Source organism: Nocardia sp. NPDC058480, from assembly GCF_042720495.1.
In the GTDB taxonomy this organism is placed as follows: Bacteria; Actinomycetota; Actinomycetes; order Mycobacteriales; family Mycobacteriaceae; genus Nocardia.
In genome coordinates this window covers 1-55714 of record NZ_JBHXMN010000012.1, presented here as the reverse complement: position 1 = coordinate 55714, position 55714 = coordinate 1, and the positions used below count along the sequence as shown (strand labels likewise).

General features: G+C 66.3%; 61 protein-coding genes and 1 pseudogene (1 of these 62 cut by a window edge). 25 read left to right on the top strand and 37 right to left on the bottom strand.

The genetic code is table 11. From position 1 onward, the window contains the following. Window positions 1-393 carry the 5' portion of a TetR/AcrR family transcriptional regulator gene (locus ACFWO8_RS24700; RefSeq protein WP_378963430.1) on the bottom strand. The gene continues 252 nt to the left of window position 1, outside the view, so only the first 393 of its 645 coding nucleotides appear in the window; its start codon is at window positions 391-393; the stop codon falls past the left edge of the window. An 82-nt stretch (window positions 394-475) separates the two neighbouring features. Here ACFWO8_RS24700 and ACFWO8_RS24695 point away from each other — a divergent pair, with 82 nt between their 5' ends. Beyond that, window positions 476-1363, top strand: a complete 888-nt coding sequence (locus ACFWO8_RS24695; RefSeq protein ID WP_378963429.1) for an SDR family oxidoreductase — start codon at window positions 476-478, stop codon at window positions 1361-1363. Continuing rightward, window positions 1360-2478 (top strand): hypothetical protein, encoded by a 1119-nt coding sequence (locus ACFWO8_RS24690; RefSeq protein ID WP_378963428.1) that lies wholly within the window; start codon window positions 1360-1362, stop codon window positions 2476-2478. The genes ACFWO8_RS24695 and ACFWO8_RS24690 overlap by 4 nt, the downstream gene beginning before the upstream one ends. A gap of 70 nt (window positions 2479-2548) precedes the next feature. Here ACFWO8_RS24690 and ACFWO8_RS24685 read toward each other — a convergent pair whose 3' ends face one another. After that, window positions 2549-3094: a hypothetical protein gene (locus ACFWO8_RS24685; RefSeq protein ID WP_378963427.1), complete on the bottom strand. Its 546-nt coding sequence runs from the start codon at window positions 3092-3094 to the stop codon at window positions 2549-2551. 448 nt (window positions 3095-3542) lie between these two features. Here ACFWO8_RS24685 and ACFWO8_RS24680 point away from each other — a divergent pair, with 448 nt between their 5' ends. After that, window positions 3543-4250, top strand: coding sequence for a response regulator transcription factor (locus tag ACFWO8_RS24680; RefSeq protein WP_378963426.1), 708 nt, complete (start codon window positions 3543-3545; stop codon window positions 4248-4250). After that, the gene (locus tag ACFWO8_RS24675) at window positions 4237-5655 is read left to right on the top strand and encodes a sensor histidine kinase (RefSeq protein WP_378963425.1); all 1419 of its coding nucleotides are present in this window, start codon (window positions 4237-4239) and stop codon (window positions 5653-5655) included. The genes ACFWO8_RS24680 and ACFWO8_RS24675 overlap by 14 nt, the downstream gene beginning before the upstream one ends. 333 nt (window positions 5656-5988) lie before the next feature. Here the strand turns inward: ACFWO8_RS24675 and ACFWO8_RS24670 are convergent, their stop codons facing one another. From ACFWO8_RS24670 to ACFWO8_RS24660, 3 genes are all read right to left on the bottom strand, one after another. Beyond that, complete coding sequence (locus ACFWO8_RS24670) at window positions 5989-6654, bottom strand: MspA family porin (protein ID WP_378963424.1); 666 nt, start codon at window positions 6652-6654, stop codon at window positions 5989-5991. 38 nt (window positions 6655-6692) lie between these two features. Next, window positions 6693-7355: an MspA family porin gene (locus ACFWO8_RS24665; RefSeq protein ID WP_378963423.1), complete on the bottom strand. Its 663-nt coding sequence runs from the start codon at window positions 7353-7355 to the stop codon at window positions 6693-6695. A 316-nt stretch (window positions 7356-7671) separates the two neighbouring features. Continuing rightward, window positions 7672-7851 carry a hypothetical protein gene (locus ACFWO8_RS24660; RefSeq protein WP_378963421.1) on the bottom strand — a complete coding sequence of 60 codons (180 nt, stop codon included), beginning with the start codon at window positions 7849-7851 and terminating at the stop codon, window positions 7672-7674. 170 nt (window positions 7852-8021) lie between these two features. Between ACFWO8_RS24660 and ACFWO8_RS24655 the strand changes: the two genes are divergently transcribed. Continuing rightward, the gene (locus ACFWO8_RS24655; protein WP_378963420.1) at window positions 8022-8522 is read left to right on the top strand and encodes a GtrA family protein; all 501 of its coding nucleotides are present in this window, start codon (window positions 8022-8024) and stop codon (window positions 8520-8522) included. A 20-nt stretch (window positions 8523-8542) separates the two neighbouring features. On the opposite strand, the gene ACFWO8_RS24650 is transcribed toward ACFWO8_RS24655, so the two are convergent. Beyond that, a complete protein-coding gene (locus ACFWO8_RS24650; protein ID WP_378963419.1) occupies window positions 8543-9358 on the bottom strand; it encodes an ABC transporter permease in 816 nt (271 codons plus the stop codon). Continuing rightward, window positions 9355-9987 carry an ATP-binding cassette domain-containing protein gene (locus ACFWO8_RS24645; RefSeq protein WP_378963418.1) on the bottom strand — a complete coding sequence of 211 codons (633 nt, stop codon included), beginning with the start codon at window positions 9985-9987 and terminating at the stop codon, window positions 9355-9357. The genes ACFWO8_RS24650 and ACFWO8_RS24645 overlap by 4 nt, the downstream gene beginning before the upstream one ends. Window positions 9988-10004: 17 nt before the next feature. Between ACFWO8_RS24645 and ACFWO8_RS24640 the strand changes: the two genes are divergently transcribed. Continuing rightward, the gene (locus ACFWO8_RS24640) at window positions 10005-10643 is read left to right on the top strand and encodes a PadR family transcriptional regulator (RefSeq protein ID WP_378963415.1); all 639 of its coding nucleotides are present in this window, start codon (window positions 10005-10007) and stop codon (window positions 10641-10643) included. A gap of 77 nt (window positions 10644-10720) precedes the next feature. Here ACFWO8_RS24640 and ACFWO8_RS24635 read toward each other — a convergent pair whose 3' ends face one another. Together ACFWO8_RS24635 and ACFWO8_RS24630 are read right to left on the bottom strand one after the other, a co-directional pair. Next, window positions 10721-11344, bottom strand: coding sequence for a DUF4203 domain-containing protein (locus ACFWO8_RS24635; RefSeq protein WP_378963414.1), 624 nt, complete (start codon window positions 11342-11344; stop codon window positions 10721-10723). A 77-nt stretch (window positions 11345-11421) separates the two neighbouring features. Beyond that, a complete protein-coding gene (locus ACFWO8_RS24630; RefSeq protein ID WP_378963413.1) occupies window positions 11422-12078 on the bottom strand; it encodes a GAP family protein in 657 nt (218 codons plus the stop codon). Between the two features lie 119 nt (window positions 12079-12197). Here ACFWO8_RS24630 and ACFWO8_RS24625 point away from each other — a divergent pair, with 119 nt between their 5' ends. Together ACFWO8_RS24625 and ACFWO8_RS24620 are read left to right on the top strand one after the other, a co-directional pair. Next, a complete protein-coding gene (locus ACFWO8_RS24625; protein WP_378963412.1) occupies window positions 12198-12620 on the top strand; it encodes a DUF6325 family protein in 423 nt (140 codons plus the stop codon). Window positions 12621-12633: 13 nt separating this feature from the next. After that, entirely contained in the window at window positions 12634-12942 is a 309-nt protein-coding gene (locus tag ACFWO8_RS24620; RefSeq protein ID WP_378963411.1) for an SHOCT domain-containing protein, read from the top strand. A 56-nt stretch (window positions 12943-12998) separates the two neighbouring features. Here ACFWO8_RS24620 and ACFWO8_RS24615 read toward each other — a convergent pair. The 9 genes and pseudogenes from ACFWO8_RS24615 to ACFWO8_RS24575 form a co-directional block, all read right to left on the bottom strand. Beyond that, window positions 12999-13964, bottom strand: a pseudogene (locus tag ACFWO8_RS24615) (DUF389 domain-containing protein). 25 nt (window positions 13965-13989) lie between these two features. Further along, complete coding sequence (locus tag ACFWO8_RS24610) at window positions 13990-14649, bottom strand: GAP family protein (protein WP_378963410.1); 660 nt, start codon at window positions 14647-14649, stop codon at window positions 13990-13992. 1 nt (window position 14650) lies between these two features. Beyond that, the gene (locus ACFWO8_RS24605; RefSeq protein ID WP_378963409.1) at window positions 14651-16330 is read right to left on the bottom strand and encodes a SulP family inorganic anion transporter; all 1680 of its coding nucleotides are present in this window, start codon (window positions 16328-16330) and stop codon (window positions 14651-14653) included. Between the two features lie 120 nt (window positions 16331-16450). Continuing rightward, window positions 16451-18346, bottom strand: coding sequence for an alkyl/aryl-sulfatase (locus tag ACFWO8_RS24600; protein ID WP_378963408.1), 1896 nt, complete (start codon window positions 18344-18346; stop codon window positions 16451-16453). 52 nt (window positions 18347-18398) lie between these two features. Beyond that, entirely contained in the window at window positions 18399-18773 is a 375-nt protein-coding gene (locus tag ACFWO8_RS24595) for an SHOCT domain-containing protein (RefSeq protein WP_378963407.1), read from the bottom strand. Between the two features lie 137 nt (window positions 18774-18910). Continuing rightward, a complete protein-coding gene (locus tag ACFWO8_RS24590; RefSeq protein ID WP_378963406.1) occupies window positions 18911-19309 on the bottom strand; it encodes a nuclear transport factor 2 family protein in 399 nt (132 codons plus the stop codon). A gap of 142 nt (window positions 19310-19451) precedes the next feature. Then, window positions 19452-20027: a TerD family protein gene (locus ACFWO8_RS24585; RefSeq protein WP_378920691.1), complete on the bottom strand. Its 576-nt coding sequence runs from the start codon at window positions 20025-20027 to the stop codon at window positions 19452-19454. 81 nt (window positions 20028-20108) lie between these two features. Further along, window positions 20109-22115, bottom strand: a complete 2007-nt coding sequence (locus ACFWO8_RS24580; RefSeq protein ID WP_378963405.1) for a hypothetical protein — start codon at window positions 22113-22115, stop codon at window positions 20109-20111. Window positions 22116-22154: 39 nt separating this feature from the next. Then, entirely contained in the window at window positions 22155-23195 is a 1041-nt protein-coding gene (locus ACFWO8_RS24575; protein WP_378963552.1) for an acetyl-CoA carboxylase biotin carboxylase subunit family protein, read from the bottom strand. A 385-nt stretch (window positions 23196-23580) separates the two neighbouring features. Here ACFWO8_RS24575 and ACFWO8_RS24570 point away from each other — a divergent pair, with 385 nt between their 5' ends. The 4 genes from ACFWO8_RS24570 to ACFWO8_RS24555 all read left to right on the top strand — a co-directional run bounded on the left by ACFWO8_RS24570 (window position 23581) and on the right by ACFWO8_RS24555 (window position 25523). Beyond that, a complete protein-coding gene (locus tag ACFWO8_RS24570) occupies window positions 23581-23859 on the top strand; it encodes a hypothetical protein (protein ID WP_378963404.1) in 279 nt (92 codons plus the stop codon). A 58-nt stretch (window positions 23860-23917) separates the two neighbouring features. Beyond that, window positions 23918-24499 carry a TerD family protein gene (locus ACFWO8_RS24565; RefSeq protein WP_378963403.1) on the top strand — a complete coding sequence of 194 codons (582 nt, stop codon included), beginning with the start codon at window positions 23918-23920 and terminating at the stop codon, window positions 24497-24499. A gap of 153 nt (window positions 24500-24652) precedes the next feature. Beyond that, window positions 24653-24982: a hypothetical protein gene (locus ACFWO8_RS24560; protein ID WP_378963402.1), complete on the top strand. Its 330-nt coding sequence runs from the start codon at window positions 24653-24655 to the stop codon at window positions 24980-24982. Between the two features lie 28 nt (window positions 24983-25010). Then, entirely contained in the window at window positions 25011-25523 is a 513-nt protein-coding gene (locus tag ACFWO8_RS24555) for a DUF1990 family protein (RefSeq protein WP_378963401.1), read from the top strand. On the opposite strand, the gene ACFWO8_RS24550 is transcribed toward ACFWO8_RS24555, so the two are convergent. Beyond that, window positions 25520-26557, bottom strand: a complete 1038-nt coding sequence (locus tag ACFWO8_RS24550; RefSeq protein WP_378963400.1) for a beta-ketoacyl-ACP synthase III — start codon at window positions 26555-26557, stop codon at window positions 25520-25522. The two genes, ACFWO8_RS24555 and ACFWO8_RS24550, sit on opposite strands and share 4 nt — an antisense overlap. Before the next feature lie 89 nt (window positions 26558-26646). On the opposite strand from ACFWO8_RS24550, the gene ACFWO8_RS24545 reads away from it, so the two are divergent. Then, window positions 26647-27228: a TetR/AcrR family transcriptional regulator gene (locus ACFWO8_RS24545; RefSeq protein ID WP_378963399.1), complete on the top strand. Its 582-nt coding sequence runs from the start codon at window positions 26647-26649 to the stop codon at window positions 27226-27228. A gap of 6 nt (window positions 27229-27234) precedes the next feature. On the opposite strand, the gene ACFWO8_RS24540 is transcribed toward ACFWO8_RS24545, so the two are convergent. From ACFWO8_RS24540 to ACFWO8_RS24500, 9 genes are all read right to left on the bottom strand, one after another. Then, a complete protein-coding gene (locus ACFWO8_RS24540; protein ID WP_378963398.1) occupies window positions 27235-28137 on the bottom strand; it encodes an alpha/beta hydrolase fold domain-containing protein in 903 nt (300 codons plus the stop codon). Between the two features lie 99 nt (window positions 28138-28236). After that, window positions 28237-28779, bottom strand: a complete 543-nt coding sequence (locus tag ACFWO8_RS24535; RefSeq protein ID WP_378929695.1) for a YaeQ family protein — start codon at window positions 28777-28779, stop codon at window positions 28237-28239. A gap of 67 nt (window positions 28780-28846) precedes the next feature. Beyond that, a complete protein-coding gene (locus ACFWO8_RS24530) occupies window positions 28847-29158 on the bottom strand; it encodes a helix-turn-helix transcriptional regulator (protein WP_266297982.1) in 312 nt (103 codons plus the stop codon). Next, a complete protein-coding gene (locus tag ACFWO8_RS24525) occupies window positions 29158-29499 on the bottom strand; it encodes a type II toxin-antitoxin system RelE/ParE family toxin (RefSeq protein WP_378963397.1) in 342 nt (113 codons plus the stop codon). The genes ACFWO8_RS24530 and ACFWO8_RS24525 overlap by 1 nt, the downstream gene beginning before the upstream one ends. A gap of 54 nt (window positions 29500-29553) precedes the next feature. After that, window positions 29554-29889, bottom strand: a complete 336-nt coding sequence (locus ACFWO8_RS24520; protein WP_378963396.1) for an MmcQ/YjbR family DNA-binding protein — start codon at window positions 29887-29889, stop codon at window positions 29554-29556. 61 nt (window positions 29890-29950) lie between these two features. After that, entirely contained in the window at window positions 29951-30835 is an 885-nt protein-coding gene (locus ACFWO8_RS24515) for a metal ABC transporter permease (RefSeq protein ID WP_378963395.1), read from the bottom strand. Further along, window positions 30832-31566 (bottom strand): metal ABC transporter ATP-binding protein, encoded by a 735-nt coding sequence (locus tag ACFWO8_RS24510; protein ID WP_378963394.1) that lies wholly within the window; start codon window positions 31564-31566, stop codon window positions 30832-30834. Before ACFWO8_RS24510 ends, ACFWO8_RS24515 begins: the two co-directional genes overlap by 4 nt. After that, entirely contained in the window at window positions 31563-32501 is a 939-nt protein-coding gene (locus ACFWO8_RS24505; protein WP_378963393.1) for a metal ABC transporter substrate-binding protein, read from the bottom strand. Before ACFWO8_RS24505 ends, ACFWO8_RS24510 begins: the two co-directional genes overlap by 4 nt. Window positions 32502-32568: 67 nt before the next feature. After that, window positions 32569-32943 (bottom strand): cupin domain-containing protein, encoded by a 375-nt coding sequence (locus ACFWO8_RS24500; RefSeq protein ID WP_378963392.1) that lies wholly within the window; start codon window positions 32941-32943, stop codon window positions 32569-32571. Window positions 32944-33022: 79 nt separating this feature from the next. Between ACFWO8_RS24500 and ACFWO8_RS24495 the strand changes: the two genes are divergently transcribed. Together ACFWO8_RS24495 and ACFWO8_RS24490 are read left to right on the top strand one after the other, a co-directional pair. Next, a complete protein-coding gene (locus tag ACFWO8_RS24495; protein WP_378963391.1) occupies window positions 33023-33463 on the top strand; it encodes a MarR family winged helix-turn-helix transcriptional regulator in 441 nt (146 codons plus the stop codon). A gap of 199 nt (window positions 33464-33662) precedes the next feature. Next, window positions 33663-33896, top strand: a complete 234-nt coding sequence (locus ACFWO8_RS24490) for a hypothetical protein (RefSeq protein WP_378963390.1) — start codon at window positions 33663-33665, stop codon at window positions 33894-33896. 46 nt (window positions 33897-33942) lie between these two features. On the opposite strand, the gene ACFWO8_RS24485 is transcribed toward ACFWO8_RS24490, so the two are convergent. Continuing rightward, the gene (locus ACFWO8_RS24485) at window positions 33943-35367 is read right to left on the bottom strand and encodes an amidase (RefSeq protein ID WP_378963389.1); all 1425 of its coding nucleotides are present in this window, start codon (window positions 35365-35367) and stop codon (window positions 33943-33945) included. Window positions 35368-35543: 176 nt separating this feature from the next. On the opposite strand from ACFWO8_RS24485, the gene ACFWO8_RS24480 reads away from it, so the two are divergent. After that, the gene (locus ACFWO8_RS24480; protein WP_378963388.1) at window positions 35544-36995 is read left to right on the top strand and encodes an AIM24 family protein; all 1452 of its coding nucleotides are present in this window, start codon (window positions 35544-35546) and stop codon (window positions 36993-36995) included. A gap of 63 nt (window positions 36996-37058) precedes the next feature. Here the strand turns inward: ACFWO8_RS24480 and ACFWO8_RS24475 are convergent, their stop codons facing one another. Continuing rightward, the gene (locus ACFWO8_RS24475) at window positions 37059-38351 is read right to left on the bottom strand and encodes a hypothetical protein (protein WP_378963387.1); all 1293 of its coding nucleotides are present in this window, start codon (window positions 38349-38351) and stop codon (window positions 37059-37061) included. Window positions 38352-38774: 423 nt separating this feature from the next. Between ACFWO8_RS24475 and ACFWO8_RS24470 the strand changes: the two genes are divergently transcribed. From ACFWO8_RS24470 to ACFWO8_RS24460, 3 genes are all read left to right on the top strand, one after another. Continuing rightward, window positions 38775-39335: an HD domain-containing protein gene (locus tag ACFWO8_RS24470; RefSeq protein ID WP_378963386.1), complete on the top strand. Its 561-nt coding sequence runs from the start codon at window positions 38775-38777 to the stop codon at window positions 39333-39335. A 112-nt stretch (window positions 39336-39447) separates the two neighbouring features. Next, the gene (locus ACFWO8_RS24465; RefSeq protein WP_378963385.1) at window positions 39448-40593 is read left to right on the top strand and encodes an acyl-CoA dehydrogenase family protein; all 1146 of its coding nucleotides are present in this window, start codon (window positions 39448-39450) and stop codon (window positions 40591-40593) included. A 230-nt stretch (window positions 40594-40823) separates the two neighbouring features. Then, window positions 40824-41279 carry a DUF4254 domain-containing protein gene (locus tag ACFWO8_RS24460; protein ID WP_378963384.1) on the top strand — a complete coding sequence of 152 codons (456 nt, stop codon included), beginning with the start codon at window positions 40824-40826 and terminating at the stop codon, window positions 41277-41279. A gap of 152 nt (window positions 41280-41431) precedes the next feature. Here the strand turns inward: ACFWO8_RS24460 and ACFWO8_RS24455 are convergent, their stop codons facing one another. Then, window positions 41432-41797, bottom strand: a complete 366-nt coding sequence (locus ACFWO8_RS24455) for an Rv3235 family protein (protein WP_378963383.1) — start codon at window positions 41795-41797, stop codon at window positions 41432-41434. Window positions 41798-42146: 349 nt separating this feature from the next. After that, the gene (locus ACFWO8_RS24450; RefSeq protein ID WP_378963382.1) at window positions 42147-42989 is read right to left on the bottom strand and encodes a DUF72 domain-containing protein; all 843 of its coding nucleotides are present in this window, start codon (window positions 42987-42989) and stop codon (window positions 42147-42149) included. A 161-nt stretch (window positions 42990-43150) separates the two neighbouring features. Here ACFWO8_RS24450 and ACFWO8_RS24445 point away from each other — a divergent pair, with 161 nt between their 5' ends. From ACFWO8_RS24445 to ACFWO8_RS24425, 5 genes are all read left to right on the top strand, one after another. Next, window positions 43151-44371: an MFS transporter gene (locus tag ACFWO8_RS24445; RefSeq protein ID WP_378963381.1), complete on the top strand. Its 1221-nt coding sequence runs from the start codon at window positions 43151-43153 to the stop codon at window positions 44369-44371. Between the two features lie 43 nt (window positions 44372-44414). Continuing rightward, complete coding sequence (locus ACFWO8_RS24440) at window positions 44415-44609, top strand: hypothetical protein (protein WP_378963375.1); 195 nt, start codon at window positions 44415-44417, stop codon at window positions 44607-44609. A 92-nt stretch (window positions 44610-44701) separates the two neighbouring features. After that, on the top strand, window positions 44702-45244 hold the full coding sequence (locus ACFWO8_RS24435) for a YceI family protein (RefSeq protein ID WP_378963371.1): 543 nt from the start codon (window positions 44702-44704) through the stop codon (window positions 45242-45244). A 23-nt stretch (window positions 45245-45267) separates the two neighbouring features. Beyond that, window positions 45268-46473: an Ig-like domain-containing protein gene (locus ACFWO8_RS24430; RefSeq protein WP_378963358.1), complete on the top strand. Its 1206-nt coding sequence runs from the start codon at window positions 45268-45270 to the stop codon at window positions 46471-46473. A gap of 59 nt (window positions 46474-46532) precedes the next feature. Next, a complete protein-coding gene (locus ACFWO8_RS24425; RefSeq protein WP_378963551.1) occupies window positions 46533-48047 on the top strand; it encodes an LCP family protein in 1515 nt (504 codons plus the stop codon). A 51-nt stretch (window positions 48048-48098) separates the two neighbouring features. Here the strand turns inward: ACFWO8_RS24425 and fadD32 are convergent, their stop codons facing one another. After that, the gene (gene fadD32, locus ACFWO8_RS24420) at window positions 48099-49976 is read right to left on the bottom strand and encodes a long-chain-fatty-acid--AMP ligase FadD32 (RefSeq protein ID WP_378963550.1); all 1878 of its coding nucleotides are present in this window, start codon (window positions 49974-49976) and stop codon (window positions 48099-48101) included. A 57-nt stretch (window positions 49977-50033) separates the two neighbouring features. Beyond that, the gene (locus ACFWO8_RS24415) at window positions 50034-51281 is read right to left on the bottom strand and encodes a KasA/KasB family beta-ketoacyl-ACP synthase (RefSeq protein ID WP_378963549.1); all 1248 of its coding nucleotides are present in this window, start codon (window positions 51279-51281) and stop codon (window positions 50034-50036) included. A gap of 201 nt (window positions 51282-51482) precedes the next feature. Here ACFWO8_RS24415 and ACFWO8_RS24410 point away from each other — a divergent pair, with 201 nt between their 5' ends. Next, window positions 51483-52475 (top strand): acyl-ACP desaturase, encoded by a 993-nt coding sequence (locus ACFWO8_RS24410; protein WP_378963351.1) that lies wholly within the window; start codon window positions 51483-51485, stop codon window positions 52473-52475. Window positions 52476-52493: 18 nt separating this feature from the next. Here ACFWO8_RS24410 and ACFWO8_RS24405 read toward each other — a convergent pair whose 3' ends face one another. The 3 genes from ACFWO8_RS24405 to ACFWO8_RS24395 all read right to left on the bottom strand — a co-directional run bounded on the left by ACFWO8_RS24405 (window position 52494) and on the right by ACFWO8_RS24395 (window position 55518). Beyond that, complete coding sequence (locus tag ACFWO8_RS24405) at window positions 52494-53786, bottom strand: diguanylate cyclase domain-containing protein (RefSeq protein WP_378963338.1); 1293 nt, start codon at window positions 53784-53786, stop codon at window positions 52494-52496. Between the two features lie 35 nt (window positions 53787-53821). After that, window positions 53822-54631, bottom strand: a complete 810-nt coding sequence (locus tag ACFWO8_RS24400; RefSeq protein WP_378963317.1) for an SAM-dependent methyltransferase — start codon at window positions 54629-54631, stop codon at window positions 53822-53824. 230 nt (window positions 54632-54861) lie between these two features. Beyond that, window positions 54862-55518: a YdcF family protein gene (locus ACFWO8_RS24395; protein WP_378963312.1), complete on the bottom strand. Its 657-nt coding sequence runs from the start codon at window positions 55516-55518 to the stop codon at window positions 54862-54864. Window positions 55519-55714: the final 196 nt, after the last annotated feature.

Genomic DNA, 55714 nt, shown 5'->3' with positions numbered 1-55714 from the left:
GACGCCGACGACTTCGACGAGCACCACCCTGGCACGTCGTGGGTCTTCGGTGAGGTAGTTGACGAATCCGGCCAGGCCGCTGCGAACGATCGTGGCGATATCCGATGCCCCGGCCTCGGTGGCCTCAGCCATCGCCGCCAGGGTGGCTGATCGCATGTCGTGCACCAGTCGGTCATAGAGCGCGGCCAGGCATTCCTCGCGGTCACCGAAGGACTCATAGAAATAGCGCTCGGTGAGGGCGGCCTGCTGGCAGAGCCGCTTGACGGACGTGGCTTGGTACCCGTCGACGCCGTACCGGTCCAGGGCAGCCTCGAGTAGCGCGATCCGGCGCTGCCGGGTGCGCTCCACCGGTGCGAGACCGGTGTATCGCCGCCTGACTGGCGCCGCGCTCATACCGCTCCTTCCGTCACGATGTTCAAGGGTACCCAAGTCATTTTTGACATGTTATCGTGTCAAAAATGCGAACAGGAGAAGCATGCGCACTCGTTCCGGGAATCCAGCAACACTGAACGGCAAGGTCGTGGCAGTCACCGGCGCTGCCCAGGGCATCGGCCGTGAAATCGCTCGCGCGCTGGCACTGGCGGGCGCCCGCGTCGGCCTCGGCGACCTGGATGGCGACGCGGCCCGTGCGACGGCGGCGGCGTTGAACAGCGAGATCGCCGGACAGTCGAACGGTGCGGTCGAGGCGTTCAACCTCGACGTGACCGACACGGCATCCTTCACCGCCTTCCTCGCCGACGTCGAGTCCACCTGGGGGCCGATCGAGGTGCTGGTTAACAACGCGGGCGTGATGTGGGTCGGCAGTTTCGACGCCGAACCCGAGAACGCCACCCGGCGCCAGCTCGAGGTCAACTTGCACGGCGTGATCAGGGGTGTCAAACTCGCCGCCGCGACGATGCAGACCAGGGGGCGCGGCCATATCGTCACCATCGCCTCGGCCGCCTCGAAACTCTCCCCTCCCGGCGAATCCACGTACGCGGCGACCAAGCACGGCGTGTACGGCTATCTCAAAGGCGTGCGCACCGAGCTCGCGGCCAGCGGCGTGCAGCTGTCGATCGTCATGCCGGGCGTGGTCGACACAGAGCTGGCGGCGGGCACCGCGACCGGCGCCGCGAAGATGCTGCGGCCCGCCGATGTCGCCCATGCGGTCGTCGCGGTGATCGAACGCCCTCGCTTCGAGGTCTCCCTGCCCGCCTTCGTCGGCCCGCTCACCCGCTTGGTCGAGGTCCTGCCGCAATGGGGGCGCGACTTCATGTACCGCAAGATGCTGCCCGACCAGGTGGCCGCCGTCGCGGGATCGTCCACCCGCGAGTCCTACGAATCGCGCCTCACCGGCAACAGCCCGACCCAAGGAGAGTCATGACCGCCGTGCAGCCCTCGCCCCTCGATACCGTGCGTCCCATCCCGGAATTCGAAGGCGTGCACCAGATCTGGCCACGCGGTGACCGACTGGCCGCAGTGCGCAGCGCCGCCGAGCGGTACCGAGAGCGCTTCCTGTCCCAAGGCCAGGTCAGAGCGATCAAGAGCTTCGACATCGCAGCGGCGCCCTATCCTGCACGGTTCGCCTTCCAGGGGTACTCGATCAACGTCAACCCGATGATCTCGATCATCAACCGGATGTTCGTGATCCAGTTCGAAGGATTCGACGGCAAGCTCAAGACGTTGGTGTGGGAACCGACCGTCGCCGCGGGATCGGCGGAAGCGCCGTTTTACAATAAGCTCCAGAAGGTCTCGCGCAGCCTGCGCGCCGAGAAGCTGTTCGTCACCTACTACAACGACCCCGACACCGTGCTCCCCCGCTTGGGGCTGCGCAATTCCGACGTCGACTACATCAGTTTCGACCATCTCCATGTGCAGGACGTGCGCATGATCATGGGTTCCGACACCCCGATCGCGGGTGAGACCGAACCGCGAAAGCCGTTGTTCCCCAACGCCAAACTGCTGGTACACCGCAAGGAGCTCGGCACGTTCGAGTCCATGCATCCGATGCAGTGGGCGTGGTACGTCGAACACGGGATGGACGGCGTGCCCGCCGACCGGCTCGAGGTCTTCGACGGTGATGTCGAACTCGGCGTCGGCGTGAGCCTGCTGTGGACTCCCGGTCACACCGACGGCAATCACTCGCTGGTCGTCAACACCCCCGACGGTGTGTGGGTGTCCTCGGAGAACGGGATGGCGGCCGACAGTTGGCAGCCCGAGTTGTCGAAGATCCCCGGCGTCAAGCAGCAGGCCGCCTTCTACGGCCGCGAGGTGGTGCTCAACGGCAACACCCTCGAGGATTCCCTCGACCAGTACGACTCGATGGTCAAGGAGAAGACCTTGGCCTCGCCGTCGCCCCGGGATCCGAAGTGGCTCCAGATCATCCCGTCGTCGGAATGCGCACCGTGGAAGCGCCAGTGGCCGGTGGTTCCCACGCACAGCCACGGCGGACTCGACTACGGCACCATCACCGCCCCCGACCGATCGCCCGAACAGTGACAATGACAGCGCGGGGGAACTGAGACATCCGGCCGGGAGCTCACGCTGCTCGGCCGGATGTCTCGTAGTTTCAGACGAGCTCGGGAACGCGCAGGTGGGCGAAGCCGAGCCGGAACTCCGCTACCTCGAGAACCTCGGCTTCCATGGTGCGGGTCGCCGCGGCCCGCATTCGATCCACCTGTTCGCGGCTGTTGTCGAGCTCCTCTCGGCTCGCCCAGACGGTCGATCCCACGCCTCGCCCGGTCTCCCGGTCGACGAACAGGCTGGCGCTGCGGAATCCTTCGATCTTCTCGAGCTCCGGCAGCAGGGTGTTCTTGAACGTCTGGATCGCCAGGTCGACACCGGACGGGTCGACTTGGACCCAGGTACACCGGGTACAGGCACTCGCGCCGGCCAGATGATCGCGGTGCATGACCGCTACTTCCCATTCCTCGATATTGTCGACCGTGCCGTTGAGCGCCTCGGCCAGACCATCACGCAGGGATCGGACGCGCATTCTGCTCTCGTGCAGCGCGGCCTCGGATTCCCACGCGGTCGTGGCGATGCATCGGCCTGTCGCCCTGTCCACCATCAGCGACATGCCGACCCACCCGTCGAGCTCGGGCATATTCGGCATCACCGCATTGTGGAGGTATGCGATACCGCGGTCGATCGACGACCGCTGGGCCGCAAATGTGCTGGAACGTGCGTACACGGGGCCACCTCCTACTTCAGGAAGGGCGGCGCCCCGGTGGGCGCCACCGGACACATCTACTGTCCTCCGAAGCGAGGATCCACACAATGCGATGGACGGTCTCAGAACACCGATAATTTCGCCGTATTCAATGGCGCCAAGGTATTGACATCGAGAAAATCAGGAGAAGACTGGATAGATACCGGAACACCGGAAATGAGCCGCACTGCCGACGAAGACGTTTGCCGACGGTTGTGACGTAATTTTCAGGATCTGGCTAAGCCCCCGGCAAGCCAGTCGAATAACCGGAGTTGTCAGCGACGACTGAACTCATGGTTTTCGATGGAGACTACCGGGGACTGTTCTGTGTGGGGCCGATAGGCTCGCCACCATGACCGCGCAGTTGATGATCGTCGAGGACGACACCCGGGTTCGAGCGTCGCTGCGGCTGGCGATGGAAGACGAGGGCTACACGGTCGCCGAGGCGGACTGCGCCGAGAACGCGCTCGATCAGGTCCACAATCTCGGTGCTCCCGACGTGATGCTGGTCGACCTCATGCTCGGCGGAATGGACGGATACACCTATATCCGTGAGGTGCGTCGCGCTCATGACGTGCCGATCATCGTGGTCAGCGCCCGCGACGACACCCATGACGTGGTCGCCGCGCTGGAGGCGGGCGCCGACGATTTCGTCACCAAACCGTTCGAGGTCAAAGAACTCTCCGCACGCATCAGGGCGCTGCGCAGGCGTACCAGGAACACGACCGACCGCGATGTCACCGAGACTGTCCTCGACGCGGCAGCGCACCGCAGGCTGGTGCTCTGTCCGGAGCGCGGCGCGCTACTGCTGGCCGGCGAGGAAGTGCATCTCACGCTCACCGAGTTCCGGCTGCTGTGCGAGCTGGCACAGAACGACAGCCTGGTGCTGAGCAGGCAGGTGCTGCTCGACAAGATCTGGGATCGCGGGTTCTTCGGCGACGAACGCATCGTCGACGTCCACGTGCGCAGGCTGCGTACCAAGATCGAACGGGATCCCGCCGACCCGCGGCTGATCGTCACCGTCCGCGGTCTCGGCTACCGGCTCGATGTCCAATCCTGAACGCGGGCACCGTTTTCCGTCACGGTTCCGAGGCCTGCGCGGCCGCGTCACCGCGACGTTCGTCCTCAGCGCGAGCCTGGTAGCCGTTGTCCTGTCCGGATCGGTGTACGGCATCAGCACCAATTACATGGAGTCGCAGCGGACTCGCACTGTCGAACGGGCGGTGGGGGTACATGCCGAACTGCTGCGCATGCGGCTGACCGGCGCGGACGTCACCGGTGCTCAGGCCATGGACGCGCTCCATCTGCCGAGCGGCACCATCGCGATGTTGCGTCAGGACACCGGATGGTCGCTGGTCGGGGCCGACGTCGAACTTCCGTCGGCGTCGGCACTGCCGATTCCCGACCCGGGCGATGCGGTGGACAGCACCGCCACCCGAGTGCGGATCGGCGCGCAGCCCTATCTTCGGGCAGGCGCTGAGGTCGAGAACGGCACCGTCCTCTACGAGTTCGCACCACTGCTCGAACTCGAGTCCAACCTCCGGATGCTGCGCACGATCCTGCTCGCGTGCTCCGTGCTCGCCGTGGCGATCGCCGCCGCGATCGGCGCCTGGGCAGCACATCGCGCACTGAGCCCGCTGCGTCAGGTCGCCGCGACTGCTTCCCGGATCGCGTTCGGCGAGCACGAACTGCGGCTGCCACGTACCGACGACGAAGAACTGTCGGCCACCGTCGACGCGTTCAACGCGATGGTCGACTCACTGCAGCTGCGCATCGAGCGCGAACGGCGCCTGGTGTCCGATCTCAGCCACGAGCTGCGCACGCCACTGACCACCCTCACCACCACTGCGACGGTGCTGGCCGGGCACCGCGACGAACTGTCCGAGCGTCCGCGCGCCGCGCTGGGACTGCTCGTGGAGGAAACCGCGTACCTGCGCGGACTACTCGATGACATGCTGGCCCTGGCCCGCGTGGAAGCGGGGATCCACCGTTCCGACCAGATCCCACTCGAGCTGGCGGAGCTCCTCACCCATTTGCTCGCCGGTCGTGGCGTGGCGCCGGAGCTGCTCGACATCCGCGACGCCGGGACGATCCGCGGGCGGCGCACGGAACTCGAACGCGCACTGGTCAATCTGCTCATCAACGCCGAACGGCACGGTGGTGGCGTAACCGGTGTCGGCGTCGACCGCGTCGGCGGCGACATCGTGGTGACGGTCGACGACGCGGGCCCCGGCGTGGCTCCCGAGAACCGCGAACGCATTTTCGAACGCTTCGTCACCGCCTCACGTGCCACGGCCGGCACCGGCATCGGTCTCGCGCTCGTCAGCGAAACCGTCCTCGGCCACCACGGCACCCTTCGCTGCACGGAAAGCCCCCATGGCGGCGCCAGATTCGTGCTCACCATCCCCGCCTTGACCGACGGCCTTCACGAGATCGCAAAGAACCGACCGGAGCCCTCGCAATGATTGCCTGCGATTCTCTGTTGGTGCCGCAGCCGAGCACCGCGTGGTGTTCTCGGCCCCCTTGGACCGCCGCCACGCGGGACAACGATGAGGGTCACGTTCTGTGCCAGGGACGACGATCCGCCGGGGCCCGGTCGCGCACAATCCGGTCACCGGGATCGGCGCTGTCATTGCATGGCACCGGTCCGGAGGAGGACCGGTCATCAGGCGGTTTTGCCGTCAGGTGGCCGACGTCCGGTTGTCTGCGAGCGACACCCGATTCCGGTGACCGGATATCCGCCGACGTATCGAGGCCCAGCGCACAACGCGCCGGGCCTCGATACCGGATCGATCAGATCAGCCGATGCTGAACGGCTGACCCCACAGCGTGACGACCGAGGTCACGTTGTCGGTCTCGACCTTCACCTTCACAAAAGCACGCGCCTGGGCGTAGCCACCACAGCCGGACAGACCGATAGTGGTGTCGGCCCAGGTCACCGAGCCGCTCTTGCCCTTGAACTTGTTGTCCTTGCTGTGGTCCTCGTTGCCGTAGTCATCGGCCTTCTCGAGGTCGAGAATGTAGAACGACTCCGCCTGGCCCGGTCCGAGACTCAACTCGGCGCCGGTGTCGGCACCGACACCGGGCTTCTTGCCCGCCCAGTCGCTCTCGCCTTCGACGCCACCTTCGACGCCGCCGCCGTCGATGTTGACCTGGCAGCCGACCACGTAGCCGGGACGGATCTTGCCGCCCTTGGCGTTACCCGACACCTCGACCTGCGCACTGCCCGACACCCACGCGTTGCGGTGCACCGGGGTCGAACCCATCGACGGGTTGATGTTGGCCGACTCCCCGACCAGACGCACGGTGACGGTGGTGCCGTCGGACAGCGTCTTGACGATCTCACCGCCGGGCAGCGGAATGAAGGTGTCGGCGTTGGCAGCACCGGCCGACAGCATTCCGACGGTGACAGCGGCAGCGCCGACGACACCGGCCAGACGCGCCGCATTCTTACGGTCGAACATATGTTTCATCCTCTGATCTGAAGTCTGGTTCGGGCGGGTCAGCCGATGCTGAACGGGGCACCGTAGAGGGTGGTCTTGGAGTAGTGGTCGCCGATGATCTCGACCACGGTGTACGAGCGGGCCTGCGCGTATCCGGCACAGCCCTGCACCTCGATCTCGACGTCCTGGTACTCGATCGAGTAGACGCCGGCCTTCACGATGTCCTTCTTCTCGAGCTGGACGAACTCGACCTCGCCCGGGCCGAGCTCGATGCCCGCCGAGCCGCCGACGCTGAAGCCGGACAGGTCGATGCCACCGGACACACCGGCGGCGATCGCATCGTCGCCGATCGAGACCTGGCAGCCGATGATGTAGCCGGTGTTGAGCTGTGAGGCACCGTGGGTGGAGGAGTTGTTGGTGCCGTCGTTTCCGGACGGACCGTTGTTGGGACCCACCTCGCCCTCGGGCGTGATGGTCACGTCGGCGCTCACGTTGGCCGAGACCCACGCGACCCGGCCCGCGCCATTGGCGGCCATCGACGGCGAAACCACGGCGTGCTCACCGGTGCGCTTCACCGTGACACCGTGGCCGACCCGCTCGCCGTCCGGCAGCGGAACGAAAGCATCGGCACCGGCGGTACCGGCCATGAGCGCACCCAGTGCGAGTACGGCAACGCCGGTGCCGACAGCATTGCGGCCACCACGGATTCGGTTGATATTCATACTTCCCCTCATCAGGTTCGAGCAGTCATCCCACGGCCCCGCGCCAGCGCGTGCCGAGGGCTTGACCGAGCTTCCCCGCGAACCGTGGCGTGCCAACGCCCCTGCGAAAGCCCACTGATGAAAGTCGTGCTACGAGAACCTTTCCGGCTCTTTGCGGTGATACTTCAACGGCCGTAAACAGTTCGCAACAATTCCATCCCGCCCACGCGGCGTCGCAGCAGCGATTCCCCTGGCAGCGTCGATTCGAAGATGGTGGCGATCTCGCAGCACTGAGCCTCGCCCCACCGAGCTCGGGGCGCACATCGCGTTCGCAGCGTCAGTGTGAGTAGTCCCGGAACGTCATGACGCCGCCGACCAGGACAACCATCACCGTGAGGATGTAAACGGTGACGCGGACCCAAGTCGGCCCGTAGTAACTGACCGCCATCGACGCGCCGAGCGCTACAAGAATCAGCACCACGCCGTAGAAGGGTGTGCGTTGCTCCCTGTCAACCATCACTCCAGTGTCCACCCACTGCGCTGCGGGTGCCATGCCGATTACGACGGCCGATGCTCGGCGCGGAGGTGCGCGGCGGCCTCGACACTTGTTTATACGTATACATCTACGTATAGTCACAGGGGTTGGCCGGCATCCCGCCGAATCCCGCACGCTTGATCGGAACGAACATGACCGCCCCGCAGATCACCCACCCGGGAATGCTCCCCACCAGCGTCTACACCGCGTTGGCCGGTCCTGCGACGCGCGTCGATCTCGTCCGCGTGCGGCGATACCTGCGCAGCGATCACACGTTCGCCCAGCTGATCCGGTTCGCCCTGGTCGGCGGCGCCAGCAATATCGCCTATGTGCTGCTGTTCATGGCCATGCACGGCAGCGGCCCACTGCTCGCCAATGTCGCCGGATCGATGGTGAGCACGGTGATCGCGAACGAATTGCACCGGCAGCTCACCTTCCGGGCCGGGAGCAGGGTCGGCGGGTTCACCGCGCAGTGGGAGGGCGGCGGGCTGGCGCTGCTCGGCCTCGGGATCAGCACGGCGGCGCTGGCCGGATTGGATTTCCTGGCACCGGACCTCGACGAAGCCGCGCAGGCAGGCGCCGTGATCGCCGTCATGGCCGTGGTCGGCGGACTGCGTTTCCTGGTCCTGCGCAGTTTCGTCTTCGGAAAATAGGACCGAAATGCTGCGCTGAGCTAGCGGCTCAGGTCTCTGAACCGCCGCACCGCCAGCGGGAAGAACACCGCGATCAAGGCCAACGGCCAAGCCACCGCCAGCATTTCGGCGTGTTCAGCGGCCCAGGAGTCACCGACCGCACCCGGATTGCCGAACAGGCCACGCACCGCGGTGGCCGTTGCCGACATGGGGTTCCACTCGACGACCGCACCCAGCCACGACGGCATCGCTTCGGGTGCGGTGATGGCATTGGAGAGGAAGCTGACCGGCCAGACCAGGATCTGGACCGCCTGCACCAGTTCGGGCTTGCCCGCGACCATCGCCAGGTAGATGCCGATCCACAGCATCGCGAACCGGAACAGCAACAGCAGTCCCACCGCCGCCAGGAACGCGGCGGCTCCGTCGTGCCAGCGCCAGCCGATCGCGTAACCGACCGCGATCATCACGGCCAGCCCGACCACCGACTGCAGCATGTCGGCGATGCTGCGTCCCACCAGGACCGCGGCCGAGTTCATCGGCATCGAGCGGAATCGGTCGATGACTCCCTTGCCGAGGTCCTGCGTGACCGAGAGCATTGTCGACTCGAGTCCGAAAGCCATTGTCATGGTGAGCATTCCAGGAACCAGGTAGTCCTTGAATTCCCCGTCGATGCCGCGCCCGCCGCCGATCAGGTAGGTGAACATCACCCGCAGCATCACCGGGAAGACCAGCCCGACGACCACTTGCACGGGCTGGCGGACCCAGTGCGCCAACTCGCGTCGGGTCATCGTCCAGGAGTCGGTGAGCGCCGTGCTCAGTGTCGAACCGGGGTGGTTCGTCGAATAAATCGCGCTCATGCCGCGTTCTCCTTGGTCAGGTGCAGGAAGACTTCGTCGAGTGTCGGCCGCCGGATCGCGATGTCCTCGGCTTCGATGCCGTTGGTCTCCAGCGCCCGGACGGTCTCGGTCAGTGCCACCATCCGGTCGCCGACCGCGGCACTGACCATCCGCCGGTCCTCGTCCACCACCGCCTCGCCGGGGATGAGCGCGGCCGCGAGTGCCAGTTGGGTGACGTCGTGCAGGACCACGTCGATGCGGTCGCCGCCGGTCTTGGATTTCAGCTGGTCGGCAGTGCCTTCCGCGATGACCTTTCCGTGGTCGATCACCGAGATCTGGTCGGCCAGCTGATCGGCCTCCTCCAGGTATTGCGTGGTCAGCAGCACGGTGGTGCCGCCGTCGACCAGCGAACGCACCGAACTCCACACCTCGGCGCGGCCGCGGGGGTCGAGCCCGGTCGTCGGTTCGTCCAGAAACAGCACCTGCGGTTCGGAGATAAGCGACGCCGCGAGGTCGAGCCGCCGCCGCATACCGCCGCTGTACTGCTTGACCGCCTTCTTTCCGGTGTCCGCGAGCCCGAATCGCGCAAGGAGTTCATCGGCTCTGACGCCCGCGCGGCGCGCCCCGAGGTGGTAGAGGCGCCCGAACACTCGGAAGGGAGATGTCCATGTCAGCGATCCGGCTGCTGGTCCTCGGCGCGGTCCGTCAGCACGGACGGGCGCACGGCTATCAGGTGCGCAACGACCTGGAATTCTGGGGCGCCCACGAATGGTCCAACGCCAAGCCGGGCTCGATCTACCACGCACTCAAGCAGATGGCCAAGCAAGGATTCCTCGTCGCACACGAGGTCGCACCGAGCACCGTCGGCGGTCCGCCTCGCGTCGAGTACGAGATGACCGACAAGGGCACCGAGGAGTACTTCACGCTGCTCCGCGAGGCTCTGACCTCGTACGACCAGAAGATGGACATGCCCTCGGCCGGCATCGGGTTCATCGTCGACCTCCCCCGCGAGGAGGCCGTCGCACTCCTGAGGCAACGGATCACCGGCCTCGAGCAGTGGCGTGGCTCGGTCACCGAGTACTACACACCGGAGCAGGGGCCGGGCCAGCTCGGACACATCGGCGAGATCATGAACATGTGGCTACACTCCGCCGACAGCGAAGCGGCCTGGACCCACAGCCTCATCGAGCGCATCGAAGGCGGCGCCTATACCTTCGCCGACGAGGGCGAACCCTTCGTGGGCGTCCTCGCCCAGGACCAGCCGAACCCGTTCACGACCGGATCGCACCCCGACGACCTCCGCTGACGCGAGCCCCCGGCTCCACGACTCGCCGAAAGGTCATCCGGCCCCACGTGACCGACCCATCGCACCCGTGCGGTCAGCTAGCCCGTTGGCCAGCCGCCGTTGCGGTTTCTCATGTCCGGCTCGTCGTCGTCGCCGACCAGGTGCTCGATGCCGAGCTTCTCGGCGAACAGGTGACGCTGGGTGATCCAGCCGAGTATCGACAGGCCTGCCCAGGCCAGGGTGGCGGTGATCTGCTGCCAGCCGGGTTCGGGGTCGCGCAGGAACGACAGCGAGTCGCTGAACCGCGCGATACCGCTGCAGACCATGCTCGCGCCGCCGATCGAGGTCAACCACAGCAGCGCGCGAGCCCGGAACTTCTGCGCCAGGAACGCGCCCGCCACACACATCGCGAGCACGACGATCATGCTCAGGGCGAAGTTCTTGTCGCCGGGCTGCAAGACCGTCGCCAGCTTGGTGCCGATCATCGCGCCGGTGAGCCCGCCGATGAAATAGGCCGCGAAGCGGAATATCAGTGAGGTGACGGCCCAGACCGCGACCGCGCCGATCAGCGCGACCAGCAACAGCCACCAGAAGTTCGCGTTGAACAGGTCGGCGATCAGCCAGCCGAGACCGAACCCGATCGCGAGCAAGCCCAGGTTGACCGAGCGAATCCCGTAGAAGCACAACAGCGCTCCGACGAGGGCGACCAGAATACCGTTCATCCGCGTTCCTTTCGGCAGGTGAGTAGCCGTGCAGTGACTCGAAGCACCGGTATCGACAGCACCACGTTCCCTCCTTGCTACAGCCCGCCGATGCCCTTGCCGACGACCACCGAGCCCATGATCAGCAGCACGATCGCCATCACCGCATGATTGTTGAGCTGCAACCACTCCCGCAGACTGTCGAGCATCGGACCGAGTTTGTCGGCCGCGAGCATGTACCCGATGACCACCGCCAAGACGGTGACCGAGGCGAGCGCAGTGAACACCACGATCGCGACCAGGTCACCCCCCGCGCCCAGACCGCCGGCCCCGATCACGACACCCGCCGACACACACAGCAGCAGATTCTTCGGATTGACACCCGACAGCAGCGCTCCCAGACCCAGCGCCTTCACCGGCGTGAGCGTGTCGATCGCCTTCATCCAGCCGGGCACCTCGGTCTGCGACCGTTCCTGCCACTGGATCACCGCCAAGACCACGAGCGCGACGCCGAGAATGATCTTCACGACCGAGGCGCCCGTCGACGGTTCGCGGTCCGTGCCGCCCAGCATCCCGGCGAGCAAGGTCATCACGCCGGTCACGATGAGGATTCCGGCCACCCAACCCACCGCGAAGCCCTTCGCGGCACCGCCGGCGTTCTTCGACAGGATCATCAGAATGGCCGCGATGATCGGTATCGGCGAGACTGCGACACCCACCGCCAACGGCAGGAGACTTCCGATGACTGAGCCCATGCCACGACGCTAAGCGGGCCGCTCCCGGCGCGCCTCACACTTTCCGGGTGAACTGCGCGCACCGTTTCATCCGAATCGGGTGAAGCAGCCAGGCACGCGCCGACGGCATGATTCGGCACATGGGATCACCATCAACGCTCGGACCGGTCGAATTCCTTGTACTCGCCTTTCCCGGCACCGACATCGACAAATCCGTCTCTGGGGCATTGGCCGATGTCGTCGCGAAGGGGACGGTCACGTTGCTCGATCTGATCGTGCTGTCCATGGACGAGGCGGGCACCATCACCGAACGCGAGATCGACGACGACATCTCCGCGGTGGGCCTGACGGGCCTGACGGCGGCCGACATCGACCTCGTCAGCGACGACGACCTCGACGTCGTCCGCGCGTCGATGGAACCGGGAACGACCGCTGTCGTCATCGTTTTCGAGGAAACGTGGGCCACCCGCCTCGCCGCCGCGGTGCGTGCGGCCGACGGCGAGGTCGCGCTCCACGTGCAGGTACCGCGCGATGCCGTCGACGCCGCGCTCGCCCTCGCCTAGGAAGGAAACCGACATGCCACTCCGGATGGGTCGCGTCGGGCGACCAGGACTGCTCGGAGCCGTGGCCAGGACGGCCGTTGTCGCGGGCACCGCCACCGCGACCTCGAACGCGGTGAACCGCCGAGGAGCGCGGCGCGCCGCCGAACAGCAGGCCTACGCCCAGCAACAGGCACCGCCGCCACCACAGGCTCCCCCACCGCCCGCTGCCCCGAGCATCGGCCAGGACACCGTCGCCCAGCTCGGACAATTGGCCGAGCTGCATTCGTCCGGGGCGCTATCGGACGCCGAATTCGCCGCCGCGAAAGCCAAACTGCTCAGCTGAGCGCCCCGCCGACGATGCCCCCACCGACCGGCGGGGGCATCGCTGTGTGCGATCAGCTACTGCACCCGACCACCGACCGTGTGGATGATGACAACCTTCGGATCCCACGGAACCAGATCGTTCACCTTCTGCTGCAACTCCGCGCGTGGTGGCAACTGCTGAGGACCGAGCACCGAGACCGTTGCGATGTCGCCCTGCAGGTTGACGTCGATGACCTGCGCATCCGGCGCGTCGCGCAGCCAGTCGCGGGCCGCGTCGGCGATCTGACCGGCCCACAATGTGGACAGCGAATTGAGCACCATCGGGATCGCCACCAGCACAAGGGCAGCGCCGAGCACCAGGTATGCCCTTGCGCGCCGTACCGTCGCAGGATCGGCATCGCCCGCGTATCCGGCGACGAGCAGCACGATCGTCGAGGTGATGATCATCGCGACGACGTTCGACGCGAACAGCACGAACGCGCCACCGGCGAGTGCGGGCGCGTGCGAACCCAGGCACACGCCGACCACCCCGAGGGGCGGGACCAGCGAAATCGCGATCGCCACACCGGGCAGCACATCGCCCACGTCACGCCGAGTGATCGCGATCGCCGCGACCAGGCCGGTCGCGATCGCGGCGGTCAGATCCATCAGCTTCGGTGAGGTCCGACCGACCACCTGCGCGTTGGACAGAACATTGACGGGGTTGGGCAGCAACTGCGCGAAGAGGAAACCGAGCGCGATCACCACGACGATCCCCGAAACGACCAGCTACAGGCTCCGGCCGAGCAACGGCGCACGACCGGTCACCACACCCAACGCGACACCGAGGATCGGTATCGACAGCGGCGCGACGATCATCGCGCCGATCACTGTCGCGGTGGAATCGCCGATGACACCCGAGATCGCGATCACTGCCGACATCACCAGCATGATCCAGAACGCCGACCGCTTCGACGCGACCTGGCCCACCGACAGATCCAGCTTGTCGGTTAACTCATCCAGCGATCTGCGTTGGTCCTGCGGGACCAGAAAGCTCAGCATGGCGGTCCTTTCCGAGGAGTTCACTTCAGCCAGCGAGGCTGACGACGCCGCGAAGGGTGAACAAGGCACCGAATCCGAGGAGTACCGACAGCGTCAACAGCCGACTGTTGCGCAACATCCACGCCTGCGCAGCTGCCAAACCCTGGTCGGCCCGTTCACCCACCGCGAGATATATCCCGATCGGAATCAGGAAGTCGGCGACCGCCGCGACCAGCAGGATCACGGTTGCCAACAGAGCCGCGGCCAAGCCGACCGCGGAGCTGGCGATCACGCTCATCCCCGACAGCATGATGAACAGATTCGGGTTCAACACCCCGAGCACGAGTCCCATCGCGAAGGCTTTTCGCGGGCCGGCATCGGCCAGTTCGGCGAGAACGCGCGGTTGTTCGTCGGTCTGTGGACGCGGCCGCACCAGCATGAAGGCGCCCAGCCCCAAGAAGATCAGACCGACCACGAGTCCGGCGGCATGAGAGGTGTGGGCCGTCGTCGCCGCCGGGTCCGGCGCACCGCCGAGGCACGCCGCGAGCGCGATAATCGCGTAGACGACCAGGAACCCGAGCCCGAACATCGACGCGTTGCGCACCGGGTCGCGCGAACGAAGCAACAGGACACAGCCGATCACCGCGCCCGGCGTCACCATCAATCCGATGATCTCCGGCAACAGCAGTACCAGCAATCCACCCATCTCACGGCCTCCGCTCTCGGTGGATCCGAACCTCGGCATCGGCGTAGGCAGCCAGTGTCGACTCGCCGAGAGTGCTTGTTGCCGGGAAGAATTCGATGTGCAGGCCTTGCCCGTGCAGCAGGTCGTCGGTCCAGACGTCGCGAATCCGTGGGTCGACACCGCTGAGGTAGAGGCGACCGCCGAGCGTGTCCAACTGCCGGGCGTAGTCGCCGATCACGTGTAGGAAGGTCGCGCTCACGCTCGTCCGCCCACGCAGTCGCAGGATGACGATCGGGTCGTGCGCGCCGTCAGGGTCCGGCAGCTTGGCTTGCAGCGTGCGCGCACCCGCGTAGAACAGGCTGCCGTAGACATCCAGGATGACGATTTCGTTGTCCGACATCGTGGGCGGTGCCTTCGCCTCGACGAGATTGTCACCCTCGGCCCGCAACCGCACCACCTTCAAGTCAATGGCTTCCTGATTCAACTGCAGCAGCAGCGACAGACCGACACCGACACCGACCGCCGCCGTCACCGGCAACAGCAGGGTGGCGACGAAGGTCACCACCAGCGCGGTCCGTGAGATCGTGCCGCTGCTCCAGATAGCGACTAGGCCGTCCGGATTGACCGAGCGCGCGGCGGCGACCATCAGAATCGCTGCCAGCGTGGGCAGCGGTACCCGGCCGACCACCCCGGCCAGCCCGACCAGGATCACCAGAATCCAGAGCCCCGACCACATCCCGCCCCAGCGGCTACGCGCACCGGAGGAGACGTTGATCGCGGTCTGCCCCACCGAACCGCCTACCGGCATCCCACGAAATAACCCGGCGAAGATATTGCCGATACCCTGCGCGGTGAAATCGCGATCGACCGAGGACCGCGAGCCGCGCGGGTTGGGCGCCGACTCGGCCACCCCCGTGCCCTGAACCAGCACGATGACGGTCACCGCCAATGCCCCCATGATCAGCGACGGCGACAGCACGCCGAACTCCGGCAGGTGCGGCAGCGGAACCCCGGTCGGGATCTCGCCCGTGTCAGCGACCGTCCCCACCTTGTCCCAGCCGAAGACGAGCACAACGAGCATCGGCACGATCAAGGCGAACAGCGAGGCGACAGTGCGCAACCTCGTGTGCGCGAGCGCGATGAGCAAGATTGTCGCGAGCAGCCCGACAACCGCTGCACGCCAATCGAAGTCGAACGGATGCAGCACCACGTGGAGTGCTTTCGTCGCCGCGATCGACCCCCGCACCGGTGCGCCGAGCAGACTCGGCAGCTGACCGAACAGAATATTGGCCGAGATGCCGAGCAGGAACCCGGTCATCACCGAATGCGAGACGAACCTGGTGTACTTGCCCAGCCGCAGGATCGCGGCGACGATCATCATCGCGCCTGCCACCAACGTCAACATGACGATGGCGCCCGACCGCTGATCAGGTTCGACATCGGTCAAGGTCGAACCCACCGCCAACGCGGAAGCGCTCGTCGTGGTGACCACCATCAGCTGCGTACTCGTGCCGAACCCACCGAAGAACCGACCGGCCATGCTCGCGTACAGCCCGTGGACCGGACTCACGCCCGCGAGCACACCCGCCGCCATCCCGTCCGGGACTCCGCCGATCGCGCCCGGAATCCCGGCGACGACATCAGCTTTCGACACGCGCTCCGCCGCGAACCAGCGCCGCACCCGATGCACGACCTCAGCCACCGAACCGCCGCTTCACCGTCGGTATCGCGCCCATCGCATCTCCTTCGACGGCGACCGGTATCGACCCTCGATCGTCGCCGATCGCGCCGCACACCCCTGCGCTATCGGCTGGGAGCTGGATCAGGGCGTCACGATCGCGAAATCTGGGTCGGGGGCGTCCAGGTAGCCGACCAGCTCGGTCAGCGCGGCGGGGTCACCCTCGACCGTCACACGGCCGTCGCCGATCATCTGGCCCAGATCCGCGCCGCCGAGCAGCGCCGCGTGCAGATCCGCTTCGGTGAGCGTGAACGTCGCGTCGGCGGGCGCGAGGTCGCCCTCGACATCGAAATGCACGAGTACCCCGTTGCGGAGCAGGGCGCGGTGCACGGTTCCGGTGTCCTTGATCTTCCAGTCGAGGACGATCCTCGCCGACCAGGCCCGCGGACCGTCGACCCGCAACGCGATCGCGTCGAAGACCTGCTCCACGGAGAGCGCGGCCGCGATGTCGTCCGAGGAGCTGGCCAGCGGCGTACCGACCGCGCCGTTGCGCAATTCGTACGCACCCATCAGGAAGAAGTTGCGCCAGGTGCCGTTCTCGGAGCCGTAGCCCAGCTGTTCGAGCGTGTCGGCCTGCAGCGCCTTCGCCTCGGCATTGCCGGGGTCGGCGAAGATCACGTAGTTCAGCACCTGTGCGACCCAGCGGAAATCGCCGTCGGCGTAGGACTTACGCGCCTTGGCGATGGCCTCGTCGGCACCGCCCATGAACTCCAGGTGGCGGCGCGCGGACTCGACCGGAGTGTGCTGCCACAGGTTGGCCGGATTGCCGTCGAACCAGCCCATGTACCGCTGGTAGATCGCCTTGACGTTGTGGCTGACCGAGCCGTAGTAACCGTGGGTGGACCACGAGTTCTCCAGGGCCGGTGGCAGCTGGATGTCCTCGGCGATCTCGAGACCGGTGGCGCCCTTGTTGAGTGCTCGCAGCGTCTGGTCGTGCAGGTAGCCGTAGAGATCGCGCTGGATCGAGAGGTACTCGGTGAGCCGCTCGGTGTCCCAGGTCGGCCAGTGGTGCGAGGCGAACACCACGTCGGAGCGGCTCGCGTAGCGGTTGATCGCCTCGGTGAGATATTTCGACCAGACGTGCGGGTCGCGTACCAGCGCGCCACGCAACGTCAACAGGTTGTGCAGGGTGTGGGTGGCGTTCTCGGCCATGCACAGCGCTCGTCGGTCGGGGAAGTAGAAGTTCATCTCCGAGGGCGCCTCGGTACCCGGCGTCATCTGGAACTCGATGGCGACTCCGTCGACGGTCACGGTCTGGCCGGTGTGGTCGATGGAGATCGTCGGCGTGATGAGGGTCGGCTGTCCGGTCGAGGTCGTCGGCCCGAGGCCGGCGCCGACCGAACCCAGCGGCCCCGGCGGCAGTGCCGCGCCGTACATGTAGGCGGCCCGGCGAGCCATCGCGGTACCCGCGTACACGTTCTCTTCCACCGCGTGCTCGGCGAACCCCACCGGCGCGATGATCGGGCACCGCCCCGCGTCGACATCGTCTTGCGTGGTGACGCCTTTGACGCCACCGAAGTGGTCGATGTGGGAATGGGTGTAGATCACGCCGGTCACCGGGCGGTCACCGCGATGCTCGCGATACAGCGCGAGTCCCGCGGCGGCCGTCTCGACCGAGATCAGCGGATCGATCACGATCACGCCGGTATCGCCCTCGACCAGTGTCATGTTCGACAGGTCGAGTCCACGGATCTGATAGATGCCGTCGGTGACCTGGTACAAGCCCTGCATCGCACACAGTTTCGACTGCCGCCACAGACTCGGGTGCACGGTGGGCGGGCACTCGCCGTCGAGGAACGCGAACGCGTCGCTGCTCCACACCACCTCACCCTCGGCGTTCTTCACCACCCCCGGTGTCAGCGCCGCGACGAACCCACGCTCGGCATCGGCGAAATCCTGCGTGTCGCCGAACGGCAGCGTGTGCGACGACGTCTCGTTGTTGGCTTCGATACTGGCCGAGGCGGCCTGCTGACTGGTCATCAGATCCCACTTCCCATCTGTGCGCGCTGGATTGCGTTGATGTTCGCGGATGTCAGGCGAGAGCCTTGGCCTTGAGCTGCTGGAATTCCGCCTCGGTGATGGCTCCGGCGTCGAGCAGCTTCTTTCCGTCGGCGATCTGGGCGGCGGAATTGGTACCAGCGGCCTGTCGGATGTAATCGTCGGTCTCCGTGCGTGCCTGCTTGTGCGCCTCGGCGGTCCGTTCCGCCATTCCACCGCCGCGGACGATCAGATACACCAGTCCGGTGAGCAGCGGGAACAGGAACAAACACACCACCCACACCGCTTTCACCCAGCCCGAGGTGCTCCGATCACGGAAAAGATCGGTGAGGAGGTAGAACATCAACATCAGGTAGGCGGCAAAGCAGAAGCTCACAATGATGACCCAGAGAACGTCCCACACCGACATGATTCGACCCTCGCTTCCGTGATGCGTGAGCACCGGCCGGTGTCACGATTGCACCTATGACGCCATCGTGGCGAAGAATCCGGCCTCACACATCATCCGAATCGGGTGAATCCGGCCCAACCGCCCGATCACGCGCGCTACTTCTTCGTGGTCGTGATCTGGGTCAGCAGGCAGCGCCATCGGCCGTCGGTGCGGAGGAAGGCGTCGGTGGTCCATTCATCGGCATCGAACCGAACACCCTGGTAGTGGGCGGTGTTGGTGATCCGGGTCGTCAGCAGCGCGAGCTCGCCGTGGTAGCGGATTCTGGGTTCACCGACGCGCGTCATCGCCGAGTGGGTGAGGTCGCCCGACCGGACGAATGCCAGGAACTGCTCGGCCGTGGTTATGCCGTTCTCGGAGACCATGATCCATTCGTCGGCCATGTATGAACCGATCCGGTCCGCGTCATCGGCGACAATCGCCACCTGCCACTCGTCGAGCACGGCGAGGAGGTGGTCATCGACTGATCGGTCTGGAGAGCGCCTTGATGTTGTCATGATCCAACGCTAGGACCGGCATTGCGCCCGGTCTTGGACGAATGGAACGACAGTCCGGCGTGGTGGAGCGTGCGTGCTGGTCAGCTGCGTGATCGCCCGGGTATTCGAGCACGTCCGCAGCTGACCGGCACTGTTCGGTGAATCAGAGGTTGACGCCGAAATCGCGGGCGATGCCCTCCAGGCCCGAGGCGTAGCCCTGGCCGGTGGCGCGGAACTTCCACTCGGCGCCGTTGCGGTACAGCTCGCCGAAGACCATGGCGGTTTCGGTGGACGCGTCCTCGGAGAGGTCGTAGCGAGCCAGTTCCTCACCGTTGCTGCGGTCGAGCACGCGGATGTAGGCATTGCGCACCTGGCCGAAGGACTGGCTGCGGTTCGCCGCGTCGTAGATCGAGACCGGGAACACGATGGAGTCGATCGTGGCCGGGGTGTTGGCCAGGTCGACATTGATCGTCTCGTCGTCACCGTCGCCGGCACCGGTGGTGTTGTCGCCCGCGTGCTCGATCGCGCCCTCGGGCGACTTCAGGTTGTTGAAGAAGACGAAGTGCCCGCTTGACACCACCTTCTTGTCGGCGCCGAGGCCGATGGCGCTGGCATCGAGGTCGAAGTCCGTGCCGGTGGTGGTCCGCAGATCCCAGCCGAGACCGACCGCGACGGCGGTGAGGTTCGGCGCTGCCTTGGTCAGTGAGACATTGCCGCCCTTGGACAAGCTGACACCCATATCGAAACTCCCCTTGATCATCGCGGCACGAAGCGCACCGACGCCCACACCCTAGCGCTGAACTCTGAACGTTTGCTGTGATCAATCCCCTTCGGCTGCACCCGATTCCACAGGCAACCGGTCGGCACCCCAACTGCGGTGCAGGTAGCCGATCACCCGGTCGAGTTCCGCGCGCTCGACGGCGGCCAGCTCGCCCGGCTCGAGTGGGTCGAAATGGAAAATGTAGAGGCGCGAGGCGAATTGCTCGAAGGGCAGCGACGCCTCACCGAAACGCTCACCGTGCCCGGCTGTTCCGACGACGACCCCGTCGCCCCAGTCCTGGCCGCTGTCGTTGTTCGGGTTGTAGAAATACACCCGCATCACGTCCTGCGGGTCGAGACTGACCCGGAGCACGGTGATCGCATGCCAACCGACGAAGCGGGCCGCACTGTCGGTGACGGCGATACCGGCGGGCTGCGGATGGATCACCGGCTGGTTGCCGTTGTAGAACGGGTGGTAGCCGGCGTAGAAGTGGCGCAGGAACTCGTCGAGGTCGGTGAGGTGCCCGGTGGCCACGTCGACATTGATCCGGAACCCGCGGCCGGACCACCAGCCGTGGAACTCCGGGTTGATCCAGCGGTGCGGATCGCCGTCGCGGCCGACGCAACGCCGTCCCATCTCGGCGTAGATCCGGTCGAGGTGCGGAACCACCAGCAGTGACACCGGGTCCAGATCGAGTTGCAGCGCAGTCGATTCCGCGTCGGCGGTCTCGCGCGAGGAGATCGGTTGCCCCTCGAAGTGCATCACGATCTCGTCGTCGCGCGCGGCCCACACCAGTGTCTGCAGCAGATAGTCGGGATCGTTGTAAGCCCACATCGACAGTGCCCGCGCCGATTGGCAGGTGGGGTTGTCGCCCTGCCCGATCCCCAGCGGCAGGCCGAGAACCGACAGCATCCCCGACAGCAACCACGCCCGCGGATCCGGCGTCGGCCCGAACACCCGGGTCAGCCTGCGGCGCGAGTGCGGTGAAAGCCGTAGTGCCAGTTGGCGCCACAGCGCGGGCGCGACCGGCGGCTGATAGAGGATGCCGCGTTCGAGCAGCAAGGTGAGTCCGTACACGCACTGCGCCGTTTCGACGTGGACAGCCTGCTCGATGAGGCTGTGCACGAGTTCGTGATAGCAGAGCAGACTGTCGCGGCCGGTGCTGGACAAGCCCATCGCCTCACCGAGCAAGTACTCACCCTTGGTGAGCAGAAAGCGAAGCAGCACAGCGTGATACGGCGACACCAACCCGGTGTCGTGCATGGACCGCGCGAATCCCGTTGCCTCGTACTGCAACGCACTGTCGTCCATCGATTCCAGCCGCGTGCGGTAGATCTCGACCCCGGGGTCTTCCCTGCACCCCTCGGTGGTTCCGTAGAGGCTGCTGATCAGCCGGTCGGCACCGAGACCGCTGGCACCGAGATCCACCTCGGGATTCGCCCGCGCGACTGCGATCTGGGTGATCATCCGCTTGACCCCGTCGACCTGAATGGGCCGCTGCCGCAGGATGCGCCAGATCTCGTCGACCAGGTTCTCGAGCACCTTCTCGTACCCGACCTCGGCGACGAGGTAGTGCAGCAGTTCACGCGAGACCTGCGCCATCCGCCCCTGCTGCTCCCGCTCGGCCTCGGTGGGCGGGGAGAACAGCAGCGACAGATTCACCGCGAGTACCTGCGACAGATGATCCCCAGCCTGTTCGGCCGAGATCAGCGCGTGCTGATAATCGCCCTTGGCGACCGCGAGCAGGCGCAGATCACTCACCGCCTCCAGCACCATGGTGTCGGCATTGGCGCTGCGCAACGAGCCGGTGCTCAGCGCCGGGATGAGGATCTGCGGTTGCGCCCAATCCGTACCGAGGAACAGCCCCGCGGCCTCCAGCTTCTCGGCGCGTTCCCGCACCGCGGCACAACCGCCGGGCAGCAACAGTACCCGCCGCAGGGAATCCATGACCCTGGGCAGTTTGACCAACTTGCCGAAATCGCCTGTGTCCGCGAGGGACTGTGTGGCGTGGTCCACCGTGGCGAGGCGCCGGTCCAAGCTCGCCGGGTCGTGGCCGTCCGGACTCAATCGCCGATCCCTTCACACACCGCTGCCCCAGGCAACGGATCAAATATAGAAATCGAGTTCTTCTTGTCGCTTCAACAGATCCCGCAGAGTGTACGGGTCTTCGCCGAAGAAATAGAGCAGACCCCAGTGATTACCGAATGCGGTCCGTTTGGTGACCTTTTCGGCCTGGGGCGCGGTGAGCTCGTGCGAGTCGAAGTAATCGTGATCCTCGGTCTCGGGCGGCACGTTCAGCCGGCTGACCACGCGCCGGCGCGGATACACGCCGAAGCACCCCGCGTGGCCGGTGGCATCCACCACTTCCTTCGGGAAGAAGGCGTCGATCTCCGCGGCGGTGGATTTCGGGTCGAAAGCCAGCACCAGTGCATGGTAGGCGTTGAAACCGTACGTGCGTTCCAACAGCTCGAACACTTTGAAACCCGGCGGCCGGTAGGCGACTTCGCCGAAGTACATCTCACCGTCGCTGGTGACGAAGTACTCGGGATGAATGAAACCGAATTCGATGTCGAAGGTCTTGATCAGCTTTTCGACCTGCCGGGTGATCTCGGGCCGGTATTTCTCCAGTTCCGGCGTCGCTGGCACGAACACCGAGTATCCGAGCGTCACGTACTCCGAGATGTTCAGAAAGCAGATGCGGCCGTTGTGGACCCAGGCCTCGACCGCGAACTCCCAGCCGTCCAGGTGCGATTCCATCAGCATCGGGAACTCGTCGTCGGGGATCGTGTCGGCCTCGTCGGGGGTCCGGATGATCCGGTGACCGAGGCAGCCCGCCTTGTCGAACGCCTTGAGATGAATCGGATCGTTGGGATCACCGTCGAGCTTCAGCAGGGTCTGATTGACGCGCTTCAGGAATCGGATCACGTCGTCGCGTTCGTGCGCCTCTTCGAAAATGCCGACCCGGATACCGCCGAGCTGCGCGCGCCGCTTCATCAACGACTTGTCGCGCAGGAGCATGGACTGCCCGAGCAGGCGCGGATTGTCGAGCAACACCGAGTTGATCGCGCCTGCCCATTCCACCGTCTCCTCGAAGATCGGAATGGCGACATCGACGCCCTTTTTCTTCAGGGTCTCCGCGATCTCCATCGAGCGATCGTTGAGCCGCTCGAAATCCCAGGGAATATAAGGAATGTTGTGCTCTTCGCAATAATTTTGCGCCCATTCGGGCGCGACGACGATATAGCGGCGATCGAACCGATCAACCGCCTCGACCGCGTTCAGACTCCAGCCCAGCAGGGCTACATAACCTTTGTTCGGGTTTCGACTTTTCGATTCGTCAGCTGAAATCGACAAACCTTATCCCTTCTCGAACTCCACAGCCCCGGAACCGGGACCCTGAATGAATCCCTGCAGGGCTGCCATTTCAATGGGGTACCCGGGCCCTCGATGACCAACCATGACAAAGCTGTGACCGAGGACTTCCGAGGTGGCACAACCGCCGCCTGCCCCGCGGTGCGACTACGCTCATGGCATGCCCGGTCCCGAGACCTTGCCGCCGCCACGCAACGGTGCCGGCCTCGCGGCGTTGGTGCTCGGCATCATCGCCTGCGCGGTCTCGTTCATTCCCGTCGTCAGCGAGTTCGTCGCCGCCCCAGCCGGTATCGGGGCCGTGGCCGCCGCGTTCATCGGCTGGGATCGGATCGAGAGCGGCGTGGCCACCAACCGCGCCGACACGATCGCGGGCGGGATCCTCGGCGCTGTGGCGCTGGCGGTGACCGCGCTCGTCTACCTCGCCACACACTCCGGCTGACGACCGCTGAGATTCTGTCGCCGTGCACGTGGCGAACGAAGTCCGTAGCCTGAAAATCGTGATTACTCTCAAGAAGGAAGACGGCGCGGCCGATCTCGCCGGTATCACCAAGATGAGCGTGGGGGTGAGCTGGGATCCGTCGGCGGGTTCCAGCGGTGGAATTCTCGGAATGGCCCGGCGCAAGCGCGGTGTCGACCTGGATCTGATCGCCGTGCTGTTCCAAGGCAGTGAACCGGTGCGGTTCGCCGGTCTGGATTCGCTCGACCCGCTCGGCAACGGATCGGTGCTGCACACCGGCGACGAGCAGACCGGTGCGGCCGTTGGCGACGACGAGACCGTGCACGTCACCTTCGGCAATGTTCCCCCCGCCATCGACTCCATCGTCTTCGTCGCCGTCGCGTTCAAGAAGGGCAGCTCCTTCGAGAAGGCGAACAACGTCTCGTTCAAGGTCTACGACGCCACCGGCGGCGATACCCAGCCCGTCGCCGACATCTGGCCATCAATGCTCGGCGCGGACAATGCCAATGCGATCGCGCGGACCTTCCGCAACGGTCCGATGTGGCAGCTGGAGGTCCTCGACCGCAAGGGCAAGATCAAGCAGGGCGATCGCCAGGCGTTGCTGCGCTTCGCGATCGGCTGACACCGCGGCGGCAGGGCCCGGCGCGCACTGCGCCGAGCTCCGCCGCGACGCGAGGCCGACCTCGCCGTTTCGCACATTTGCGACATCAGCGAAGTTCTCGAGTCCACGCGATTTCGGTGTTCCCTGAATAGTTGCTGCGCTACGGTTTTTCGCATGGACGACATCGAGTTGGATTTGCCGAGCGTCGCTACTTCTCACAACGCCGGACGAATTCTGGAAATCGGCGCGGTCGGTCTGCGCAACCCACTGCCCGTCAACGGAGAACAGACCCACGCCTATGTGTGCTGCGTCGACGGCACCACCCTGCAGCTCCCGGACTCGCTGCAGAACTGGGCCATGCAAACCCTCGCCGCGAACTTCGACCTACGCGCGACCGGCCTACCCTCACTGTTCCCCTGCCGCTTCGAATTCGGCATCCGCGACGGCGCCGCCTACGCGGTACCGGTGACCGAGCGGTCGCTGCGCGAGAAGTCCAACGCATGACGACCTGACGGCGCCTATCGTCACCCTCATGCACGAGGGACTCACCTACGCCCCCGCGGGCGCGACCAGCCCCGCCGACGAGATCTGGACCGGCGAATACCCCGGATTCCGCCGGTTCGACACCACCCTGGTGATCGGCCACGGCGAGCCGACGTGGGCCGCCGCTTCCGAGGCCGTGCTGCGGTGGGGCATCAAGCGCCGCAGCGGCTTTCGCGTCGCTCCCGATGTCGCGGTGTCGACGGATGCGCAGTACCGGATCAGCGCGGGATGGGGGCCCGTCTCCATCCACGAGCCGGTTCGGGTAGTCGCGGTGGTCGACACCGAGAATCGATGCGGCTTCGCCTATGGCACTTTGCCCGGCCATCCGGTCAGCGGTGAGGAAGCCTTTGTCGTACACCGGGATTCGACCGGCGCTGTCTCACTCACCCTTCGCTCGTTGACCAGACCCGCACCGACCGGACTGTGGCGCTTCACCTTTCCGATACTTCTTGTCGCGCAACGCTTCTACCGTCGTCGATATCTGCGCGCGCTGGCGCACTAGGCGATCGGGGGCAGATGAACGACCTGGCCCGCATACGCCAGACCGGCGCCGAAGCCGAGCAGCAGCGCGGTGTCGCCGGGGTTGGCGGCACCGGAGCGCACGAGTTGTTCCATAGCCATCGGAATGGAAGCGGCACTGGTGTTGCCGGTTTCGATGATGTCGCGCGCGACAGCGACAGTCTCGGGCAGGCCGAGGGTGCGGACCAGCGCGTCGGTGATGCGGATATTGGCCTGGTGCGGGACGAAAGCGTCGAGGTCGTCGGCCGTGAGACCCGCACGGTCGAGCGCGTCACGACAAGCCTTCTCCAAAAACGTGACGGCCCAGCGGAATACCTCGGTGCCGTTCATCCGAATGTACGGACGTTGCGAAGTGCCGCCGCCCGCCTCGGCCGCGGCGACCTCGGCGAAATACTCCAGAAAGTCCTTGTCCTGCTTGATCGCCGAGGTGCGCGAGCCATCCGAACCCCACGCGACCGGGCCGATCCCCTCCTGCTCGGCCGGGCCGACGACGACCGCACCGGCACCGTCGGCGAAGATGAACGCGCAACCGCGATCGGTGGTGTCGAGCAGATCCGACAACCGCTCCACCCCGATCACCAGCACCTGCCGCGCCTGACCCGAGCGCACCAGATTCGCCGCATCGGCCAACGCGTAGCAGAAGCCCGCGCAGCCCGCGGAGATGTCGAAGGCGGCGGTGTCGTGCATGCCGAGTTCGGTCGCCACCACCGCGCCCGCCGACGGACCGAGCACCATCTGCGACGACGTCGCCAGCACGACCGCGTCGACCTGCTCGGCACTCACCGACGCCGCGGCGAGCGCGTCACGGGCGGCCGCGACACTCATCGACACGATCGTCTCGTCGGGCTCGGCCCAGTGCCGGGTGGCGATCCCCGAACGGGTCTTGATCCACTCGTCCGACGACTCGATCGCGTCGACGATCTCGGCATTGGGCACGACACGGCGCGGGCGGTACACGCCGAGGCCGAGAATTCCCGCGTGGGTGACCGGAACCGCGGTGGCAATGGGGGTGGGCATCGCATCCTCTCCAGATGAACCGATCGGTTCACACTGAAATAGGTCTAACATGAACCGATCGGTTCAATCAAGGGGTAGGAGAAGATCGGATGGCCGCCGGACCACGCGCCCGACTCATCGAGCACACGATCAGTACCGTCCAGGAACACGGTGTCCACGCGGCCGCGTTGAGTGAATTGCTCAAGCGCAGCAGAACGTCACGCAACTCGCTGTACCAGCACTTCCCTTCCGGCAAAGGCGAATTGGTACAGACAGCGGCACGGATCGTGGCACGTCTGGTGTACTCGCACGTGAGCTCGATGGCCGATGCGCTCCAGACCGCGCCGTCGGCCCAGCAGTGGCTCACCGACCTGCTCGCCTTCTGGCGAATCCCGCTGGAAAAATCCGAGTACGCCGCGGGCTCGTTCATGATGGCGGCCGCCCTCGACGAACTCGACCCCGCCGTCCAGTCCATCGCGGGCCAGGCCTTCGCCGAATGGACGGCGCGGCTGGCCGACGGGATCGTCGCCACCGGGATCGAACGCTCGACCGCGGTGTCACTGGCCGGTTTCCTGCTCACCACCATCGAGGGCACGATCGTGCACAGCCGCGCGCTCAAGTCGTCACACCCGTTCGACCAGGCGGTCACTCAACTGACGATCCTGTTCAAGGTGCACCTGTCCGAACGTTGAGCTTCCTCACGAAATACTGTGCGCCGCATCGAGTTCGGCGCGCAGGGTGGTGATGATCCGGCGGCGGGCCGTCGCGCCTTCGGCGCTGGGAGTCAGCGGGTAGACGTGCACGAGTCCGGGCTCTTCGTGATAATCGAGGTCGACGCCCGCCGTGCGCGCCTTCGCCGCCAGCAGGCGGGCGTCGGGGTTGAGGATGTCGTCGGTGCCGGTGAACACAGTAATCGGTCCCAGCCCACCCAGGTCGCCGAACAGTGGGCTGACCAGGGGATCTTTCATCGAGAGTTCGCCGCTCCACATCCTGCCGAACACCAAGCCGCCCTCCCGGCCCAGCCACGGGTCCCGTGGGAGCACCGCGTCGATCTCGGGGTTTTCGAGGGTGAGGTCGAGGGCGGGTGAGATCAGAATCGTGCGGGGGACGGTACGGCCCGCGTCGCGCAGGTGCAGCGCGGTGGACAGCGCGATCTGACCGCCCGCGGAGTCACCGGCGAGAAAGGTCGGGCCGTAGCGCTCGTTGGCTGAGGTGACCAGTTCGGCGATGCGGGGAATCACCTGGGCCGCGGTGCCGAACGGGATCAGCGGATAGATCGGGACCGTCACGACGAGGTGGGTCTGCGCGGCGATGCGTGCCGCGAGTTGCCAATGTTGCGAAGCGATTTCGCTCACCCAGCCGCCACCGTGCGCGTACACGAGGCCGCCCCGGGTGATCCCGTCCGACGGCGTCAGCGTGTAGATCGGCCAGCCACGGTCGTGCACCACCGAGATCTCGACACCACGCAGTTTGCGCGGCGGACCATAGGCGACAGGCCGCAGTTCGCGGTCGCGCACGTATGCCATGGCCAGCTCGGCATCGATGTAGTTCCGGTTGCGCCGGGTGACCCGCAGGAATCCCGGAATCACGAACCGACTCATCACACCAGGCACCGCGACCTCCACTCGACAACGAGACCGGCACAGTCGAAGCGCTCGGGTCGAGCGTCGCCGGTCACGCCAAGCTACTCCGTACCGGCGTCAGCCGAGGGGTTGCTCGGTGACATCGGTCCGCAAGCTGGTCCCGTTGAGGTCCAGATAGAGCACACCCTCGGTGACCGACAGGGTGGCGGTATTGCGACGGTCGACCAACCCCGCCGCCTCATCGATGAACGCGCGATCGAAACTGAACAGCGGGATCTGCGCCGCATTGTGAATCTTTTTGCCCGCGTACTGCGCGAGTACCTTCGCCGGGTCACGATGGGTATAAACCGCCGCACGACCAGCGAGTTTGCTCCCACGATGAATACGATCCGCGTCGGGCGCACCCACTTCGATCCACGCGGTGGTCCGCCCGGTCATATCCCGAACCTGCACCGCGGGCTCATCGGTGGCCGAGATCCCGCCCTCACTGAACACAATCCCCTCCTCGTACTGCAAGCAGTACGCGAGGATCCGCGTGACCATGTATTCCAGCGTCTCCGACGGATGCCGAGCCACCCGCAATTCGAGATCCTCGTACACCCCCCGATCCACATCGGCGAGCTGAACGGCGAAGTTGTGCAGTGTTGCGCTGAGTGCCATAGGACGTCAGAGCCTACCGGGCTCCCCTGCCCAGGCGTCTCGCGCACCGGTCAGGACCGATCAGTCGTCATGCAATGGTGTATGCCTCGTCGCCGAAACGGGCTACGACTTCTATCTCGCCGCCGAGCGCTTCGACGTACTTGCGGATCGTCTCGATTTTGGAACGTTCGATTTCGCCGTGCTCGATTTTCGAGACGGTTCGCTGACCTACGCCGATCTTGTTGCCGAGTTCAGTTTGGTTGAGTTGCTGGGCTTCTCGCAGTTCGGCCAGGCGGTAAGCCCGCTCGACCGAACGCATCTTCTTGCGGACCGCGGCGACGCGAGACTGATCGTAGCCACCGCGCGGATGCCGCGTCTGGTCGCTGTTGTGCAGCTCCATCAGTCCAAACCTCCTATGTGCTCGTCGTAGATGCGGTCGGCGATCGGGATATTCTCCCGGTACCACTTGTTCCACTGATTGGTCTTGTCGCCGGCGATGAGAAATATCGCCGATCGGTGGGGATCGAACGCAAAGATGATTCTCGCATTCGAACCTGGTATACGAAGTTCCTTCATGTTCGAGTGCCGCGACGTTCGCAAGGTGTCGACCCATGGCCGCCCGAGCGCCGGGCCCCGTTCCTCCAATTCCTGACGCGCCGCTTCGTAGTGGTCGAACATAACGTCGTCCAAGCCATCGACCCATCTCAGGACCTGCTTGGTGAGGTAGATGGTCCATCCCACATTCACACGATACCACCCATGGGGTCTAGACCCCATGGGTGGTATTACTCCCGGCTAGAAATTGTCCAGCAAGTCTCGTGGGGCGGCCTGGCGCCAGGAGTCGGTGATGATGGCTTCCAGTTCCTCGCGGTCGTCGAGGGCGGACAAGTGGACCCGGACCCAGGGGTTGCCCGCCTCGTGTGCGGCGATCCAGAACTTGGCGGGCTCGGCCAGCACCAGCTCGTCGCGTTCGACGATCGGGCAGCGCACCGCCATCGAGGTCTCCTCCTCCGGCAGGGTGAGGAACAGCTTGCCCGCGACCTTGAAAATCGGCATGCCCCAGGCGAATTGCTCTGTCGCCTGCGGTAGTGACAGGACGTAGGCGCGGACGTCATCCCCGGTGACCTTCATGCTCTACATCCTGACAGCACCCACCGACACCGACCTGATCCGCGTCGTCGGGCCGGGACCGCTAGTCGACCACCCCGATGGTGGTCACCGATTTCCGGGCGCGCGATGCGGTGATCCGGCGGCCGATCACTCCGTGGCGAGGGGCGAAGAGGTAGACGAAGGTGAAGGCGACGCCTTGGGTTACCACGACCATGCCGCCGGCAGCGGTATCGAGGTGGTAGCTGATGTAGAGGCCGGTGACCGCGCACACCACCGACACGGTGGGGGCGATGACGAGCATGCGGGAGAAGCGATCGGTGAGCAGGTAGGCGGTGGCGCCGGGGATGATCAGCATGGCCACCACCAGGACCACACCGACCGCCTGCAGCGCGACTACCGAGGTCAGGGCCAGCAGGGCCAGCAGCGCGGTGCCGAGCACGCGGGGGTTGAGGCCGATGGCGTGGGCGTGGGTGGCGTCGAAGGCGTAGAGGGTGAAGTCGCGGCGTTTGAGGACCAGAGCGATCAGGACAATGGCGGCCAGGATCATGATCTGAACCATCTCGCCGCTGCTCACGCCGAGCAGATTGCCGAAAACGATGTGGTTCAAGTCGGTTTGGCTCGGCGTCACCGACACCAGCACCAAGCCGAACGCGAACAAGGTGGTGAACACGATGCCGATCGCGGCGTCTTCCTTCACCCGGCTCGTATCGCGAACGACCCCGATCAACGCGACAGCGAGGAACCCGAAGATCACCGCGCCGACGGCGAACGGCCAGCCGACGATGTAGGCCAGCACCACGCCGGGCAGTACCGCGTGCGAGACCGCGTCACCCATCAGCGACCAGCCGATCAGCACCAACCAGCACGACAGCACCGCGCACACCACCGCCGCGGTGACGGTGGTAGCCAGCGCGCGCACCATGAATTCGTAGCGCAGCGGGTCGATCAGGAATTCCTCGAGGCTCATCGGTCTCCGTCCACATCCAGGCCGAAGGCCTTGGCCAGGTTCTCCGGACGCAACACCACGTCGGGGTCGCCGTGTTCGAGCACTCGGCGGTTCAAAAGCACTGCCTCGTCGGCCAATTGGGGCAACGCGTGCAGATCGTGGGTGGACACCAGAATCGTGGCCCCGTCGGCGGCGAGCTCGCGCAACAGCGCGGTGATGGTCGCCTCGGAACGCTTGTCGACACCGGCGAACGGTTCGTCGAGCAGCAGGATCGTGGCCTCTTGGGCGATGCCGCGGGCAACGAACGTGCGCTTCTTCTGACCACCGGAGAGCTGGCCGATCTGCCGGTCGGCGAGGTCGGTGAGCTCGACGCGGGCCAGCGCCGCGTCGACGGCGGCGCGGTCGGCCTTGCTCGCCCGGCGGGTGAACCCCATTTTCCCGTAGCGCCCGGTCATCACCACATCGCGCACCGACAGCGGAAAAGTCCAGTCCACGTCCTCCGATTGCGGCACGTAACCGAGGCTGCCCGCCTTGCGCGCGGCGGCCGGGGCGCGACCGTTGATCAGCACCCGGCCGCGGTCGGGCGTCACCAGGCCCATCACGCTCTTGAACAGCGTCGACTTGCCCGAGCCGTTCATGCCGATCAACCCGCACACCCGGCCGGATTTCAACGTCAGCTCGACATTGTCGAGCGCGAGCACATCACCGTAATGGACTGTCACGTCCTGGATTTCGACAACCGGTGCGGTCATTTCGGTGCTCCGGCGAGTGCGGTCGCGATGGTGTTCGCGTCGTGGCGGATCAGCTGCAGATAGGTCGGCACCGGACCGTCGGCTTCCGAGAGTGAGTCGACGTAGAGAACGCCGCCGAACCGCGAGCCGGAAGCTTCGACCACGCGTTGCATCGGCGCGTCGGACACCGTCGATTCGCAGAACACGGCGGGCACACCGCGCTGGCGGACGAAGTCGATGGTCGAGCCGATCTGCTGCGGGGTGGCCTGCTGTTCGGCGTTGACCGGCCAGATGTATTTCTCGGTGAGGCCCGCGTCGCGAGCGAGGTAGGAGAACGCGCCCTCGCAGGTGACCAAGGCGCGCTGGTCGGCGGGCAGGGTGTTCACCGCGGCGACGAGATCGTCGCGCACGGCGCCGAGCTGTGTTTTGTAGGCGTCACCGTTGGCGCGGTAGGCGTCGGCGTGTTCAGGGTCGAGATCGGTGAACGCGCGGACCATGTTGTCGACGTAGATCTGCGCGTTCACCGGCGACATCCACGCGTGCGGATTGGGCTTGCCGCGGTAGGCGTCCTCGCTGATGTCCATGGTCGCCACGCCCTCGGTGACCACCGCGTGCGGCACATCGAGATCGGCGACGAACTGACTGAACCACGCTTCGAGGTTGAGCCCGTTGTCGAGGATCAGGTCGGCCTTGGCTGCCTTCTTGATGTCGCCCGGGGTCGGCTCGTACCCGTGGATCTCGGCGCCCACCTTGGTGATCGACTCGACCCTCAGATGCTCGCCTGCCACATTCCGCGCCATATCGGCGAGCACGGTGAACGTGGTGAGGACAACCTTCTTCCCATCGTCATCGGAGGTGATCCCACCGCAGGCAGTCAGCGCGAACGCCATGACACTCAGAACACATGCCGCAAGCACCCGGCGTCGCACCGGAGAACGGTAGAACCCAACCTTCATTCCAGAATTATATTGTTCGGCGACCCGAACTTTCAAGTTCTGGTCTTGAAACAGTCGCCGAGACGGCTCAGGATGCCCAAGGCGGGGTGAAGGTCGATCCATCGGGAAGCTCTGCCGCGAAGCCGACGCGCACGGTCACCAACAGCGCGGCCGGCTCGTCGGTCGAGTTCGCGAGGGCGATCATCGAGCCCGCGGGCGCGACCGCCGCGTCACCCGGTTTCATCAGCGCGGATTCACCATCGATCGTCATAGTCACCTCGCCCGACAGCAGAACGAAGGCCTCCTCCCCCAGGATCCGATGCGGCACGCCGACCGAGTCGGCACCGACCTCGGTCTGCCAGACGCACAGTTCGGCACTGCCGGTGCCGGGACGGACGAGCGAGGTGAACCGAGCGTTGTGCACCTCGTGCACCTGCGCGTCGGCGGAACGGATTATCGGCATTCGAACCTCCATAAGGTCAAGCAACTTGTCTATATGGTCAAGTAGATTGACTATTGTGTCAAGTGCCAGAATGACAGTCGTGCCCGCGAACGCAGACCTGCCCCTCCTGCTGCTCGCGGCAGCGGCCGAGGTAACCCAGGCGGTGCACGCCGGGGTCGCCGCCGCGGGGTTCACCGACATCCGGCCGACGCACGGCTTCGCCTTCGTGCGCATGGCACCCGACGGCGCGACGGTCGGGGAGATCGCCGAGCACCTCGGCGTCACCAAACAGGCAGCCAGCCAGCTGGTCGACGAGCTGGTCACCAAGGGCTACGCCGACCGCAATCCACACCCGCGCGATGCGCGCGCTCGCCTGATCACCCTCACCGACCGCGGCTGGGCGTGCACGCGGGCCGCCGACGCCGCGCTGGCCGAATTCACCCTGAGCTGGTCGGACACCCTCGGCGCGGCCGGCCTCACCCAGCTCAGCACGGCATTGGGCCGCGTTGTCACCCCGGGACGAGTCCGCCCTAGCTGGTGACCCGTAACCAAACCGTGCGAGCCGACGATTTCATAGTGGGTATTCATTAATCCGAAGAAGTGGATTTTCAAAACCTGCGCGGTGGCACGGCGAGCGGCATACTCTCGGATCGAGCGGTGACGCGCCACCGCGGCACCCGGGCCGACGGTCCGGGTCGCCCACTCGTCACGTCATCGTTCGCCGTGATCCCGGAGGGTCAATGTCAGTCCTAGCCACCGCTTCATCCACCGTCGACACCATCACCCGGCACAAGTACGAGCGGCTGCAGTACACCGGCTCGGCCGGCGTCGTCGCCTCGCTCGAGGACACGCGCCTGGTCGATCGCTGGCGGGCCGATTACCCCGGCTGGGATGGCGAGCACTGGGCATTCGACGCGGGCACCGACAGCCCGGGACGGCTGCGCCCGATCAATGTCGCGGTGCGCAACAACTGATCAGCGCGGCGACACACGGCTGATCAGCACGGTGCGCACCGGCTGATCAGGCCGCGCCCGCGGCGGTGGCCCGGTCGACGATCCGCGGGAACGGGCTCGCCGCTTCCAGCTGGTAGGCCAGGTCGAGCAAGGTCCGCTCGTCACCACGGCGGGCGGCGAACTGAATCGACCCGGGCAGACCGCTCGGCAGCAGACCGTGCGGCAGCGAAATGCCCGGCCCCCCACCGACATTGTTGAGCGGGGTGAAACCCACGTAGTCGGCGAGTTTGGTGAACAGCGCGTCGAACGGCTGGCCGGGCGCGAGCTCGCCGATCCGCGGCGCCGGATGGGAAAGCACCGGGGTGAGTAGCACGTCTACCTCGGCGAAATGCCTGTCGTAGGCCGCCACGCCCCCGCGCAACCGCCACGTCGACGCGGCCACACCGAGCGGATTGCGCTTGGCCAGCCCGATGAGCCCGGTGGTGAACGGGTCGAGTTTGCGCGGATCGAAGTACCCGCGGTGCCCCAGCCGGAACGACAGCGCCATCGCCGCGGCCATCACCGCCCAGTACTGCTTGAAGTCCTCGACGAAGCGGGGATCCACGTCCAAGCGCATCTCGACGACCTCGTGACCGAGGCCTTCGAGCACCGTCACCGCGGATGCCAGGATCGCGCCGTTGTCGGCGTGCACCGGTCGGCCGAGCACATCGGCGGTGATCAGGCCGATCCGCAACCGTCGCGCACTCGGCCCCTCGACCAGCCCGACCGGCGTCAGGCTCGAATTCGCCCCGAATCGCTCGACGGCGGCCAAGTAGTGCGCGGTGTCGCGGACCGAGCGGGTGAGCACGCCCTCGGCAACCAGATGCACCGGCAGTTTGCGGGCGCCCGGCTGGTCGAGCAGTCGGTTGCGGGTGGTCTTCAGGCCGACGAGACCGTTGGCCGCGGCGGGGATGCGGATCGAACCGCCACCGTCGTTGGCGTGCGCGATCGGCACCACCCCGGCCGCCACCAGCGCCGCCGACCCGCCCGAGGACGCGCCCGCCGAGTACTCCGGATTCCACGGATTGCGGGTCGGCGCGCGATCGGTGAATTCGGTACTCGCGGTGAGACCGAATTCCGGCAGCGTCGACTTACCGAGCACGATCACACCCGAATGCAGGAACTGCGCACCGGGACCGCTGGTCACCGTGGCCGGGTGCGGGGTGAACGCCGCCGAGCCGTGACAGCTGGGCAGGCCCGCGATGTCGGTGTTGTCCTTCACGAACGCGGGCACTCCCGCGAACACACCCGCGGTTTCCGGCGTCGACGCGGCGCGCTCGAAACAGGTCATCTGCACCGCGTCCAGACTCGGATCGACCCGCCGAGTCCTGGCGATCGCGGCCTCGATCACCTCCGACCGGCTCACCTCCCCCGCGCGCAACGCGGCGGCGACACCGACCGCGTCCAGCGTCCCGAGGGCATCGTCGGTAAATCCATGCACGGCAGAGCTCATACCCGCAGCGTAATGCGAGCGAGCGGCCCTTCGCAGCAGTAACGAACTTGCGCGAACCTGCCTCCGCGGTGGCGACCGGCCACACTGACGGTTCGAGGCTGGCGCGGTGACGGCATACACGGCACTATCGAAATCGTGGAACACCTTCGAATCGCCCGACCTTCGGGTGCTGTGTCGTGACCGTGCTGGCTCCCGGCGAGAACCGGCCTGCGCCCGGCGACCAGTTGACTGTCACCGTCGCGAGTTCGGCATCGGTCGATGTGTCAGCGCTCCTGGTGAACAGCGCGGGCAGAGTTCGTTCTGACGCCGACTTCGTCTTCTTCAATCAGCCCACCGGGCCAGGCGTGGTGTACCGGCACGGCAACGGTGGGCCCGACGTGGTGGCCGTGCAGACCTCGGCATTGCCCGCCGAGGTGGAGAAGGTGGTGGTCACGGCGAGTCTCGACGGTCGTGGACCCGCGACCTTCGCCTCGGTCGGCGCCCTGACCACCACCATCGAATCTGGCTCCACTGCACTGACTTTCCCGATTTCTGGGCTCACCACCGAGAGCGGTGTGGTGTGCGTGGAGATCTATCGCCGCAGCGGGGCCTGGAAGGTTCGGGCGATCGGGCAGGGCTACGACGACGGATTGGCCGGGATCGCTTCGGCTTTCGGCGTGAACCTCGACGACGAACCCGAAGTTCCCGCCGCACAGAGCGTTCCGGTGCCACCGAGTCAACCGCCCGCCTACCCAGCAGCGGGCGCGCCCGCTCCCCCGTCGACCTATCCCAACCAGGGCAGCCCCGTTCAGCTGGGGCAGCCGCCCACTGCCCCGCCTACCCATCCCGGTCACGGTGCCGCGGGCCAGTTCGCCCCGCCACCAGCGCAACCCGCGTTCTCTTCTCAGCAAGGAGCCCAGCCCGTGCACAGCGACCTGTTCGACCCCTCGCATGCCGAGGTCAACGGCCTCGGTATCCAGAAACAGGGCGGCAAGATGGTGAAGGTCGGCATGAACGGGGAGGTGATGGCGCGGGCCGGGTCGATGGTGGCCTACCAGGGTGACCTGAAATTCGAAGCGCAGGGCTCCGGCGGCATCGGCCGCGCCATCCGTCAGCACCTCACCGGCGAGGGTGTGCCGCTGATGAAGGTGACCGGCCGCGGCGACCTCTTCCTGGCCAACAGTGCCGCCGACGTGCACATCATCGACCTCGATGGCACCGACGGTCTCACCATCAACGGCGCCAACGTCCTCGCCTTCGACTCCACGCTGCGCTACGACATCGGCCGCGTCCAGGGCGCAGCCGGCTACGCGTCCAACGCGGGCCTGTTCAACTGCGTCTTCACCGGCCGCGGCCGCATCGCCATCACCACCCACGGCAGCCCCGTCGTCCTGACCGTCGACCAGGCCACCTACGCCGACCCCAACGCCGCCGTAGCGTGGTCATCGAGCCTGCAAACCGGCATCAAACGCAATGACTCGTTCGGCCTCGGCCGCCTGATGGGCCGCAGCACCGGCGAGGCGAGCACCCTCGCCTTCTCCGGCCGCGGTTTCGTCATCGTCCAGCCCTCCGAACTTCCCCCGGGCGGCCTCATCGGCGGCACCGGCGGCGGCCAGCAAGCAGGCACCGGCGGCGGCATCTTCGGCTGACTCCGGACACGAAAAAGGCCGATACCCGCTCAATCGCGGGCATCGGCCTTTGTGCAGTGTCTGCTAGTTCGCGCGCTCCTTGCGGGCCTGGCGGCGGGCCTCACGCATGTCGTTGAGTTCCTGTTCCAGGCTCTCCGCGATGCGGAACTGGCCGGTGTCGTAGATGCTGGTCGGCTCGATCGCCTCATAGCCGAAATTGGCTTCGGCGAACGCCTTTTCGACGCGGGCCTCGATGTCGGAGATGGCGCTCTTGCGGGCGGCGGGGACCGAGTCGGTGGCCGGCTCGGGCTTGGCCGGTTCCTTGGGTGGCTCCGGTGCCAGGACGGGCGCGGGGGCGGATTTCTTGGCGGTGGCCTTGTCCGAGGCGGACGGTTTGCCGATGCCGAACCGCTTGCGCTTCTCCGGCGGGCGGCCGTTGCCGTTGGTGATCGGCTCGGTGGGGGTCCAGGCGGGTTCGCGGGTGAGCGGGGTGGTGGCGACGGTTTCGGCGGCGGCGACCGCTTCGGCGCGAGCCGCCCCCGTCATCGGCGGGGTGTAGGTAAGGCGGATGCCCTCGGTGCTCTGGCGGGCGAGCAGGCCGTCGGCCGGGTCGGGCATGTCCCTGACCTGGCTGGTCGCGCGGGTGATGGCAAGACCGTAGCGGGCACTGACCGCGTCGTGGATCAGCAGCGCGACACCGATCATCACCGGCGCGACCGCGTGCACGGCGACGTCATACCAACGCCCGTCGCGCACATAGGGATAGGTGTTGAGGGTGACGGTGAGACCGAGCAGCGCGAGCTCGGCGAGCGCGACCTGCCGACGGTTGTCGATCACGCCCCACTCGGCGACCTTGTTCGTGCCGACCATGATGATGATCAGACACACGCTGATCATCGCCTCGAGCAGGTAGCTGAACCAGAACAGCGGATCGCTCGGCCCGCCGGGCGCGATGTTCTGCTGCACGTTCACCGCCGACCACAGCATGCCGGCGCCGACGACGCCCGCCAGTGCCTTGAGCGACCACGACCGGTGCCGGTACAGCGAAGCCAGCTTCGCGTGCGGGCTCGATTCGCGCCGCTGGGAGGCCATCGCCCTTCTGGCGAGCAGCAGATCTCGCATGTCGGCCTTCTCGATCGCTTCGGTGGTCTGTCGGCTCCGGTCCGACGCGGACGCCATCGCCTGGGTGTGCTTCCAGCGCTGCTCGCGATCCTGTTCGCGGATGCGTTCGGCGAGTTCGCGTTCGGCGCGCAACTCGTCTTCGGAGAGCGCGTCGGTGAGGGCCGGATCGAATTGGTAGGCAAGGCGCCCACGGGCACGTTCGACTCGCTGGGCGAGCTGGCTGACGTCGTCCTCGAGACCGGACTCGATCGTCATGCCAGACCACCGCCCCGGGCGCGCGAAGGCAGGCAGGTGACCACACGTGTGAACGGCACACCGCATTCTTAGTCGATATACCCTCGAGCGCGAAACCGATGCTCCCGCACGACTCCCCGAACACGGCGCGCCGCGCGCGACACGCCCAACAATTTCGGAGGGTGACTGGATCTGCGAAGATAATCCCCCGCCGCCGCCGGAGCCAGACTTTCCAGCGCTTCGGTGCCCGACCGTTGCCGAACGCCGCTCGCGGACAACCCCACCGACCGGATCGGCCCACTGCTCGCCGGGCCAACGGCCGACCGCCGACCTGTTCGAGGGAAACTCCGTTTCACCGGGCGACGCGAACCACGGGCACCTAGGGTTGGGCCGGGGTGCCGGGGGGTTCGCGCACGCCCGTGAGATCGACTCCGGAGTGACGAATTGACCGAGCACACAAGCGAACTCGACCAGGTGATCGCGCAACGGCTCGAACCGTGGACCGCACGGCTCGGCGCCGACCGCAAGGCATATTTCCATCATGTGCTCCGGGTACTGCGCACGGCCGATCTGCTGTTCGCCCGTAGCGGCGAGCCGGGACCGCCACCGAGTGCGCGCGAGGAGTTCCGCACCGCGGCGACCTTCCACGATCTCGGCATCTGGGCCGCGGGCACGTTCGACTATCTCGAACCGTCGTGCGCGCTGGCGGGCGACTGGCTGATCGCGCACAACCGCGAGGACATCGCCGAGCTCGTCGCCGAGATGATCCGCGACCACCACCGGGTGCGCTCGGCGGGCAGCGCGACCGACCCGGTGGAGCTGTTCCGGCGCGCCGATCTGATCGACGTGACGTTCGGCGCGCGGCGCTACGGCCTGCCGTATGCGGCCTACTGCGCGCTGACGCGGCGATACCCGGACAGCGGCTTCCACTTCAAGCTGGTGGAGCTGACGGTGCGGCGCGCGCTCATCCATCCCCTCTCGCCGCTGCCCATGATGCGCTGGTGAGACGCCATTTCGGCGGTACTATTGTCACTACGCCAATACTGCGGCACACTGGTGTCTGTAACCACCGGTCACGCCTGGGCCGGTGCTGTGCCGAGCCGAACAAGGAGACTCGATGGCCGCCAATCGGTCCAGCTGGATGAACGATGACCTGGACGCCCTTCGCGACCTCGCCCGCGCCTTCATGTCCAAGGAAATCGTTCCCAACGTCGAGAAGTACCGCGAGCAGCACCACGTCGACCGCGACCTGTGGAACAAGGCCGGCGAAGTGGGCCTGCTGTGCATCTCGATCCCCGAGGAGTACGGCGGCGGTGGCGGCACCTTCGCGCATGAAGCCGTGCTCATGGAGGAGCAGGCGCGCGCGGTCGACACCTCGTGGGGCATCAGCCTGCACAACGGCATCGTGGCGCACTACGTCCTCGCCTACGGCACCGAAGAGCAGAAGAAGCACTGGCTGCCGAAAATGGCCAGCGGCGAGGTCGTCGGCGCGATCGCGATGACCGAGCCCGGCACCGGTTCGGACCTGCAGGCGGTCAAGGCCAAGGCGATCCGCGACGGCGACGAGTACGTCATCAACGGCTCCAAGACCTTCATCACCAACGGCCTGCAGGCCGACCTGATCATCCTGGTCGCCAAGACCGACCCCACCCAGGGCGCGTCCGGCGTCTCGCTGGTGCTGGTCGAGGCCGACCGCGCCGGTTTCCGTCGCGGCCGGGTGCTCGACAAGATCGGCCAGAAGGGCCAGGACACCTCCGAGCTGTTCTTCGAGGACGTGCGCGTCCCGGTCACCAATCTGCTCGGCACCCAGGAGGGCCAGGGCTTCATCCAGCTGATGCAGCAGCTGCCCCAGGAGCGCCTGATCGTGTCGATGGGCGCGGTCGCGGGCATGGAGGTCGCCCTCGACCACACGCTGCGCTACACCAAGGAGCGCGAGGCGTTCGGTCGCCCGGTGTTCGGCTTCCAGAACACCAAGTTCAAGCTGGCCGAGGTCGCCACCGAGGCGCGCATCGCGCGCGTGTTCATCGACGACTGCGTCGAGAAGCACATCCGCGGCGAGCTCGACATCCCGACCGTCGCCATGGCGAAGTGGTGGACCACCGACAAGGCGATGCAGATCGCCGACACCTGTCTGCAGCTGTTCGGCGGCTACGGCTACATGAACGAGTACCCGATCGCGCGCATGTGGGTCGACAACCGCGTCCAGCTCATCTACGCGGGCACCAACGAGATCATGAAGGAAATCATCGCCCGGAGCCTGTGATCCGCCAGCTCTGTCGATGATCCCGACCGGCCGCGAACCGTTGTTCGCGGCCGGTTTTCGCTGTTGAGGGGTCATTTCGTGACCTATCCGCCGTCCCCGCCGAGACGAATGTCCTTCGACAAGCGGCAATATTCGGCGACGGCGAGGACGGTGCGGCAACAGTGGACACGGACGGCAGCGGTTCGACGGGACGACCCGGACCGGAACCGGTACTGCCGGACCGAGCACAGATGATGCAGGCGGTGTGCGGGGTCGCCGGTGCGGGTGATCCTGTTCTCACCGCCGCGCACGAACTCGCCACTCTGCACGAACGCCGCGAACAACAGATACCCGGCGATACCAGCGACATCGACTGGGCGCGTGCGCGTCTGGTCTGCGAGATCGACCGCTGGGTCGTCATCCGCTCCCCCACTCCGGCGACCTCGGCACCGATGCACACCGAGAGCATCGGCGCCGTCGTCGACCGCATGGCCCATTTCGCCGCGCTCACCTACCACGCGCTGGCCTGCGGCGCCGAAGCCGAACTACACGCCGCGCAACTACGCCTGCACGAATTGGCCTGCGGCTACGACGATCTCATCACCGAAGTGGCCAGCGGCGCTCGGCGACTGCCCGACGGACTCGACAGCGACACACCGGAAAGCGGTGGGGCACAACCGAGCCGGAACGAGCCACATTCCGACTAGCGAGTGATCACCCATCCTCCCCCTGTTTCGACGCGGCACACGATCCCCGCTCATGGGGCGCGGGGATCATGCGGGACAGGTTCACCCGGCAGCGGCCGACACCGAGGTACGGCTCGCCCCGGCCGGCGGCTCGGCCACACCTGTCACCGGCGTCAGAACATTCGGACCGCGACCAATCGCCAACTGTCCTTGGACGATTCGATGCGACCCGCGATGGCCAACGTGCGAGGACCGCGTTGGTAGGAAGCGAAGACTTCGGCGGCGTCACCCTCCGCGGGGGTCAGGTGGACGCGAGTCAAGGTGGCGGTCCCGAGGTTTCGGTGGGGAGCCGAGTCCTGCGCGAGCATCGTGTTGATGGCGGCCAGCGCCTTCGCGTCGGTGAACGCGCGCAGATGAGTGGATGACCTACGCCGATCGACAACCTCGAGCAGTAGCCGCAACACCTGCTCGGTGAATCGCTGCGCGCTCGTGGATGATCCGGTGGCAGGTGGCGCGACCCGCGGGCACGACGCCCGCACCGCCCTGCGGATACCGGCCGGTGTTCCACCTGCCGCTCTCCGCCGAACCGGTCCCCTAACCGGCTGGGGTCCAACAACATTCACAGCCTCGGACCGATGCACCACGGCCCCGCCTTCCAACTGCGGCTCGCAATGCGGCGCGGGCGACAACAACATTCCATCCGTAGACATGCTCGTCCCCTTCGAGTCGTCCACCCACTCCCCAGTGGTGGCGCACAGCATCGCACGGGGGTACGACAAGTGTTCGCGAAATCGGTGCAGGTCACCTCATGTTGTCCGCCCCATCGCACCCGCGCGTCCTGCCCACATCACGGCGTCCGGCCCGAATCACCCGGTTTCGGCCAAGGCGTCAGAACAGCGTCATCGGTTCATCGGGCACAGGGATGGGCTGCGCGGGCAGATCAGGGACGATCGCGCGGACTTCGTCGTGGAAGCGGCGAGCCAAACCACGGGCCGCGGCGTTGTCGGGGGTGTGCACGAAGACCGTGGGCGAGCGGCCTTCGCGCAACCAGCCGGCGACGGTCTCGACCCACGGCGCCCAGCCCGCAACGGTGCGGCCGGCGTCGGCGCGGCCGTGGTAGCGCACGATCGGATACTCGGTCAGCGCCCGCATCCGGCGCGGGACGCGCGGCTTCTTCGCCCTGGCCTCGTATTCGGAGGGGTCACCCGGCGGCCCGTCGAACAGGACAGTCGTATCGAAGGGCACCCATTCGGCCCCGATCCGCCCGAGCACCCGTTCCAGCTGCACCGCGGCCCGCTCGTCTTCGAAGAACGCCGGATGACGCACCTCCACCGCGCACCGCAGCCCACTGGGCAGCTCACGCTGGAACCGGGCGAGCGCGCCAAGATCGGTCGGCCCGAACGATGCGGGCAGCTGGATCCACAGCGCGTGTACCCGCGGCCCGAGCGGTGCCATCACGTCGAGAAACGCGCCGAGTTCGGCACCGGCGTCGACGAGCCTGCGCTCATGCGTCACCGCCCTCGGCGGTTTGAGCACGAACCGGAAATCGGGCGCGGTCTGGCGGGCCCACGACTCGACGGTGGACGCCGACGGCGTCGCGTAGAACGTGGTGTTGCCCTCGACCGCACCGCAGTGCCCGGCATAGGCACGCAACCGCTCCCCTGGCCCGGGCATCCGCTGCTGCCACTGGGGATGGGTCCACATCGCACACCCCACCCGCAGCTCGCGCACAGCCCGACGGTAGTACAGCGACCGGCCGCGCCTAAAATCAGACCGGTTGCCACCATTCGCCCCTGTGCGCGGGTGGCGGGATCGACGGTCCGTCCGTGGACCGAACGCTCCGCCCCATCCGCGCCGGATTTCCGGTGCGCGCACAACGGAAAGGGCCTGTGATGGCGATTCTCACCACCGAGCGGCCCCGTGCTGTCTCCACCACCCGCGCCTGGCTCGGCGTGTCCGCGGCCATGGTCGCGATCGCGTGGGGTGGCAACGAGTTCACGCCGCTGCTGGTGATGTACAAAGCCCACGGTCTCGCGCTGACCGCGGTCGATCTGCTGCTGTTCTACTACGTCCTCGGCATCGTGCCCGCCCTGCTCATCGGCGGCCCGCTCTCGGATCGATTCGGGCGCCGCCCGCTGATGCTGCCCGCACCGCTGATCGCCGCGGCCGGTTCGCTGCTGCTCGCGGCCGGCGCGGCCTCGGTGCCGATGCTGGCGGCCGGACGGATGCTGTGCGGTGTCGCGCTCGGATTGGCGATGGCGGTCGGTGGCAGCTGGCTCAAGGAACTGTCGCAACCACCGTTCGCCGCGGCCGCCGCGGGCAACGGGGCTCGCCGATCCGCGATGAGTCTGACCGCCGGATTCGCCCTCGGCGCCGGGGTGGCGGGAACCCTCGCGCAGTGGGCGCCACTGCCTGATTCGTTGGCCTATCTCGTCAACGCGGTGCTCTGCGTCGCGACCGCGTTCTGGGTGGCTCGAACGCCGGAAACCGTGACCCGCCCAGCGAATCCGGGCAGGCTGCGCGACGATCTGAAGATCCCCGCCGCCGGGCACCGGCGATTCCTGCGCGTCGCGGTACCGATCGCGCTGTGGCTGTTCACCGCCAACGCCACCGCCTACGCTGTGCTCCCGACGCTGATGTCGCCGCGCGTGCAGCAGGCCCCGATCGCCTTCTCCGCCCTGGTCACCATGGTGACGCTCGGCTGCGGATTCACCATCCAATCGGTGGCCCGGCGCATCGACCGCCCCGGCACCGCACGCGCCGCGGTAGTCGCGCTGGTGCTGCTCACCGCGGGAATGGTGCTGGCCGCGTGGACGGCGGCCAGCCTGAGCATCTGGGTGACGCTGCTGACCGCCGTCGTGCTCGGCAGCGGCTATGGCATCGGCTTGGTCGCCGGCCTGCAACAGGTCGAACGCATCGCGGGCCCCGGCGATCTGGCCGGCCTGAACGCGGTCTTCTACTCGGTGAGCTATCTCGGCTTCGGCGTGCCCGCGGTCCTGTCTGCCCTGCACAGCGGCCTCGGCTTCGGCTATCCCGCCATGTTCGGAGTCACCGCCGCGATCGCCGCGAGCTGCCTCGCCCTGGTAGCCGCCAACTACCGCGAGCGGGCATAACCGAACCCAACACCCAGGATCGCCGCGCACTACGGTGAATCAGGTGAGCGCCGACCCCGTTGAGATCCTCCTCCGCTGGCAGGATTCCGGCGCGATCTGGCGGGTCGTAGGGCGCCGACCGGACTCGGTGACCATCGCCCTATACGAATGCACCGGCGGACAGGAAGTGGACCGCTTCACCTCTACCGATCCCGCCCTCCTGCGGTTTCTCGGCGAACGCGCCACCAGCGAGGACTGACCCGCCCGCGGTGAACGGGGTTACGCTGGTTGGCGCTATCGCTTCACGCCCGTCGGCCCGTACGCGGCCGGATCGCCAAGTGAGGAGAGACCATGTCGGCCCCTACCGGACTACCCGCTGGAACCTGGGTCATCGACCCGGCCCATTCCACCCTGCAGTTCTCCGTGCGCCACCTGATGGTGAGCAAAGTACGTGGCCGGTTCACCGATTTCGGCGGCACGCTGGTGGTTCACCCCGACGGCACCGCCGACGCCGATGTCGAGATGAAGGTCGCCTCCGTCACCACCGACAACCCGCAGCGCGACGGCCACCTGGCCACCGCCGACTTCTTCGACGTCGCCAACCACCCGATCGCCACCTTCAAGGCCACCGGTTTCAAGGCGCTGGGAACCGACTTCTCCGTCACCGGTGATTTCACCATCCGCGGCAACACCCACCCGGTCACCCTCGAGGTCGAATTCCTCGGCACCGGCCCCGGTATGGCCGACGCCCCGGTCGCCGGTTTCACCGCGACCGCCACCATCAATCGCCGCGATTTCGGCCTCACCACCGAGATGCCGATGGCCGACGGCGGCGCCGTGATCGGCGACAAGATCCACCTCTCGCTCGACGTCGAGGTCGGCTTGCAGAGCTGACGGCACCGAGCACAGGAGGGCGCATGTCAGGACGACGTTTCCGAGCCGGTCTCGCCGCCGTGCTGTTGGTGCTGGTCGCGGGCTGTGGCTCGGCCACCGACTCGGACACCGAATCCGCCGCCCCGACGGCACCGTCGATCTCGGTCGCGCCGGAGGACGGCGCGACCGAGATCGATCCGCTCGGCCCGGTCCGCGTCAGCACCAGCGACGGGCAGCTCACCGCGGTCACGATGACCAACGAGGACGGCGGTGCCGTCGAGGGCATCCTCACCCCGGACCAGTCGGCGTGGAAACCGTCGGTGCCGCTCGGATACGGCCGCACCTACACCGTCACCGCCGAGGCGGTCACCATCACCGGCAAGGTCGGCCCGATCACCTCGTCGTTCTCCACCCTGGCACCCAACAATCAGACCGAGGTCTCCTTCCGCACCACCGGCGGCACTCCCCTCTCCTCGTCGGGCACCTTCGGCGTCGGCACGGTCATCGTCGCGCATTTCGACGAGGACGTCCCCGATCGCGCCACCGCGGAAAAGTATCTGTCGGTCGCCACCGATCCGCCCGTCACCGGTTCCTGGTACTGGGTCGACAACCGCAACGCCCACTGGCGCCCTCAGAACTACTACACACCCGGCACGGTGGTGACGCTCACGGCCGACATCTACGGCAAGGACCTCGGCGGTGGCCTCTACGGCCAGGAAGACACCAAGACCAGTTTCACCATCGGCGAGTCGCACGTCTCGATCGTCGACGACAACGACAAGCAGGTGCGGGTGTACGAGAACGGCACGCTGGTCAGGACCATGCCCACCTCGATGGGCATGGGCGGCAGCCAGACCGTCGCGGGCAAGACCATCACCTTCTGGACCCAACCCGGGATCTACACCGTGATGGAGAAGGCCAATCCGGTGGTGATGGATTCCTCCACCTACGGCCTGCCGGTGAACTCCCGGCTCGGCTACAAGGAAACCATCGGCTGGGCGACCAAGATCAGCACCGACGGCATCTACCTGCACCAGCTCGACGACACAATCTGGGCGCAGGGCAACACCAATGTCTCACATGGCTGCCTCAATCTCAGTGGCGAGAACGCCCGCTGGTTCTACGATTTCTCCCAACCCGGCGACGTGGTCGAAATCAGGAATACCGGCGGCGCCCCGCTCGAGGTGTGGCAGAACGGCGACTGGAGTGTGCCGTGGGAACAGTGGCAGGCAGGCAGCGCGCTGCGGTGAACGGGGACAACAACTTTCCGGCGTCACCGCGCCGGGGACCACAGCGCGTCGGCAGGCACATCGCCGCCGGCCACCGGGCACCCCGGCGTGGACGCGCCCGCCGAGCCGGGTTGATCATGGCCAGGATGCTCGTGGCGACGACCGCGCTGGCCGTGCTCGCGGGCACCGGCCTGGCCTGGTCGGCCAAGCAGGACTTCGATTCCGGCTTCACCCACTCCACCGCGCTCGGTACCGATGCCCCACGGTCCGGCGGCGGCGCCGTCAATATCCTGCTGATCGGCTTGGACACCCGCAAAGACCTCAACGGCAACGATCTGCCGAAGGAGGTACTCGATCAGTTGCACGCCGGTGACGGCACCGAGGGCGGCTACAACGCGAATTCGCTGATCCTGCTGCATATTCCGGCCGACAAGAGCAAGGTCGTCGCCTTCTCCATCCCGCGCGACGACTACGTTGCGGTGACCGGCATCCCCGGCTACCAGCAGATCAAGATCAAAGAGGCGTACGGCCTGAAAAAGGCGGCGGTACAAGCGAAGTTGATCGAGCAGGGCGAGAAAGATCCGGTGCTGCTCGAGCGCCGTGGCCGCGAGGCCGGACGCGCGTCCATCGTCACCACCGTCCGCAATCTCGTCGGGGTGCCCATCGACCGCTTCGCCGAGATCTCCCTCGCGGGCTTCTACGACCTGGCCACCGCGGTCGGCGGGGTCGACGTGTGCCTGAACAACGCCGTCGACGACAGCGAGTTCTCCGGTGCGGTCTTCCCGGCGGGCACCCAGCACCTCGACGGTTCGCAGGCCCTCGCGTTCGTCCGCCAACGCCACGGCCTGCGCAACGGCGACCTCGACCGCACCCACCGCCAGCAGGCATTCCTCACCTCGGTCGCCAAGTCGCTCAAAGACTCCGGAACGCTGACCAACCTGAGCAAGCTGTCGGCACTGATGGATGTGGCGCACCGCGATGTGGTGCTCTCCAACGGCTGGAATCTGTTCGACTTCGCCCGCGACCTCGGCGCGGCCGGTTCGGTGCCGGTGGAGTTCCGCACGCTGCCGGTGGTGCGCTACGACGTGATCGACGGTCAGGACGTGAATATCGTCGACCCGGCCGCGATCAAACGGGAGGTGCGGGCGGCTTTCGGTCAGGAAGCACCGAAAACCACTACCGCGGCGCCGAGTCCGACGAGCGTGGTCGATGTGCACAATGTGGGCACGGTGAAAGGTCAGGCCGCGGTGCTCTCGGCGGCGCTGACAAGCCGGGGCTACCGCGCGGGCCTGATCGGCAACGGTGATTCGAGTGACGGCCAGTATTCGACCATCACCTACGGCCTCGGTGCCGCCGACGACGCCCGCGCACTGGCCGAACTGCTTGGTGGACTTCCGGTTTCCGCGTCGCCGTCGGTGGAGGACGGGCGCATCCGGGTCGCACTCGGCGCCGACTTCACCCTGCCAACCGAGCTGAGCCCGACGACATCGACGACCGCACCCCCGACCACCACGAAGTCCGGCTCGACACCACTGCCCGACGCGGGAAAACCGCTGTCCACCACCATCGACAGCACCATCCCCTGCGTGAACTGAGCGATTCGGTGACTCGTTCGGCCACCGGAAGATCCAGTGGCCGAACGATTCTCACTCTTCCGGAGCGTCCGGATAGGCCTGCTGCCGGTATCCACCGCGCAGCGTCCCATCCAGATACGCGGCCTTGCAGGCCCGCCGCGCGATCTTTCCGCTCGACGTCCGCGGAATGGACCCCGCGGGCACCAGCAACAGATCCCGCACCATCACCCCGTGCCTGCGTGCGATCGCCGCACGCACCGTATCCGTGATCGGCCCCGGCTCGAGTTTCGCCGCACCCGTACCCCTTTCGGCGACGACCACCAACTGCTCCGCCGCCGGATCGGATGCCGTCCCGGACTCGAGCACCTGTGCGGGCAGTTGCCCCGCCTGCACCGAGAAGGCCGCGATGAAACCGGGCCGAAGGGCCGTACTGGCTTCCTGCGCCGAGTATTCGAGATCCTGCGGATAGTGGTTGCGCCCATCCACGATCACCAGATCCTTCACGCGACCCGTGATGAACAGCTCGCCGTCGTGATAGGCACCGTAATCGCCAGTCCGCATCCACTTCGCGTCATCGGGCGCACCCTCGGCGCGACTGCCGACCGGCATACGCGCGACCCGGTTGTGGAAGGTTTCCGAGGTCTCGTCCGGCCGCCCCCAGTACCCGATGCCCATATTGTCGCCGTGCAACCAGATCTCGCCGACCTCGCCGTCGCGACGCTCGACTCCGGTGCCGGGATCGACGATCACCGCCCACTGCGACCGCGCGACGTGTCCGCACGACACCTGCGCCACCGCGTTCGCGGCATGCTCGTCGCACTCCACCATCCGGCCATCGTTCAACTGCCCGCGATCGACATAGACCACCCGCGCCTCGTCGTCGCGCTTGGTCGCCGACACGAACAGCGTCGCCTCGGCCATCCCGTAGCACGGCTTGATCGCGGTCTTGGACAGACCGTACGGCGCGAATGCCTCGTTGAACTTGCGCATCGAGGACACCGACACCGGCTCACTGCCGTTGATCAGACCGATCACATTCGACAGGTCGAGGGACTCATCACCCTTGGGCAACCCGCGCATCGCCGCATGCTCGAACGCGAAATTCGGTGCCGCCGAATAGATTTCGGCGCCATCGGCCTGGGCGGCCAGCTCCTTGATCCAGCGCGCGGGCCTACGCACGAACGCGCTCGGCGACATGATGGTGATGAACTTGCCGCCGATGGTCGGCAGGATCACCGTGAGCAGCCCCATGTCGTGGAACAGCGGCAGCCAGGTGACCCCGCGCGCGTTCTCGGTGATCCCGATGGCATCGATCATCTGCAGCAGGTTGGTCCCCACCGAGCGGTGGGTGATCTCGACACCGGCGGGCACCCGAGTGGATCCGGAGGTGTACTGCAGGTAGGCCACACTGTCGATATTGATGTCGGGCCTGCGCCAGCGCGTGCCGACCGTGTCGGGAATCGCCTCGACCGCGATGATTCTCGGCCGTTGCGCGGCGGGCTGTTCGCGGAAGAAGTTGCGCACCCCCGCGGCCGCGCTGCCGACAGTGAGCACTGCGGCGGGTTCGCAGTCGCCGAGGACGGCGTGCAGCCGGTCGCTGTGGCCCTGCTCCTCCGGATCGAACAGTGGCACAGCCACATTCCCCGCGTACACCGCCGCGAACAGTGCGACGACATAGTCGAGGCCCTGCGGCGCCAGCACCGCCACCCGGTCGCCGGGCTCGGTCACCTGCTGCAATCGCGCGGCCACGGCGCGCAGCCGCACACCGAATTCGCGCCAGGTCAGTTCCTGGTACTCCCCCTCACGTTCGGTCGAATAGTCGATGAAGCGATAGGCCAGGTCGTCCCCGTTGGCCTCGCTGTGTTTGTCGACGAAGTCGATCAAGGTCTGATCACCGGGAATCTTGATAGTCCCCAGTTCGTCTACATAGTCGTCGAAGGTCTCGCCGATCATTCCCAATCCTTTTCAACGCACATTGACCAGTACCCGCCTTGGATGGGCGAATCGTCAATACCGCCCGAACGAGATCGCCACGTTGTGACCGCCGAAACCGAAGGAGTTGTTCACCGCGTAATCGATGCGACCGCGCCGCGCCTGACCCGACACCACGTCCAAATCGATAGCGGGGTCCTGATTGTCCAGATTCAGGGTGGGCGGAATGATGCTGTCGCGCACGCTGAGCACGGTCAGCACCGATTCGAGCGCACCGACCGCCCCGATCGAATGCCCGAGTGCCGATTTCGGCGCGTACACCGAGGCGTGCGAGCCGATCGCCTTACTGATCGCATTCGCCTCGGCGGTGTCACCGATCGGGGTCGCGGTGGCGTGGGCGTTGATGTGGGTGACGTCGGTGCGGCTGATCCCGCCGGTCTGCATCGCCCGTGTCATCGCCCGCGCGGCGCCGGTGCCCTCGGGATCCGGTGCCACGAGGTGGAATCCATCGGAGGTGACGCCGGCACCGAGCAGTCGCGCGTGAATCGTCGCGCCACGAGCCTTGGCGTGCTCCTCGGTCTCGATCACCATCATCGCGCCCGCCTCGCCGAAGACGAACCCGTCGCGGTCGGCGTCGAAGGGACGCGAGGCCGCCTTGGGATCATCGTTGCGGGTACTCATGGCCCGCATCTGCGTGAACGCCGCGATCGGCACCGCCTGGATGGACCCCTCCACACCACCGGTGACCACCATGTCGGCGTCACCCATCACGATCATCCGCCACGCGTTGGCGATGGCCTCAGAACCCGACGAGCAGGCCGAAACCGGTGTGGAAACCCCGGCGCGCGCGCCCAATTCGATGCCGACACAGGCCGCGGGGCCGTTGGGCATGATGGCCTGCACGGTCAGCGGCGAGACCTTGCGGTAGCCGCCGTTGCGGAGCCGATCGCGGGCGTAGATCAGCGATTCCGCGCCGCCGAGGCCGGTACCGATCGAGACGCCGAGCCGATCGCGGTCCACTTCGGGGCTGCCCGCGTTGCGCCACACCTCGCGGCCGAGGACCACGGCCATCTGTTCGACGTAGGACAGTTTGCGCGCCTCTTCGCGGGTGAGCGAGAGGGCGGGCGACACCTTCAGGTGGCCGCCGATCCGCACCGGCAGTTCGAAGTCGTCGATGAAGGAGTCTTCCAAGACGTCGATCCCGCTCTCGCCGTTGAGCAGACCCTTCCAGGTCGAGTCGACGTCGCCCGCGATCGACGTGGTCGCCGCCAGGCTCGTGACCACGATGTCCGTCATAATTTTTCGCTCACTCTCTCTAGCTATGCCACGACTGAACGGGAACCGCTGATGGAGCTGAACTGGTGGAGCGTATATGCACTCGGCGCGACGCGCCCAAATTCTTCGAACAGTGCGCAAAGCACCGTGTCGTTTCCAGGCGACATGCGCCGGGTCTATTGTGACGACGGGCAACACTACCGGACCGACGCAACTCTCGCTTTTCACTTAACGGAAAGGGCAACGAGCGTGGCCAGGAACCTGACCCAACTGGAACTACTGATCGAGCTGGAACCCATCGCCGCGAGCAATGTAAACCGGCATCTGTCGATGACCAAGGACTGGCACCCGCACGATTATGTGCCGTGGGACCGTGGCCGCAACTTCGCGGCCATGGGCGGAATCGACTGGGACCCAGAACAATCCGCGCTCAGCGAGCTCGCCAAGGCGGCGATGGTCACCAACCTGCTCACCGAGGACAACCTGCCCTCCTACCACCGTGAGATCGCCGAGAACTTCTCCAAGGACGGCGCCTGGGGCACCTGGGTCGGTCGCTGGACCGCCGAGGAGAACCGGCACGGGATCGTGCTGCGCGACTACCTCGTGGTGACCCGCGGGGTCGACCCGGTCGCGCTCGAGCAGGCGCGAATGATCCACATGACCAACGGGTATTCGACGATGGCCGTGGTGGGCGACAAGGCGCCGGACTTCGACATCCGCACCTCGTCCAGCGCCGGATTCCTGTTCTCCGTCGCCTATGTGACCTTCCAGGAACTGGCCACCAGGGTCAGCCACCGCAATACCGGTCGCGTCTGCGACGATCCGCTCGCCGACCGCATGCTCGCCCGCATCGCCGCCGACGAGAACCTGCACATGATCTTCTACCGCAATCTGTGCGCCGCTTCGCTCGATCTGGCCCCCGACCAGACCATCGAGGCGATCAACACCATCGTGCAGAACTTCCAGATGCCCGGCGCAGGCATGCCCGGCTGGCGGCGCAACGGCGTGCTGATGGCCAAGCACGGTATCTACGACCTGCGCCAGCACTTGGAGGAGGTCCTGCTGCCGGTGCTGCGCAAGTGGAACATCTTCGAGCGCAACGATTTCGGTGTACGTGGCGAGCGGGCGCGCGAGGATCTGGCGGCGTTCCTCGAGCGGCTGCGCGGGGAGGTGCTGCGCTTCGAGGAGCAGCGAGATCGCTCACTGGCGCGGGCGGCGAAACGCCAGCACCAATCGGTCTGATCGACTCCGGCCCGGCCGCTACCGGGCCGGATCGCGGCGCGCGTCGTTCTTGTTGCGATACATCGCCGCGTCGGCGGCGTGCACCAATTCGTCTACAGCACTGGGCAATTGCTCGAAGAAGGCGGCGCCGATGCTGGCGCCGACGGCGAGCACGTGCCCGTCCACCTCTAGCGGCTCAGTCAGGACGGACAGCAGCTTGTCGACCAGCCGCGCCAATTGTGCTTCACCGGAACAATTTTCGACCAGAACGAGGAATTCGTCACCGCCGATGCGGGCGGCGAGCGCCTCGTCCGGGCGCACCGCGTCGCGCATCCGGTCGGCCACGATCTGGAGGACGCGGTCCCCGACCATGTGCCCCCACAGGTCGTTGATCTCCTTGAAGCCGTCGAGGTCGAGATAGCACACCCCGATCGGGGGTCGCGCTTCGGCAAGCCTCTTGAACAGGTGCGGGCGGTTCGGCAAACCGGTGAGTGCGTCGTGGTTGGCGTCGTGCCACAGGCGGTCGGCGAGCTGCTTGCGCTCGGTGACATCGACCGCGACGCCGATCAGGAACTCGATGCCGCCATCGGCGCCCCGCACCGCCGACATCGACAGGTCGATCGCGGTGACCCGGCCATCGGTGTGCAGATGCTCGGTCTCGGTGCGGAAGCTGTCGGATTCGCCCGCGACCATGCGCTGGAGTTGCTCGAACGCGAAGTTCAGGTTCTGCGGGCCGAGGATATCGGCGACGGTCCGGCCCGGCATCGTCTCCGGGGTCCGGCCGAGCATCTGGGCCATGGTGGCATTGCAGTTCACCACCTGACCCGACATATCGACAGTGCCGATACCCACCAGGGCGCCGTCGAAAACCGCCTCGAAACGGGCTTCCGACAGCGCCCTGCGGGTCTCGGCCTCCTGTGCCGCGGCGAGCACCGCCGCCAGCGTGGCCTCCTGCTCGGCCAGCGCCGTCGCCCGCAATGCCGCGGTGAAGCCGGCCGCGAAGTCGGCGGCCAAGCCGATCGCTCGGTCCCGAATTCGCGGCAGGGCGGGGTCGGCCGGGCCATCGGCGGCAATCTCGACCAGGTCCGCGCAGATCACCGGCACCGAACGGCTGACCGCCGACGGATCACGATAGTTGGCGGCGACAAGCATCCGAGCGGCGCGGCGCGCGATATCAGGATCCTCGCCGCCACGCGCCGCGTCGATCAGACCGGTACACAGGGCTGCCAGCATCTCTTCGATCTGGGAGCGGTTGAGGGTAGGAGCTACAACGCCGTCGAGGGCATCCGCCCACCGCTGCGCCAGCTCCCACGACCCCACTGCTTCATCCACCTGTCATCGTCTGTCGCACCGCCATGCCAGACGGCTTACACCTTGATCGCGACCCCGCCCATACCGAGCGAACGGCCTGGCTTCTCGTGCTGATCGCGCTCGGACTCGGGCCGCCACAACGGCAGCTCGACAACGCCGGGCTGGATCGAATCCCATCCCTCGAACAAGGCGACGATCTCATCCTTGGTCCGGAAATGAATACCGACCTTGGATTGGTTCACCGAGTGCGTTCCCAGTTTACCGGCGTCGTCGGGCCGAAGCTCGGAGGTGAGATGTGAAATGGCTATGAAACTACCCGGCGCCACCACTTCGCGGAGCGCGGACACCTTGCCGACCGGATCATCGGTGTCGGGCACCAGATGCAGCACCGCGATCAGCAGCAATCCCACCGGCTGGTCGAAGTCGATCAGCCCGGTCTCGCGCACCGCGGCGACCAGGTCGCCGGATTTGCGCAGGTCGGCCTCGATCGCACCCGCGCGCTCATTGCCCTGCAAGATGGTTCGCGAATGGGCGACCGCCACCGGGTCGATGTCGACGTAGAGCACCCTCGCCTCTGGGTCGAGCTCGTGCACGATCTCGTGCACATTGCCCGCGGTGGGGATACCCGACCCGATATCGAGGAACTGCCTGATTCCCGAGTCGAGCATGAAGCGGACAGCACGGCGCAGGAAGGCGCGATTGCTCAGCGCCAACCGCGGTAGGTCGGGGACGAGCGTAGTAGCCATCTCCGCGGCGTCTCGGTCGACCGCGAAGTTATGCGAGCCGCCGAGCAACGCGTCGTACATCCGAGCCGGACTTGGATGCTGCATATCGACACCTTCAGGCGCCCATACCGGCCGATCCATCGAATTCCCCTGTCTGCCATTACCGCCCTGCGACCTCGCAACCCGCGATGACGCCACCCGCATCGTAGACGGCGGCACCGACATCGGCGCGGCTATCAAATTAGCGAAGGTCATGTACTTAACTAACGGTGCCGTATGGCTGGGCAGGATGAAAGGTCCGATCCCCGGGAACATCTACTCCTCGGGGCCGTACGGCTGGGCAGGATGAAAGGTCCGATCCCCGGGAGCATCTACTTCTCGGGGCCGTATGGCTGGGCCCAGAGGGGCGCTACGTCCGGGGTCATAGTGGCGACTACCGGGATGCCGGCGGCCAGGAAATTGTCCAGGGCTCGGCGCATGTGGTCGGCGGAGGTGATGAGGACAGCCTTGGTCACGCCGAGCGCTTCCATCATGCGCGCCGAGAACGCGGCGTTCTGCACGGTGGAACCGGCTTCGGTTTCCGGATGCAGCCGCTGCCTGGCGACACCGCGAATAGTGAGCCAGTCGGCCATCACCTGAGCCTCGGTGACACCGTTGCGCGGATTGCCGCCGGTCACGATGACGGGGGAAGCAGGTGACATATAGGCCTGAATCAGGGCCGCGTGCAAGCGATTACCCAGTTCGGGTCGCATCGTGCCATCCGGCAGCAGGCCGTATCCGAGCACCACGATCGCGGTCTCGGGTCCGTAGGTGGCGGGCAGCTCGATCCCGGCGAGGCCGGCGACCGAACCGACCGCGCCGACCAACGGGTCAGCAGCGGGCGCCGCGATGGCGGGTGGTGCGGTCGCTACCGCGCCGATCAACGCGGCGGGCAGCACGAGGGCTGCCGCACAACGACGCAGTGTCTGGTGAGTGAAGAGCCAGTCCATGGTTACCTCCCGAAGCGACGTCGAATCATCGTCGCTCACCAGGACCACCGACATGCCCGTTTCTGAAATGTTGATGGTTCGGACTGCAGTACCCGGTCCGGGAGGTCTTTGGAACGCAAAAAGGCCCCCAACCAATGGTTGAGGGCCTTTCGCAATGATGTTCCGGCAGTGTCCTACTCTCCCACACCCTGTCGAGTGCAGTACCATCGGCGCAGGTGGCCTTAGCTTCCGGGTT

Coding starts and splice junctions, on each gene's coding strand:
- ACFWO8_RS24695 (WP_378963429.1), top strand. CDS start 476: ATGCGCACTCGTTCCGGGAATCCAGCAACACTGAACGGCAAGGTCGTG.
- ACFWO8_RS24690 (WP_378963428.1), top strand. CDS start 1,360: ATGACCGCCGTGCAGCCCTCGCCCCTCGATACCGTGCGTCCCATCCCG.
- ACFWO8_RS24685 (WP_378963427.1), bottom strand. CDS start 3,094: ATGCCGAATATGCCCGAGCTCGACGGGTGGGTCGGCATGTCGCTGATG.
- ACFWO8_RS24680 (WP_378963426.1), top strand. CDS start 3,543: ATGACCGCGCAGTTGATGATCGTCGAGGACGACACCCGGGTTCGAGCG.
- ACFWO8_RS24675 (WP_378963425.1), top strand. CDS start 4,237: ATGTCCAATCCTGAACGCGGGCACCGTTTTCCGTCACGGTTCCGAGGC.
- ACFWO8_RS24670 (WP_378963424.1), bottom strand. CDS start 6,654: ATGTTCGACCGTAAGAATGCGGCGCGTCTGGCCGGTGTCGTCGGCGCT.
- ACFWO8_RS24665 (WP_378963423.1), bottom strand. CDS start 7,355: ATGAATATCAACCGAATCCGTGGTGGCCGCAATGCTGTCGGCACCGGC.
- ACFWO8_RS24660 (WP_378963421.1), bottom strand. CDS start 7,851: ATGGTTGACAGGGAGCAACGCACACCCTTCTACGGCGTGGTGCTGATT.
- ACFWO8_RS24655 (WP_378963420.1), top strand. CDS start 8,022: ATGACCGCCCCGCAGATCACCCACCCGGGAATGCTCCCCACCAGCGTC.
- ACFWO8_RS24650 (WP_378963419.1), bottom strand. CDS start 9,358: ATGAGCGCGATTTATTCGACGAACCACCCCGGTTCGACACTGAGCACG.
- ACFWO8_RS24640 (WP_378963415.1), top strand. CDS start 10,005: ATGTCAGCGATCCGGCTGCTGGTCCTCGGCGCGGTCCGTCAGCACGGA.
- ACFWO8_RS24635 (WP_378963414.1), bottom strand. CDS start 11,344: ATGAACGGTATTCTGGTCGCCCTCGTCGGAGCGCTGTTGTGCTTCTAC.
- ACFWO8_RS24630 (WP_378963413.1), bottom strand. CDS start 12,078: ATGGGCTCAGTCATCGGAAGTCTCCTGCCGTTGGCGGTGGGTGTCGCA.
- ACFWO8_RS24625 (WP_378963412.1), top strand. CDS start 12,198: ATGGGATCACCATCAACGCTCGGACCGGTCGAATTCCTTGTACTCGCC.
- ACFWO8_RS24620 (WP_378963411.1), top strand. CDS start 12,634: ATGCCACTCCGGATGGGTCGCGTCGGGCGACCAGGACTGCTCGGAGCC.
- ACFWO8_RS24610 (WP_378963410.1), bottom strand. CDS start 14,649: ATGGGTGGATTGCTGGTACTGCTGTTGCCGGAGATCATCGGATTGATG.
- ACFWO8_RS24600 (WP_378963408.1), bottom strand. CDS start 18,346: ATGACCAGTCAGCAGGCCGCCTCGGCCAGTATCGAAGCCAACAACGAG.
- ACFWO8_RS24595 (WP_378963407.1), bottom strand. CDS start 18,773: ATGTCGGTGTGGGACGTTCTCTGGGTCATCATTGTGAGCTTCTGCTTT.
- ACFWO8_RS24590 (WP_378963406.1), bottom strand. CDS start 19,309: ATGACAACATCAAGGCGCTCTCCAGACCGATCAGTCGATGACCACCTC.
- ACFWO8_RS24585 (WP_378920691.1), bottom strand. CDS start 20,027: ATGGGTGTCAGCTTGTCCAAGGGCGGCAATGTCTCACTGACCAAGGCA.
- ACFWO8_RS24575 (WP_378963552.1), bottom strand. CDS start 23,195: ATGGAGATCGCGGAGACCCTGAAGAAAAAGGGCGTCGATGTCGCCATT.
- ACFWO8_RS24570 (WP_378963404.1), top strand. CDS start 23,581: ATGCCCGGTCCCGAGACCTTGCCGCCGCCACGCAACGGTGCCGGCCTC.
- ACFWO8_RS24560 (WP_378963402.1), top strand. CDS start 24,653: ATGGACGACATCGAGTTGGATTTGCCGAGCGTCGCTACTTCTCACAAC.
- ACFWO8_RS24555 (WP_378963401.1), top strand. CDS start 25,011: ATGCACGAGGGACTCACCTACGCCCCCGCGGGCGCGACCAGCCCCGCC.
- ACFWO8_RS24550 (WP_378963400.1), bottom strand. CDS start 26,557: ATGCCCACCCCCATTGCCACCGCGGTTCCGGTCACCCACGCGGGAATT.
- ACFWO8_RS24545 (WP_378963399.1), top strand. CDS start 26,647: ATGGCCGCCGGACCACGCGCCCGACTCATCGAGCACACGATCAGTACC.
- ACFWO8_RS24540 (WP_378963398.1), bottom strand. CDS start 28,137: ATGAGTCGGTTCGTGATTCCGGGATTCCTGCGGGTCACCCGGCGCAAC.
- ACFWO8_RS24535 (WP_378929695.1), bottom strand. CDS start 28,779: ATGGCACTCAGCGCAACACTGCACAACTTCGCCGTTCAGCTCGCCGAT.
- ACFWO8_RS24530 (WP_266297982.1), bottom strand. CDS start 29,158: ATGGAGCTGCACAACAGCGACCAGACGCGGCATCCGCGCGGTGGCTAC.
- ACFWO8_RS24520 (WP_378963396.1), bottom strand. CDS start 29,889: ATGAAGGTCACCGGGGATGACGTCCGCGCCTACGTCCTGTCACTACCG.
- ACFWO8_RS24515 (WP_378963395.1), bottom strand. CDS start 30,835: ATGAGCCTCGAGGAATTCCTGATCGACCCGCTGCGCTACGAATTCATG.
- ACFWO8_RS24510 (WP_378963394.1), bottom strand. CDS start 31,566: ATGACCGCACCGGTTGTCGAAATCCAGGACGTGACAGTCCATTACGGT.
- ACFWO8_RS24505 (WP_378963393.1), bottom strand. CDS start 32,501: ATGAAGGTTGGGTTCTACCGTTCTCCGGTGCGACGCCGGGTGCTTGCG.
- ACFWO8_RS24500 (WP_378963392.1), bottom strand. CDS start 32,943: ATGCCGATAATCCGTTCCGCCGACGCGCAGGTGCACGAGGTGCACAAC.
- ACFWO8_RS24490 (WP_378963390.1), top strand. CDS start 33,663: ATGTCAGTCCTAGCCACCGCTTCATCCACCGTCGACACCATCACCCGG.
- ACFWO8_RS24485 (WP_378963389.1), bottom strand. CDS start 35,367: ATGAGCTCTGCCGTGCATGGATTTACCGACGATGCCCTCGGGACGCTG.
- ACFWO8_RS24475 (WP_378963387.1), bottom strand. CDS start 38,351: ATGACGATCGAGTCCGGTCTCGAGGACGACGTCAGCCAGCTCGCCCAG.
- ACFWO8_RS24465 (WP_378963385.1), top strand. CDS start 39,448: ATGGCCGCCAATCGGTCCAGCTGGATGAACGATGACCTGGACGCCCTT.
- ACFWO8_RS24460 (WP_378963384.1), top strand. CDS start 40,824: ATGATGCAGGCGGTGTGCGGGGTCGCCGGTGCGGGTGATCCTGTTCTC.
- ACFWO8_RS24445 (WP_378963381.1), top strand. CDS start 43,151: ATGGCGATTCTCACCACCGAGCGGCCCCGTGCTGTCTCCACCACCCGC.
- ACFWO8_RS24435 (WP_378963371.1), top strand. CDS start 44,702: ATGTCGGCCCCTACCGGACTACCCGCTGGAACCTGGGTCATCGACCCG.
- ACFWO8_RS24430 (WP_378963358.1), top strand. CDS start 45,268: ATGTCAGGACGACGTTTCCGAGCCGGTCTCGCCGCCGTGCTGTTGGTG.
- ACFWO8_RS24400 (WP_378963317.1), bottom strand. CDS start 54,631: ATGGATCGGCCGGTATGGGCGCCTGAAGGTGTCGATATGCAGCATCCA.